Raw genomic sequence first — 57671 nt, 5'->3', positions numbered from 1 at the left:
GCCCAGGCCCACACCACGCTGATGGCAGCCACGTCCACCACCGCCACCACGTACGCGTCGTTTGCACAATCGGGCACGCTGAGCACCGACCGCTTTGCCGACTACGCGACCAACAAGGCCAACTACATCCGCCGCAGCACCTACGGCTTCCCGCAAATCGCCAGCACCACGGCAGCGGCAGTGGTGCCGAAGGGCGCCGAAGTGCTGATCGAAACCCGCTTGCCGTATTTGAGCGCGGAGCAGCGCCGCGTGGTACTCAAAACCACCGCGCTCGCTTCCGGCTACCCGGTGATGGACGATGCTGAAGGCTGGGGCCGTTTGAACCTGTTCGCGGCAGCCGACGGCTATGCCGCTTTCAAGGGCAATGTCGTGGTCAACATGGATGCATCGAAGGGCGGCTTCAACGCGGCCGACCGCTGGCGCAACGACATCAGCGGCACCGGCAAGCTGGTCAAGCAAGGCACGGGCGCGCTGAAACTGGGCGGCAACAACACCTGGACCGGCGGCACCGAGCTGACCGCCGGCATCCTGGAAGCGATCTCGAGCACCGCGTTCGGCGCCGGTGACGTGTACGTGAGTGGCGGCACCCTGGTCGCCAATGCGGCGACCCCGGTCAAGGCGGCCAAGTACACCCAGCTGGCCGGCGCCACTGTGCTGGAAATCAATGCCCTGTCCGCTACCCAGGCCGGCCTGACCGTGACTGGCGACGCCACCATCGGCGGCGGCGCGCTGAGCATCAAGTTCCCGGGCAGCTACAAGCCAAAAGCAGGTGACACCATCACCGTGCTTGGCGCGGGCCGCCTGCAAGGCACGTTCACCACCATCACGGTGGCGGGCTTTGCCAAAGTGACGCCAACCTACAGCGGTACGACCCTGACTTTGACGGTCACCAACTAAGCGGCGCCAAAACGGTATGATAGGGGCGTGTTGCACGGTGTGCAGCACGCCCTTTTCTATCGGAAGCCCTGATGAACAAAGACGACCTGACCGCGCATCCGCAAGGCGAGTTCTTCAACACCCAGGCCGAACGCTTGCAGGCGGACCTGCAAAATTTTACGCGCCAGGTGGCCAGCTGCGACAAGCTGATCCGCATGGCGAATATCAGCCTCAACCAGATTGACGACCGCATCGCCGCAGCCGTCCAGGTGGAGGCGCGCGCCGCCGCCATCGTGGAAGCGAGCGCCAGCGAAGCCGCGCGCGCGGCGACCGAAGCGGCCACCAAGGCCGTGGCGGCGTCGGTCGCGCAACTGACCGCCGTCACCAGGCAGGCCGAGCACGTCTGCAGCGACCTCGAGCGCGCCCACGGCCGCGCCGCGCTGTGGAACGCCGGCTATATCGCCTGTGCGCTGGCGGCCTGCCTGCTGACCGGGTATGTGACGTACCGCATTGGCAAGTCGGCCGCGATCACGCCCGACATCGAGCACGCGGTGGAGGTGGCCGAACAGCACGAAACGCTGCTGCGCAAAGCCACCGACAAGGAAAAGAAGCAGATCGCCGACATCATCGCGCGCAAGCCAAAATCGAAGTAACCGGCCTTTGAGATGGGAGATGGCTCACCCAGGATGTGTTGCACCTCTCCCAAAGTGATGACTATTTTCCCTCCACGGTGTCCTTTCTCACGCTCGCGTTTCAAGTTCGCTTGACCGGCCTCAACGCGATCTTCAGACTCGATTGTATGGCCCCGGCATTCCGCCGACCATCCCTTCCTCTATCGATCATGACACCGACACCACTTGCCGCGCGCTGTTCTATTGCCTTGCTCACCCTGGGCGCCCTCTCGATTGCGGGCACGGCCGGCGCCGAGGAGCGGCACCTGGCGGCGATGCTGCAAAACGATGTATTTGCCGGCACCGACGGCGGCGGTTACACCAACGGCCTGGCCATCGCCTACTTGCGCAGCACGGCACCGGGCGAAACGGAATTGGCGCCGCACTGGCTGCTGGCGCCGGTCGCGCCGTTCCTGGCGGTGGGACCGGCGGCGATGACGTCGGTCTCGCTCAACCAGGTCATGATCACGCCGCGCGACATCACCACCAGGGAGCCGAACCCGATGGACGCGCCATACCTGGGTGCGCTGTGGGTACGCGCGGCGCAGGTGTCGGTGCAAGGCGACGTGGCCGACATGTTCAGCCTCAACCTCGGCATGATCGGACCGGCCTCGGGCGCGCGCCAGGCGCAGACCTTCATCCACCGCATCACGGGATCGACCCGGCCCGAGGGCTGGGACAGCCAGGTCTCGAACCGGCTGCTGTACGGCATCGAGCGCTACCGCGCGGTGCGCTTTGCCAGCGGCGACGGCGACAGCGCGGCGCCTTCGCTGGACGCGATCGTGCTTGGCGGCGCCGAGGCCGGCAATATGTTGTCGTCGGTGGGTGGCAGCGTGATGCTGCGGTATGGCACGTCGCTCAAGCGCAGCTATGCATCATCAGTGCGGCAACTGGCGCGCAGCGGCGATCCCCTGATTTTCGGCCGTGGCTGGATGGCATACCTGGCCGTGCACGGCGACCACTTCTTCTCGCACGCCGGCATCAGCAACGACCTGCCGCCCGGCGGCACCCGCGCCGAACTGCGCGAATCGCAGGTGATCGGCCAGGCCGGCATCGCCTATGGCTGGGGCGAATCGTCGCTGTCGTTCTCGCTGCAAAACACCAGCGCGCTGACCACGGGCAGCGGGCGGCGCAAGGCGTATGGTTCACTGACCTATACCACGGCGTTGCGGTGAGCTTCTGACTTGCCACGCAAAAAGGGCCCGATCTTCGCGTAGATCGGGCCCTTTTTTGCTTGAGGCGTAGCACCCGGCATGCCGGGCAACCGCATGGCTGCTTACTCGCCCTGCACTTTTTCATCCTCGTTCTTGGCATCCTGCATCGCATCGGGTTCCAGTTCCTCGGCCGAGCGGTTCAGGTGCACGAATACGCCCCATGCCGCCAGCAGGATACCGACGCTGCCGATCAGGGCTGCCGCATAAACCAGTTCGCTCAAATCATCGTGCACGGCGTGGAACGTCGCCACCAAACCCTCGATACCGAGCGCCACGACCACCACCACGAAAAAGCGCGACAGGAAACGGCGCACGCGCGTCGGTGCGCTGATGTCGGCATCGCGCACGACTTCTTCCTCGACGATGGTCTCGGCAATCTGCAAGGCCACCACGGCGGCGGCCAGGATGCCGATCGCCTCGATCACGTCCTGGGCAGCGGTCAGGCCGGGTTCACCGGCCGACATTGCTTCCCAGCCGATCTGGGCGCCGATCACGATCAGGCATATGCCGCCGGCGGCAAACAATAGTGCGGTGATGGCGTGTACCACGCCAAAGGCAAGCATCAGTTTTTTCATGGGGTGTCCTGGAAATGAAGAAAATACGGGAATCGTCCTCATTGATTCTAGGGGCATCCCTGCCCACACTATGTTCGCTGCAGAACACAACTGGTTTCTTGCTGGCTATTGTCTTGGTTATTGTTGCAGCAAGGGGCTGCTGGCGGCAAATTCGGCCAGGTGTTCGAGCAGCACCCGTACCCGCGCCGGCAGGTAGCGGCGCTGGGTCCAGACTGCGTACACGTGGCGCGGCTCGGGCATCCATGCGGGCAACACCTGCACCAGGCTGCCATCGGCCACTTCGAGCCGGCTTTGCAGCAAGGGACACAGCAAAATGCCCAGTCCCGCATGCGCCATCTCGACGGCCAGCCGCATTTCGTTGACGCGCAGCCGCGCCTGGGCCTGCGGCGAAATCACGACTTCGGCGCCGTCACCGGGCCGGCGCAGGCGCCAGGTACGCAGCGGCTCGGCCACGATCAGATCGTGCTGCGCCAGTTGCGACGGGTCTTGCGGCACGCCGGCACGCGCAAGGTACGACGGCGCCGCCACCATCACCAGGCCGGCGCTGCCCAGGCGCCGCTGCATCAGCGACGAGTCGTCGAGCGCACCGACGCGTATCGCCAGGTCGGCGCCGCTGGCGACCAGGTCTTGCAGGCGGTTCGACAGTTCCAGTTCGAGCTTGATATGCGGGTACCGGTGCATGAAGCTGGCCCATGCCGGTGTGAGCAAGCCGCTGGCAAAGTTGACCGGCGCCAGCACCCGGATCGTGCCAGAGATATCGGACAGGCTGGCGTCGAGCTGCTGCGTGGCCTGGCGCAGCGCCTGCACCAGCGGCCGGCACCGCTCGTAGTACTGCCAGCCCTCGGCCGTGGGCTGCAAGCGGCGCGCGCTGCGGTTGAGCAGGCGGTAGCCGAGTTCACTTTCCAGTTTTTGCAGGCGCCGCGTGACGGTGGCCGGCGGCAGGTTTTCGCGGACGGCGGCAGCGTTCAAACTGCCCTCCTCCACGATGGTCACGAACAGGGCCAGGTCATCGAGCATGATTGCATTTCCGGAATTTGAAATTGAATTTATCGGTCTAGTATAGATAGTTGCAAGCGACTACGCTGTGTTTTTCAATTCAAGAAGGAGATGCAATGTCCGATATGTTCCGCCTGCGCCTGGTGTTTGCGCTGTTGATGTCCCTGCTGATGTCGTCGATGATGAGCGGCTGGGTCACCTGGCTCAACATCGGGCTGCATCCCGACTTTTTATCGCGCTGGCGATATGCCTTCATGGCCGCGTGGCCAGCGGCATTTACGGTAGTGATGGTATGCGGACCGCTGGTGCATGGGGCGAGCCAGCGGTTGGCCGTGCGGTTGCGGCGGGGGTAAGTGCGCAGTTGTTACCACCCGAACTTCAGCTCCATCCCCAGGTAATCCACATCGCGCCCGCCAGCGCGACGCAAGCTGTCGCCCACCTGGAAATGCACCGCCTCCAGCGCCGCCGTCACATTCGGCGTGACCGCCCAGTCGGTGCGCAGCTGGGCGTAGGCGCCGGTCCAGCGCGAACCCTGGCCCGCCGTGCGCGGCACGCCGGCCATGCTTTGTACGTACACCGCGTCGCCCGTGGTCTGGCGCCATTGCAGGCCCAGCGCCGTCGTCACGCTCAAGGTCCTGGTCGGCTTGATCTTGATCGAGGGTTTTACGTGTATCAGGTTGCTGTAGCCGGTCAGGCCCGCCAGCGAAAAATAGTAACCGTTGGCGAACAGCGGGTTGAAGGTACCGAGCTTGTCGTCGCCCGCGTGCTTGTCGCCCGAGGCCATGTCGAATTGCAGACCGACGCGCGGCGTCCAGGTCGCGTTGGCGAAGGTGTAGCCGGCGATCGAACCGAGCGCCCACGCTGAGGCACGCTTGGCGCCGACCTGGCCGTGTTGCAGCATGCCCTCCACGTCCCAGTCCACCTTGCCGGTGACGCCGCTGTAGCGTAAATCATAGACGTCGCGGCGTTCGTTGCCGGTGGCGTCGAGGAAGCGCGCATCGTCACGCCGGTAGCGCGAGTAGTAGCCGGAGATGTCGCCCGGTCCGAATCCCTGCCGTTCCAGGCGCAGGCCATTCAGGGTCAGGTGGCCGTTGGAATAATCGTCGAACGATTTTGCGCTGCGGTTTTGCACCAGCTGCGTGACGTAGCCGATCACGCGCCACGGTCCGTGTTCCCAGTCGGCCCACACGCCGTCGAACGACTGGCGCACATTGGGGCCGTCGCGCGCGGCGATAAAGCGCTGCAAGTCAAATGCCATTTCCTGCCGGCCCACGCGCATCTTGATCGCGCCGTCCGCCGTGGGCACGGCCACCGTCACGAACAGCTGCTCGACATCGAGCTTGTCGCGATCCGGCGGGGCAATCGTCTTCTTCTCAAACGTGCGCGCATCGACCAGCTGGCCGAACACTTGCACGTAGGAGCCCAGGCGCAGGTCCGCATGGACGTTGGCGCGCTGGATCACGTAGCCGTCGGCCGGTGCCGTGCCAGCGCCGTACGACGGCGCATCGATATGCTCGTAACGCTCGCGCAAGCCGGCGCCCAGCGACAGGTAAGAACTGCCGTCGCCGAGCGGAATATATTTGAGGCCGTCGAGCGCCTGGCGCGGCAGGCAGGAGCTGGCCAGCACGTCCCAGTTCTCGGCCCAGCGATTGAAGTTGATCGCCGGGCGCTTGGCGTTGCATGCTGTTGGCGTTGGTGCTGCCATGGTGGCTGCCGTCGCTGCTGCCGTTGGCGGTGCCATTGGCGCCGCTGCGGTTTCCGCAGCAAGCGCCTGTGCGCCGGCTACGCCGGGCAGCGCGCTCACACCGCCCACCACGCCGACCATCAGCGCCAATATGCGCCTCGCGCGCACCGCTTTGGTGTCGACTTTAACGCTTGGCTGCATCGTGTATCTCGCTAATGTAACCGCCCGGGAATTGCAGCATTGCCGTCATGTTGCCGTTACTGGTCTGGCGCGGCGCGGCCAGCACGGTGGCGCCGTTGGCGGCAGCCTTGTTCAGCGTGTCCGCCATGTCGTCCACCTGGTAGCCGGTGGACTCGCGGCCGTACGGGAAGGTCAGCTTGCCGTCGGTGACGAACACCGTCATCTTGCCGAATTTCGATTCGAGCTGCACGCGGCGGATAGTGTCGCCGGCGCGGCCGATTTCGCCGCCGTCGATCTGGCTGTCGGCCACGATCTTCGCATGGGCAAAGGTTTTGAACTGATTGAGGAATTTATCGGCCGAGACTTTTGATATGTACACGCGGTTGTCCGGCACCGAGTGCAGCGGCGCGTACGACGGCGCCCTGGTATGCCAGTAAAGCTGCATGTTGACGCCACCGGCCCACTGGATCAGCAGATCCTTGCCGATCGGGTCATCGAACGGCTCCACCACCACGTCGGCCCCCGCCTCCACGGCCGCAGCGCGCGCCGCATGGATATCGGTGACCAGGTAGCCGGTGCGTTCTTCGCCAAAGCCGTACGGGATCGGCGTCTGGAACGCGAACACCGACAGCATGCCCACCGGCGTCTGCACGTATTGCGACGCGGTCTTGCTTGGCGTTGGCGTGACCGTAAACACCGCGCGCGGCGAGGCCTTGCCACCGAAGGTGCCGACAAAGCTGGCGACGAACGCATCGAGATCGGCGTTGGCCACATACACGTGCGTGGTGTCGTACTGCGGCGCGACCGCGACATCGGGCGCGGCCAGCGCCAGCGCCGGAGCAACCAGGGCAAAGGACAGCACGGCGGATGCGATGCGGGTGCGGAAGGTATGGATGGTCATGGATGACTCCTGGAGAAGGGGGGACAAAACCGTGACTTCACTATACGCAGCGCAACGATGGGCTCCACCTGCCATCGGACCAGGGCATGCCTCCGCTTTAGGCGCCCCTGCGCGCCCCCACCTGGCGCATGCAATAAAAGCAAAACCCCGGCTGGCACGAGGTCAACCGGGGTTTTGCGATGATCGCCAGTGCGGTACTACGGCAACTACTTGGCCCAGTGAATCACGCCCCGCTGCGCAGCAACAGCGCCTTCGCAATGCTGCTCGAAACGCAAATCAATTGCGGTCAGCTGCCCCAGCGAATAGCTGACACTGTCCACCACGACCCAGCCGGTGAGCATATTGCAGCCGCGGCTATTGCCGGACCAGTTGAAGCCACCCCTGGCAGTATTATGGAACGGGTAGCGCTGCAAATCGCCGTAGTAGCCAGGCTGCAGCTGCCCCAGGCCCAGCATGCCGACAAAGTCGCCGCTCCAGCCGCCCACGCTGATGCGCAGCGCTGCGGTCAGGTTGGTGGTCATGTTCAGCGTGCTGTTAGCCGGCGTGAGCAGCTCGGTTCGGCCGGCGCCGATGTAGTCGCCAGCGTCGCTAACCAGGTACACATAATTCCCGCTTGGGGGCACAAAACTGGTGGACGGTTTCCACAGGCCCGCCGGTGGCGGGTTGACCGGTCCCGGCGGCGCAGTGGCATCGGTTGCAGTCCAGTGCAGCTGTCCGCGCAGCGCACTGCTTCCGCTGTCACAGCGCTGCTCGAAACGCATATCCAGCTCGGTCAGCGTGGTGCCATTGTAGGTGGCCTTGTCGATGACAAACCAGCCGCTGAGCGTGTTGCAGCCGCGCCCTTCGCCCGACCAGCTCAGCCCGCCAAGCACAGGATTATTGAATGGATAACGACCCAGTCCGCCATAGTAGCCGACGCCCAGCTTCGACATGCCGCTCATGGCCTTGAAGTCGCCGCGCCAATCCTGGTCGCCCGCGACGGTTACGCCGAGATAGCCGTCCGAAGGGCTGAGCTTGATCGTCGCGTTTGCCTGGTTGTAGCTGTAGGTACGGCCCGCGCCAATATAATCGCCTGAAGCGCTTTCCAGGTACACGTAGTTGCCGGTCGCCTGTACGGCGCCCGCAGCAGCACGCCACAGGTTGGCGGGAATCGGTGCCGGACCGGTCGGCTGGCCCGCCGTCACATCGGCCTTGTTCCAGTGGATCTGGCCGTGCAGCGCAGTGGAACCGCCTTCGCAATGCTGCTCGAAACGCAGATCGATCGATTCCAGGACGCCGCTCACCAGCACGATCTTGTCGATAACAACCCAGCCCTTGATTGCATTGCAGCCACGGCCTTCGCCACCCCAATCGATGCCGCCCACGGCCGCATCCGAAAATGCGGCGCGCGTCAGATCCTTGAAGTAACCGGCCTGCAAGGTTCCGGCTGCGCTTGGCAGCTTGAAGTCACCGCGCCAGTTCTGGTTGCCGCTCAGCGTAGCGCTGATCGCCAGGCCCTCGGACGCTATGGCAATTTGCGTGTCGGCGTTGGTGTAGACATAGGTGCGGCCACCGCCGACATAGTCGCCACTGTCACTCTGCAGGTAGACATAGTTGCCGCTAACGGGCACAGCACCTGCTGGGGGCGACCACAAATTCGTTGGAATCGGATAGGCAAGCGGCGGTACGACGACCGGTGGCGCCACCACCACCGGCGGCGTGACAGGGTTCTGAGATGGCGTATCGGTTCCAGTGCCACTGCCGCATGCTGCCAGTATCGCGCACATCAGCAGGGTCGCCAGATGGCGTACCGCTAGAAAATTTTTCATGAGTTAAAAATAATTTTTTAAAGGCAATATATTAATTATCTTTTGTTTAATTGTCCATGTGAAATAAAAAAGTTCCGTAACCTCGCAGTTACGGCGAAGTTGTAGAATCGCAGCGAACCCACAGCCGAAAGGCCACCATGAACGATTACGCCGCCCCCAAAACGCTGCACATCGCCCGCAAGCTGCTGTCCCTGCTGGGAAAAATCCAGGTCACCGATGACGACGACAATGTCGTGTACGAAGCCGCCGCCCAGTGGCGCTGGTTCATCCGTCCATGGCGCATCACACAAAACGACCGCGAAGTGGCCGTGGTCAGGCGCAAATTCCTGTCGTTCGCCCCCACCTGGTACGTGCATACCAACGACGAAAATTTCGAGCTGCGCGGCAAGCTGTGGAGCTGGCGGCGGCAGGTGGCCGTCGTGGGTGGACGCTTTGACGGCGCTATCTTGCGCGGCGGCTTGTGGGATATGGGGTTCGAGCTGTCACGCCACGGTCAGGTCATGGCCAGGGCGCAGGCCAGGATCATGACCTTGCGAACGCGGCACAGCATCGAGTTGCTCGATGCCTCGCCACAGGCGGAGTTGTTGACGGTGATATTGATGACGACGCTGGTGGAGCAGAAGAGCGAGGAGAGCAAGCTCGGGACGGCGGCCGATCCGTCGCCGCATGGGTAAAGCAGCCACGTTAAAAGCCATGTACGCCGGTCTGACACTGACGCCGTTTGCCAGGCGCAAGGCCCTCGCCCTGGCGGCACCGTTGTCGTGGGTTTGCCAGCTTCCGGACTAAACGGCCAGCACACGATCGCGCAGGCTACTCAACGTATCGGTGAAGATTTCCGTCTGGTCCAAAGCCCTGGCCAACACCAGGGCTCCCTGGATACCGCCCACCACCTCTCTGGACAGCGCACTGGCTTCCTGTGGCTTGCGCCCCGCCCGCTCCAGCGCAGCGGCTAGCGCATCAATCCAGGCTGCAAAGTAACTACGGACACGGTCTGAAAAGCGATCACGCTCGCTGCCGAGCGCGAAGACTCCTACCAGACAGATACGGCGACCAGAAAGAAAGTAGCGGCCCACGTCGTCGAACATTGCCTTGATGCCTTCCACAGCATCGGCGCGCTCGCGCAGCGGTTGGAAAACATGGTGTTGGAACCACTCATCGACCTGTGCCAGCACGGCTTCAGCCATTTCCTCTTTGCCTCCCGGGAAAAAGTGATAGATGCTGCCCTTGCCCAGTTTGGTGCCTTCGCTGATCCGGGCCAAGCTCGCCCCCTCGAAGCCATAGGTTCGGAATACCTCCCCCAGCAGCGGGATCACGTCTTCCCGTTCCGCAATTACTCTAGCCATTCATTTTCCTTAAAAACCGAAACTGCTCAGCCCAGGATAATCGGCTGGGCGTGGGCCGCTATTGTCCCACAGGAATTTGCGATCTTCAGCCTTGATCGGATGCTCGTTGATGCAGGCGTGACGATGGTGCATCAGGCCGTTTTCGTCGAATTCCCAGTTTTCATTGCCGTAGGCACGATACCACTGGCCGGAATCGTCATGGTATTCGTAAGCGAAGCGCACGGCGATACGCGCACCGTCAAAGGCCCACAGCTCTTTAATCAGACGGTAATCCAGCTCGCGGGTCCACTTACGCTTCAGCAGTGCGGTGATGGCTTCCCGGCCTTCAACGAATTCAGCGCGATTGCGCCACCAGCTGGCTTCGGTGTAAGCAAGGGCGACTTTCTCCGGGTCGCGGGTGTTCCAGCCGTTTTCGGCCAGACGGACTTTTTCGATCGCGGTTTCACGAGTGAAGGGCGGCAGGGGTGGACGGATAGCCATGTGATTTCTCCTAAATTGTACCTATCGGAACACTATGTACCGATCAGTACAGAGAATATATGCCGGCAAATTCCGCTTTGCAAGCTTTTTTCACAGTGAGCAGTTAAAAAAAAGAGCCCGCAATGCGGGCTCCTGACTACTTGTTAGATTTGCTGCAAGAAGAAACGTTAGAACGGAATATCGTCATCCATATCCGAGAAATTCGGCGCCGGCTTTGGTGCCGGACGTGGTGCCGGTGGCGCCATGGCTGGGCGTTGTTGCTGAGGTGCGGCCTGGCGCTGTGGTGGCGCGTCGTAACCGCCGCCGCCCCCATTGCCACCGCCGTAACCACCGCCGCCGCCACCACCGTAGCTGCCGCCGTCATCCATGCCGCCGGCGCCTTGACGGCCGCCCAGCATTTGCATGTTTTCAGCGACGATGTCGGTTGCGTACTTTTCGACGCCGTCTTTATCGGTGTACTTGCGGGTTTGCAGCCGGCCTTCGACGTAGATGGACGAGCCTTTTTTCAGGTACTGGCCCACGATTTCGGCCAGCTTGCCGAAGAACGAGATGCGGTGCCACTCGGTGGTCTCTTTTTGCTCACCGGTGTTGCGGTCTTTCGACTTGTATGAGGTCGCCACGGCAATGTTGGCGATTGCATCACCGCTAGGCATGTAGCGGATCTCCGGATCGCGACCCAGATTGCCGACGATGATGACTTTGTTGACTGATGCCATGAATAAAACTCCTGAGTAACGACGGCCGCGTGGGCAGGCTGTGTATGAAATCTAAACAGAGATTATAGACGAACGCGATGCCGGGCTACCACTTGCACTACCAATTTCAGCTCTCGTCCCCATGTAGCCTGTTCTGCGCCGAAGCCTGTTGAATCGACGCAAGCAAATACTGGTATTATATACAGTGTCAAGCCTCCCGCGCGTGATCCAGCGCAAGGACGGCGCATCTTTTCAAAGCCCGCTATGATGACGGGTTGATATCTAAGGGCTTACTCCATGGAACAGATCCGCATTCGCGGCGCACGTACGCACAACCTCAAAAACATCAGTCTCGACCTGCCGCGCAACCAGCTGGTCGTGATCACCGGGCTGTCCGGTTCCGGCAAATCGTCGCTGGCGTTCGACACCCTGTATGCCGAGGGCCAGCGCCGCTACGTGGAGTCGCTGTCGGCATACGCACGCCAGTTCCTGCAACTGATGGAAAAGCCCGATGTCGATCTGATCGAAGGCCTGTCGCCGGCGATTTCGATCGAACAAAAGGCCACGTCGCACAACCCGCGCTCCACCGTCGGCACGGTCACCGAGATTCACGATTACCTGCGCCTGCTGTATGCGCGGGTGGGCACGCCTTACTGCATCAACCACCCGGACCACGCGCTGGCTGCGCAGACCGTGTCGCAGATGGTCGATGCAGTGCTGGCCATGCCCGAAGGGACGAAATTGATGGTGCTGGCGCCCGTGGTGGCCAACCGCAAGGGCGAGCATTCGGACCTGTTCGAGCAGATGCAGGCGCAGGGCTTCGTGCGCTTCCGCGTGCAGAGCGGCACCCATGAAGCCAAGATCTACGAAGTGGACGAGCTGCCCAAACTGAAGAAAACCGAGAAGCACACGATCGACGTGGTGATCGACCGCGTGAAGGTCAACGCCGACATCAAGCAGCGCCTGGCCGAGAGCTTCGAGACCGCGCTGCGTCTGGCCGATGGCCGCGCCGTGGCGCTGGAAATGGACACCGCCGTCGAACACGTGTACTCGAACAAGTTCGCCTGCAACCAGTGCGGCTACTCGCTGCAAGAGCTGGAACCGCGCCTGTTCTCGTTCAATAACCCGATGGGCGCCTGCCCCGAGTGCGATGGTCTCGGCCACATCGAATTCTTCGACCCGAAACGCATCGTCGCCTTCCCCAACCTGTCGCTCGCGTCCGGCGCCGTCAAGGGGTGGGACCGCCGCAACCAGTTCTATTACCAGATGCTGTCCAACCTGGCCGCGTACTACGAGTTCGATCTCGACGTGCCGTTCGAGCAGTTGCCCAAGTCCGCGCAGGACGCGGTCCTCAACGGCTCCGGCAAAACCGCGATTCCGTTTACGTACGTGAATGAGCGCGGCCGCACCGTGGTCAAGGAGCATACCTTCGAGGGTGTGGTCAACAACCTGGCGCGCCGCTACCGCGAAACCGATTCGATGGCGGTCAAGGAAGAACTGGCCAAGTTCATCAACGAGAAAAAATGCCCGTCGTGCGAAGGCGCGCGCCTGCGCATCGAGGCGCGCTTCGTCAAGGTCGGCACCGGCAAGCAGGAAAAGGCGATCTACGAGATCGCCGAGAAGCCGCTGCGCGAATCGCTGTCGTTCTTCGAGCAGTTGAAGCTCAAGGGCGCCAAGAAGGAAATCGCCGACCGCGTGGTGAAAGAGATCATCTCGCGCCTGCAGTTCCTTAACAACGTCGGTCTCGATTATTTATCGCTGGACCGCAGCGCCGATACGCTGTCCGGCGGCGAAGCGCAGCGCATCCGCCTGGCCTCGCAGATCGGCTCGGGCCTGACCGGCGTGATGTACGTGCTCGATGAGCCGTCGATCGGCCTGCACCAGCGCGATAACGACCGCCTGATCGACACCCTGCGCCACCTGCGCGATATCGGTAACAGCGTGCTGGTGGTGGAGCACGACGAAGACGCGATTCGCACCGCCGACTACATCGTCGACATGGGTCCGGGCGCCGGCGTGCATGGCGGCGAAGTGATTGCGGCCGGTTCACTCAAGGACATCCTCAAGAATAAAAAATCGCTGACGGCGCAGTACCTGAACGGCACCCGCAAGATCGAGGTGCCGGCCAAGCGTCACCAGGCCGATCCCGATCGCCAGCTGGTGATCGCTGGCGCCACCGGCAACAACCTGAAAAAGGTCAGCCTCAAGCTGCCGGTGGGCCTGATGACGTGCGTGACCGGCGTTTCCGGCTCCGGCAAATCGACACTGATCAACGACACGCTGTTCCCGGCCCTGTCGCGCCACCTGTACGGTTCGCAGACCGAGCCGGCGCCGCACGACTCGATCGCGGGCCTCGAGCACTTCGACAAGGTGATCTCGGTGGACCAGGCGCCGATCGGCCGCACGCCGCGTTCCAACCCGGCCACCTATACCGGCCTGTTTACGCCAATCCGCGATTTGTTCGCGACGGTGCCGACCGCGAAGGAGCGTGGCTACAGCGCCGGGCGCTTCTCGTTCAACGTCAAGGGCGGCCGCTGCGAAGCGTGCCAGGGCGATGGCGTCATCAAAGTGGAGATGCACTTCCTGCCGGACGTGTATGTACCGTGCGACGTCTGCCACGGCAAGCGCTATAACCGCGAAACGCTCGAAGTCCAGTACAAGGGCAAGAACATCACCGAAATTCTCGACATGACGGTGGAAGACGCGCACGAGTTCTTCAAGCCGGTGCCGGTCATTGCCCGCAAGCTGCATACGCTGCTCGACGTGGGCCTCGGCTACATCAAGCTGGGACAAAGTGCGACCACGCTGTCCGGTGGCGAGGCGCAGCGCGTCAAACTGTCGCTGGAGCTGTCCAAGCGCGATACGGGCCGCACGCTGTACATCCTGGACGAGCCGACCACCGGCCTGCACTTCCACGATATCGACCTGCTGCTCAAGGTGATCCACCGCCTGCGCGACCAGGGCAATACGCTGGTCATCATCGAGCACAATCTCGATGTGATCAAGACGGCGGACTGGGTGGTGGACTTGGGGCCGGAGGGCGGTGCGGGTGGCGGCAAGATCATTGCCACCGGCACGCCGGAGGATGTGGCCGCGAATGCGAACAGCGTGACCGGAAAATATCTGGGACCGTTGTTGAAATAAGGTAGTAAACCAAGACCCGCGCCTGCGGGTCTTTTAGTTTCACGGTCAGCGAACCAGGTCTTCCACCTGGTGGAACACGCGCTTTGGCCCCTGCGCCACCAGCGCATCGACGTGGTTGAAGCCCCAAGCCACCGCGCCGAAGTCGAGGCCCGCCTCCGCCGCCACCCGCGCATCGCGGATCTCGTCGCCGATCAACAAGGTATCGGCTGCCGCGATGCCGGTGGCAGCGAGTACCTTGCGCACCTTGGGCAGCTTGCCGAACAGGCCCGCGCCGCACTCCACCTGGTCGAACAGCGCCAGCAACTCGGGCCCGAGGATGCGCTGCACGTTGGCGCGCGCATTCGAGGTGACGATAGTGAGCACCACGCCGCGCTCCCTCAACGTGCGCAGCGCCGCCTCCACGCCAGCGAACAGCGTGATCGAATGCGCCTCGTCGCCGATGCGGGTGCGCATGAAGCGGGCGATGGCCGGAGTTTTCCAGAGCGGGATGTCGTGCAGCGCCATGATCTGGCGCGCGTCGAGGCCGCGCAAAGCCTGGGCGTTGGCGCGGTCGAGCGGTTTGAACTTGTATTTGGCCGCCGCTTCGTCGAACACGCGTACGAAGCAGGGAAACGTATCGGCCAGGGTACCGTCGAAGTCGAAAATGATGAGCTTGCGGTTCACGTGGTCCTCGATGGCGTAGGAGTGGTCGGTTGAGCCGGTCAGCCGGGCCAGCATACACGAAAAAAAAGCGGCGCATGTTTCCATGCGTCGCTTCCGTCTCCACCTCAGGCCGGCTTATTTTGCCAGGCGCTTCTCCAGCTCGGCTTTCACCGCCGTCAATTCTTGCGGCAGGTGGTAGGCCAGCTTGGTGAACAGTTCTTCGTGCAGTTTCAGTTCTTCGCGCCAGGCATCCTTGTCGATCGAGGTGATGGTCTCGAATTCTTCAGGCGTGAACGGCAGGCCGTCCCAGTGGATGTCGCCGTAGCGCGGGGTGGTGCCGAAGATGTTTTCGACGCCGCCGGCTTTGCCTTCGATACGCTCGAGCATCCATTTCAGCACGCGCATATTGTCGCCAAAGCCAGGCCAGACGAAATGACCCTGGTCGTCGGTGCGGAACCAGTTGACGCAGTAGATTTTCGGCAGGGTGGCGCCGTCGATCTTGCCCAGCTTTTCGCCCAGGTTGAGCCAGTGCTGGAAGTAGTCGCTCATGTTGTAGCCCATGAACGGCAGCATCGCGAACGGATCGCGGCGCACGATGCCCATCTGGCCGGCAGCGGCAGCGGTGGTTTCCGAACCCATGGTGGCGGCCATGTACACGCCTTCCACCCAGTTACGCGCTTCGGTGACCAGCGGCACGGTGGTCGAACGGCGACCGCCGAAGATGAAGGCCGAGATCGGCACACCGGCAGGATCGTCCCAGGCCGCGTCGATGACGGGGTTCTGGGTAGCGCCCACGGTAAAGCGTGCGTTAGGGTGGGCAGCCTTGGTGCCGGACGCCGGGGTCCAGTCCTTGCCTTGCCAGTCCACCAGGTGATCGGGCGCCTGCTTGGTCAGGCCTTCCCACCATACATCGCCGTCGTCGGTCAGCGCGACGTTGGTGAAGATGGTGTTTTCACGCATGGAAGCCATGCAGTTGAAGTTGGTTTTTTCGTTGGTGCCAGGGGCCACGCCGAAGTAACCGGCCTCCGGGTTGATCGCGTACAGGCGGCCATCGGCGCCCGGCTTGATCCAGGCGATGTCGTCGCCGATGGTGGTGACTTTCCAGCCGTCGAAGGTGCCTGGCGGGATCAGCATGGCGAAGTTGGTCTTGCCGCAAGCCGAAGGGAAAGCGGCAGCCACGTAGTGCTTTTTGCCTTCCGGCGATTCCACGCCCAGGATCAGCATGTGTTCGGCCAGCCAGCCCATGCCATCCTTGGCCTGGTCCTGGTAACCCATGGTGGAAGCGATACGCAGCGCGAAGCATTTTTTACCCAGCAGCGCATTGCCGCCGTAGCCCGAACCGTACGACCAGATTTCGCGGGTTTCCGGGTAGTGGACGATGTACTTGGTAGCGTTGCATGGCCAGGCCACGTCGGCCTGACCGGCCGTCAGCGGTGCGCCCACGGTGTGCACGCATGGCACGAACTCGCCATCGGTGCCCAGCACGTCGTACACGGCCTTGCCCATGCGGGTCATGACGCGCATGTTGACGGCCACGTATGGCGAGTCGGACAGTTCCACGCCGATGTGCGCAATCGGCGAACCCAGCGGGCCCATCGAGAATGGCACAACGTACATGGTGCGGCCGATCATGGCGCCGTCGAACAGCGGGTTCAGGGTGGCGCGCATTTCGTCGGGCGCCATCCAGTTGTTGGTCGGGCCGGCTTCTTCCCTGGTGGCCGAGCAGATGTAGGTGCGGTCTTCAACACGCGCCACGTCGGTCGGATCGGACAGGGCCAGGTACGAGTTCGGACGCTTGGCTTCGTTGAGTTTTTTCATGGTGCCGGCAGCAACCATTTCCGCGCACAGGCGGTCGTACTCTTCTTGCGAGCCATCGCACCAGTAGATGCGGTCCGGCTTGGTCAGCGCGGCGATTTCCGTGACCCAATTGATCAGTTTTTGATGCTTGATGTAAGCTGGGACGTTCAGCGTTGCAACGCCACCCATGATGGGCTGATTCATACTACCTCCAATGCCAATTAAAATTCTTTCGGCAGGATCGTCGTCAATATCAGCTTGAATAAAGCTTGAATAGCCTGGCGCGCGGAAAGCCCATCCGGGATGGGTCGGCGCCTCGGCGTATTCTACGGCGGTCTTGTCGTGGGACCAGGTTCCGTGAACCCGGCAGTGACAGCAAAATCGATGTTCGGCTGTTCATTTTTTGAGCGATTGTACACCGCTGGTCCCACGATTCAACAGAAATGTAGGAGAAATTGTTGACTAAAGTAGTAAGCTATTCAGCTTTTTGCAGCGCCCGTTATTCCGCTACGAATTTCAACCTAAGATCGGTTAACTGACATGAAAATCGCCATACTTGATGATTACCAGAACGCCAGCTCCGGAATAAAAAGTTATCAGATATTGAACGGACACGAGGTAAAAGTGTTCAACAATACAACACGTGGCCTCGGCCAGCTGGCAATCCGCCTGGCGCCGTTCGATGCCCTGGTACTGATCCGCGAACGCACCGCACTCAACCGTGCGCTGCTGGCCAAGCTGCCCAATCTGAAGCTGATTTCGCAGACCGGCAAGCTGGCCGGCCACGTCGATGTGGCGGCCGCAACCGAGCTGGGCATCGCGATTGCCGAAGGTGTCGGCTCCCCCACTGCACCGGCCGAGCTGACCTGGGCCCTGATCATGGCGGCAGCGCGCAAGATCGTGCCGTACGCGAACAACCTGCGCGACGGACTGTGGCAAACCGCTTCCGTCAATCCGCAATTGAACGGCCTGGGCTTCGTGCTCAAGGGGCGCAAGCTCGGGATCTGGGGCTATGGCAAGATCGGCCAGCTGGTGGCCGGATACGGCCGCGCGTTCGGCATGCAGGTGGTGGTGTGGGGCAGCGAGGCGAGCCGCAACAAGGCCGTTGCCGATGGCTACGCGGCCGCCGCATCACGCGAAGCGTTTTTTGCCGAGGCCGATGTGCTCAGCGTGCACCTGCGGCTGAACGACGCCACCCGTGGCATCGTCACCGTCGCCGACCTGGCGCGCATGCAGCCCACGGCCCTGTTCGTTAACACCAGCCGCGCCGAGCTGGTGGCAACCGGCGCGCTGGAGCAAGCACTCACACAGGGCCGCCCCGGCTATGCGGCGCTCGACGTGTTCGAATCGGAACCGCTGGCGCCAACCAGCGAACTGCTGCGCATTCCGACCGTGCTGGCCACGCCGCACCTCGGCTACGTGGAGCAGGACAGCTACGAGCTGTACTTCCGCCATGCATTCCAGAACATCGTCGATTTCGAGGCTGGAAAGTTCGATGCGATTCATAATCCGGACTTCCAGCACAACGCGCGCAGCCAGAGTTAATCAGTCTTCTCAGGGAGGCCGGTGAGGTTGATGCGCGGGGTGGGCATCACATGCACCTTGCTCCACAAGCCGGCCCAGCCGGGCGGCCAGGTGATGTCCGGGCCGCTGTACGGCGGCAAGGTGGCGCGCACCGGGACCACCGGCACCGGCGGCATGTCGATCAGCGGTGCGCCTGCGGGACGCTGCATGTCCAGGCTGTACATATAACCGGGCAGCAGCGCGTCGCACACGCTGGCGAACCAGGCGGTGTGGTCGTCGTCGCGGCCCAGTGCCTGCGCCAGTCCCTGCGGGTCGAATTTGGCCAGCGCGTGGATCAGCTCCTCGGTGGTGGCGCCCGGATTGTCCCCCCAGCCCATCACGGGGTTGCTGTTGTAGTCAGCGCCGGAGCCGTACCAGCCTTCGCGCCACGAGCGCTGCATCCAGTCGCGCTTGCCGGTGAACAGGTGCCAGCGCCAGTGCAGGCCGGACGGCTTGGGCCACGCATACAGATACAGTTTCTGATAGCCGGCCTGGTGCAGCGCGCGTACCACGGCCATCAGCCGCGCGTGGGGCATGCGGTCGGGCGGCGCGCGGCGGAACAGGATCGCTTCGCCATCGGCGTACTGCACGGCGTCGGTCGATAAATTGAGGTCGAGCGTGCGCGCTTCGCTGCCGAAACGCGCGGAAATCCAGCCGGTCAGCAAGTTGACGGCCGTGATCACGCCATAGCCGCGATGACGGTGAAAAATGACAGTTCCGGGTGCAAGAGCTTTCATAGACGATCCACGAACAGGGGCCTCAGGAGGGGCCCGCAAACAGACAATATAGGCATAGTACGCCGATATTTCCAGTGCGAAGACGACGGTTTCCGGATTCTTTTTGCGCAGCGGTTTGGGTTATGATGCAGATCATTTTTACTGAACCGAGCTTTCACCATGACCCTGCGCATCCTCGCCACCGGCGGCACTTTCGACAAACACTACAACGAACTGAACGGTACTTTGGGCTTCGCGGACAGCCATGTGCCCGCCCTGCTCGAACGTTGCCGCCTGACGGTGGACGTGGCGCTGGAACAGTTGCCGCTGATGGATTCGCTCGACATGGTCGATGCCGATCGCGAACGCATCCTGGCCTCGTGCCGCGCCGCCACCGAAAAGGCGATCGTCATCATCCACGGCACCGACACCATGCCGCAGACGGCCGCCGTGCTGGGACCAGCCGAGCTGGGCCAGACCATCGTGCTGACCGGTGCGATGATTCCGTATTCGATTGCAAACTCGGATGCGATGTTCAACCTGGGTTTTGCCTGCGCCGTGGCGCAGACCCAGCCGCCAGGCGTGTACGTGGCAATGAACGGCAAGATTTTTGCCTGGGATAATGTGCAGAAAAACAAGGCGGCTGGAGTGTTCCAGCCGCTGTAAATGGATTGGATCCCCGCCTGCGCGGGGATGACGGGTCGTCAGCCGGCGGCCGTCAATCCGTCATTGCACATCGGCGGACCGCCGCGCAGGCAGGATCCAGTTCATCAGGCCTTGGCTTCGCCGCCCAACGCTTCGACCACGTCGGCCATCATCTTGGCCAGCTCGCCCGTCATCAGCATGAAGTCGCCGTCAAAACGCTCTTCGTCGTTGCGGGTGCTCGATTCCTTCTCCGCCAGCACGTCGAGCGCCTTGACGCTCTTGATTGCCAGCGATTCGGTCAGCACGAACGATATCTTGCTGTCCCACGTCAGCGCCAGGCGGGTGCACTGCTTGCCCGCTTCGATGTGGCGGCGCACTTCGGCCGGTTCCAGCGTGTGGCGCACGTAGCGCACGGCAGCCTTGCTCTCGCCGGTGGCGCGCAGCTCGGTGTCCATATCGACCGTGAAGCCGGCCGGTGCTTCGTCGGTTTGCAGCCATTCGGTCATCACGCCCACCGGCGAGCGCTGCACGCGCAGGCTTTCCAGCGGCAGTTTATCGACCGCCTTCAGCAGCAGCTTGATCACTTCGTCGGCCTTGGCCGGACTGGCCGCATCGACCACCAGCCAGCCGTTGACCGGGTCGATCCAGGTCCAGACATTGCCACGGATCGAGAAGGCGCGCGGCAACAGCTCGTCGGCCACGCGTTCTTTCAGTTCCTTCATGGCTTTTTTGCCCGGGGCGAAGCCTTGCGCTTCTTCCATCTCGGCGGCGCGGGCCTTGGCAACCTGGTTGATCACGCTCGACGGCAGCAGTTTTTTCTCGGTGCCCAGCACGATCAGCATTTGCTTGTTGACCACGTGGACCAGGCCGCCGTTAGGACGTGGCTTGTCCCAGCCCTGGCGCAGCAGTTCGTTGCTGCTGGCGGGAACAAACGCGTGCGGTTCGAGCGCTGCTTCCAGTTGTTCGGGGGTGTAGGCCCACGGGGCCGGCAGACGATAAATCTGAAGATTCTTGAACCACATGAGTGTTGCCTTGTCCTGAATTGAATGTACCAAAAGAGCGCCATTTTACACGGTGATGGCGGCGCGGAACCGTTTATGAACTGAACAGGTCGCCCTGCACGGGCAGCGGCTTGTGCGTGGCTGCGCCCGGTACTTCGAGGGTGCTGGCGCGCACCCCGAGCAGGCGCAGCTTGCGTTGCAGCGGCACGCGTTTCAGGCATTCGCGCGCAGCCTGCAGGATGGCGGTCGCATCGGCCACCGGCTCGGGCACGGTGACGTTGCGGCTGACGATCTGGAAATCGTCGTAGCGCAGCTTGATGCTGATGGTGCGGCTTACGTAACCCTTGCGTTTCAGGTCTTCCGCCAGGCGGTCGCACAAGGTGACCAGGATGGCCGACAGTGTTTCGCGGTCCTGGCGCGCGTGCAAATCGCGCTCGAACGTGGTTTCGCGGCTCATCGATTTACTCATGGTGCGGTTGGCCACCACGCGCTGGTCGATGCCGTGGGCCGCTTGCGACAGCCAGGATGCGTAATGCGCACCGAAGTAATCCTGTAGCATCCCTTGATCGGCCCGCGCCAGCTGGCCGATGGTCTCGATGCCGAGCGACGCCAGCTTGGCGGTGGCCTTGGGGCCGATACCGTTCACCTTGCGCACATTGAGCGGCCAGATCCGCTCCGGGATGTCATCGAAGCCCAGGATGGTGATGCCGTTGGGCTTGTTCAGGTCCGAGCAGATTTTCGACAGCAGTTTATTGGGCGTGATGCCGATCGAGCAGGTCAACCCGGTGGCGTCGAACACGGCCTGCTTGATGCGCGCAGCCAGTGCATCGGTTTCGCCTTCCACATCGGTAAGGTCGATGAAAATCTCGTCGATGCCGCGATCCTCGATCTGCGGCGCAATCGCCGCCACCGCCTGCTTGAACAGCCGCGAATAGTGGCGATAGTCCTCGAAATTGGCGGGCAATAAAATCGCATCGGGCGCCAGCTTGGCCGCCTTCATCATGCCCATGGCGGAACCGACGCCAAACGCCCGCGCTTCATACGTGGCGGTGGTGATCACGCCGCGTCCCACGTAGGTGCGCAGGCGGGCGAACTGGTGACTGCCATCGGCCAGCAACACCGGCGTGGCGTGGCGCCCGCCGATCACCACCGGCTGGCCGCGCAGTTCCGGGTAGCGCAACAACTCCACGGACGCGAAAAACGCATCCATGTCGAGGTGGGCAATTCGTCGTTGGGGCTCTACCATACCGCTGCAAAGATTACTGTGAATACATACAGTATCTACGGAAACAGGTACGGCTGCAACTTTAACGTGGCGGACGCACGGCCACGACCACGAGTACCGCCCCCGCCACCAGGCTGGCCGCCAGCAGGTAGATGCCGCTGGCCGTGCTGCTGGTCGCATCCTTGATCGCCCCGACCAGGTACGGGCTGACAAAACCGGCCAGGTTGCCCAGCGAATTGATCATGGCGATACCGGCCGCCGCTGCCGCGCCGCCGAGCATGGCCGTGGGCAGGCTCCAGAAGATCGGGAACGTGGACAGGATGCCGGCTGTGGCTACGCTCAGGGCGGCCAGCGCGATCACCGTGTTGTCGCTGTAGGCGGTGGCGACGATCAGCCCCAGCGCACCAACCACGCCGGCGCAGGCCGCGTGCCAGCGGCGCTCGCCGGTGCGGTCCGAGTGGCGGGCGGCGGCCACCATCACCACCGCCGCAACGAAGTATGGAATCGCAGTGAGCAGGCCGATGTGGAACACGTCCGCCACGCCGCTGTTCTTGATCAGCTGCGGCAGCCAGAAGCTCACGCCATACAAGCCCATCACGAACAGGAAGTACACCAGCGCCAGCAGCCATACCTTGCCGCTCCTGAACACCTGCGCCAGCGGCAGGTGTTGCTGGCCCACGCGGTCCTCGGCGATGGCCGCTTCCAGCACGCGCTTGTCGTCATCACTCAACCATTTGGCGTCGCGGATGCCGTCGTCGAGGTAGAACAGCGTCCAGATGCCGAGCAGCACCGACGGGATGCCTTCGAGCAGGAACAGCCACTGCCAGCCGGACATGCCGTGGGTGCCATCGAACGCCTTCATGATCCAGCCCGACAGCGGGCCGCCCACCACGCCGGCAATCGCCACGCCGCTCATGAACAGCGCCACCATGCGCGCGCGGCGGTGCGCCGGGTACCAGTAGGTCAGGTACAGGATGATGCCGGGGAAGAAGCCTGCCTCGGCCGCGCCCAGCAGAAAGCGCAGCACATAGAAGGTGGTCACGCTGTTGGTGAACATCATCGCCGACGAGATCAGTCCCCAGCTGATCATGATGCGCGCGATCCATAGGCGGGCGCCGGCGCGCGTCATCAGCAAATTCGACGGCACCTCGAAAATGAAGTAGCCGATGAAGAACATGCCGGCGCCGACGCCATAGACGGTATCGGAAAAGCGCAGGTCGGCCAGCATCTGCAACTTGGCGAAGCCCACGTTGACGCGGTCGAGATAGGCCGCCACGAAGCACAGGAACAGGAACGGCATCAGGCGCCAGCTTACGCGGCGGTACAGCGCGTCGAGATTGTCATGCATGGTGGGCTTCCCGGTAGTGAATGCGGCGGCGCCCATGATAGGGCCTTCCCCGGCAATTTTCTAAATAATTTATAAAACCCCTTGCGGACATGCGAAACGCCCCTGTAGAATACGGCCTCGTTCAGCAGTTGTGACAAACGCTGATAAGTTTTCTGGGTGCTTAGCTCAGTTGGTAGAGCGGCGCCCTTACAAGGCGTAGGTCGGGAGTTCGAGCCTCTCAGCACCCACCAGGAAAACTGAAAAACGAGTTAGGAGTGGTAGTTCAGTTGGTTAGAATACCGGCCTGTCACGCCGGGGGTCGCGGGTTCGAGTCCCGTCCACTCCGCCAACATTCCTTAAGGGCCCGAAGCGTTATGCGCTTCGGGCCCTTATTCATTTCCGCATCAGTTTCAGGCAATATGCTGGAACCCGATGAAGACGCTCCCCTATTCCTATCTTTCTTTCCGCCGCCGCGTGGCGCGCGCGTCGCTGGTGCAGTTTATTGCCAGCGTGGTCAACTCGCTTGAAATGGTGCTGCTCGCATTCGCGCCCGTCATGCTGGGCCTGTTCGCGTGCATCGCCCTGCCCGGCCTGCTGGCGCCCACGCTGCCGTGGTTCGAGGCCCTCGGCCTGCTGCTCGCGCAAATACTGCTGGTGGCCGCGCCCGTGTGGCTGCTGCGCCAGCGCCTGCATCCGTTGGACGTGGCGCGCTGGAGCCGGGCGCTGCCCATCTCGTCGCGTCAGCAGTGGCAGGCGGAAGCGTCGGTTGCCGGCCTGATCGTCGGACCGGTCGCGCTCGCGCACGCGGTGTCGTGCGCGGTGTGGTGGTACCAGTGGCCCGATTGGTTGCGGCCCGTGGCGCCGTTATCCTTGGCGTGCGCGGTGCTGTCGTTGTTGCTGGGGTGGGCGTTGGCGACGGTGCTGTTGATGCGGCGGGCCCGCCCCGCTGCGCCGCGTACTGGTGCCGTGGTCGTGGCCAGGGCGCCGGCGCATTACGCCGCGCCACCGCGTGCGCGCGTGCCTGCACTGGCGTACTGGCGCCAGTTGTTCTGGCTGCCATGCTGGCGCGGCGAGGGCGTGGTCGGCATCCAGCAGACCTGCCTCTTTCTCGGCGCCTTGCTCAGCATGGCACTCTGGCTGTGGCGTCCGCCGTTGATGGCCTGGATGCCGCCAGCCGCGTGGGGCGTCGGCACCGCCATGCTGTTGATACTGCTGACCGACCGGGGCGACAAGGCCGTGGCGGAACAAATTGCGCGCCTGCGCCCGGTAGTGGCCCAATGGCCGCTGTCGATGGAGCGCTTATTTACCAGCGCAATCGTGGCGACCTTGTTACCGGGCGCGGTAGTGATGGCGTGCTTTGCGGCGCTGGTGCTCGCTGCTGGTGCTGACGTTCCTGCCGCCGCTGCTGGTACTGGCGCTGTCAATCTTGCTTCTGCTGGTGCTGCTGGTGCTGCCGGTGTTGCAGGCCATGCGGTGGGCGCGGACATAGGCACGGGCATGAGCGCGGGTGCAGCTGGCGCCATTAGCCATGGCGTGAGCCACACCGTAGCGCTGGTCTGGCTGACCTGCGCCGGTGTGGCGCAACTGGCCATCGTCGGGCTGCGCACGCTCACTGCGCGCGGCCGGGTGGCGCTGGTGATGGGCGCCATTCTCATCCTCACCGCCATCGGAAGCGAATTATGGAACTGACTGCCGTACTGACCATCGACCAACTGAATTTCAACCATCCGGACCGCGCGCTGTTTCGCAACTTCGATCTGCAACTGGGCACCGGCGTAACCTGGCTGCGCGGCGAAAACGGCGCCGGCAAGACCACCTTGTTAAAACTGGCCGGCGGCGCGCTCGATGCGCACGGCGGCAGCATCCGCCTCGACGGCATAGACATCGCGCAGCAACCGCTGGCCTATCGCCTGCAGGCGTTTTACTGCGGCGGCGACCTGCCGCAACTGCCGTGGCTGACCGTGCGCGAACTGCTGGACCTGCACCTGTCACTGTACCCGGCCACCGACGCCACGCTGCTCGATGCGCAGGTGCAGGCACTGCACCTGGGCGGCGCGCTCGAGCAGCCACTGACCACGCTGTCGCTGGGCCAGCACAAGAAGGTGCAACTGGCGCTGGCCCTGGCGCTGCCGGTGCGCCTGTTGCTGATCGACGAACCGTTCAACGGTCTCGATGCCGATGCGATGGCACACCTGCGCCGGCAACTGGCCGATCCCGCACGGCTGGCGCGCCAGTGCATCGTACTCACCAGCCACCTGGAACCGGAACTGCCGCTGGCGCGCACGGTGCAGTTGTAACACCTGTGGCGCGGTGTACTACATCGCTAAAATATTTCACTCTGGACACTGCCACGATGACAAACAATGCGGCAAACCAGCGACAATAGTGGCTTGCCTTCAGTTCGCTAGCGGAGTTCGTCCCGATGTTCGGTTTCCTCAAGTCCCCCACCCTGTCGCCGCGGCTGTTGCAGCTCAAGGCCTCGCCGCTGTTCAACACGCTCACACCGCTCGAACTGCAATCGATCGATGGCCTGATCCACGAGCGCCGCTACCTGGCCGATGAAATCATTTTCGACGAGGGCGAGGAAGGCCAGGCGCTGTACCTGGTCATTTCGGGGCGGGTACTGATCAGCCGCCTGCACCACGGCGGCCGCGAACTGGTGGCCGAGCTGGAACCGGGCGACTTCTTCGGCGACATGGCGCTGCTCGACAACGCCCCGCGCAACGCCCAAACGCGCGCCATCGACAACTGCGAGCTGGCCGTGTTCTTCCGTGGCGACTTCATGGGCCTGATGGAAACCGATGCCGTCATCGGCTACAAGATCGCGCTGGCCCTGGCGCGCCACCTGGGCGGCCGCCTGCGCGAATGGATGGTGGGCGCCTCGCGCACCGAAGTGTTATGAGCGTGCTGGCCACCCATCAGCGCGCCGGTCCGGTCGTCTGGATCGGCATCGTCGTCACCACCTGCACGCTGCTGTTCCTGCTGCAGCAGATGCTGTTCCTGGCGATCCCGTTCCTGCTCGGCATCGTGCTGTACTACATCCTGCTGCCACCCATGCGCAAGCTGCTGCGCATGGGCTTTAGCCACAGCGTGGCCGCGCTGCTGGTGGGGCTGCTGTTCGTGCTTGCCGTGGGGTTGGTCGTGTTCCTGATCATGCTGTGGCGCTCGGCACCGTCGGAATCGTGGCAGCATACCTTGTCCGTGTACCTGGCCGGCGGGCTCGATTTCGTGCGCCACACTACGCAGGCACTGGAGCAGCAGTTCCCGTTTCTCAAGCAGGTCAAGTTCGCGCGCAACATCAACAACCGCCTGACATCGTTTACCGGCGGCTTCGTGCAGAAGCACCTGACCGACATCCTGGTCTCGGTGGCGGCGTGGCTGCCGTCGCTGCTGCTGGCGCCGTTCCTGACGTTCTTTTTCCTGCGCGATGGCACGCGTTTCAAGAAGTTTTTGGCGCGCGCGGTGCCGAACGCATTTTTCGAGCGCACCCTGTTCCTGCTGCACGAGGTGCACCAGACCGCGTACCGCTACTTCCAGGGCCTGCTCAAGCTCACCATTCTCGACACGGCCGTGCTGGCGCTGGGCCTGTGGGCGATCGGGGTCTCGTCGCCGCTGCTGCTGGGCTTTATGGCGGCGGTGCTGGCATGGGTGCCGTACGTGGGTTCCATCGTCGGCTGCATGCTGGTGGTGATGGTCGCGTCCACCGACGCGCCCAATAACCCGATGGTGGCTTACCTGGCGATCGGCGTGTTCATCTTCGTGCGCCTGCTCGACGACTTCGTGTTCATGCCGCTCACGCTGGGCCGCAGCCTGCACATGCATCCGCTGATCACGGTCCTGATGATCTTCATCGGCGGTTCGGTGGCCGGCATTGCCGGCCTGATGCTGGTGCTGCCGCTGCTGGGCGTTGTCATGGTCATCGGCGAAACCCTGGGCCGCCTGATCACCGACCCGCGCCTGCGCGCCCGCCACAGCAACGCCATCCACCTGCGCACGCGGCAGGCCAGCGTGGACCTGGTCAAATAGCGGTCATACCCACAGCCGATACATCCAGAACGATTCGTCCTCGATAAAGCGCTGGGCGAATTCGGCGGGGGCGAAGCCGGTGATGCGCTTGACGGTGCGGTTCATATGGGCCTGGTCGGCAAAACCTTCTTCCAACGCCAGGCCGGCCCAGTCGAACGGCTGGCCCGCTTCGTGGCGGTCGCGCGCGGCAAAGAACAATCCTTCGGTGCGCGTGAGCGCTTGCCACTCGCGCAAAGAGCGACCGCTAAACGACTTGATGCGGCGCTCCACGTGGCGCGGGCTGTGCTGGTTGCGCCAGCCATGCGCGTGCCAGGCCAGGCGTTCCACCCAGTGGCGGCCCACCTGCCGCAGCGACGGCGCGGCCGATGCGCGCCCCTGCAACACTTGCCAGCGCGGCGCCAGGTGCCGCTCCAGCACCGCCAGCACGTCCTGGTCGCGACTGGCCAGCAAGGCGTCCAACAACGGCGCGAACCGTGCGTCCAGCGCCTGCGCTGCCGGCACGAAGCGGTTCTGGATCGCCGCCATGTCCACATCGAACAGGGCTTGCGCAGCATCGGCCGTAAAGCACGCCATGTAGCCGCGCCCCGGCGTCGGGGTCCAGCTCACCATCGGTGCCGACTGCGTGCCGGATAGTACGACCGGCGCGCCAAACGACTGCCAGCCCTGCGGCGTCACCAGGCCCGCGTCCATGTCGGGAAACCACGAAATCGTCACCAGCGGCGAGGCCGGAAAATGCGTGAGACACTGCGCGCTTTCCAGGCACTGGCTGGCGTGCTGCTGGTCATGCTGATCGCTGCGCAGGTGGCCACCTGGCTGGGTGCTTATTGGCGTCAAGTCGCGGCCGATCAGTGCCACCAGCGCACCGTTCAGCGATGGCGGGGCCAGTCGCAACGATTGCGTCGTCGCCGTACCTGCCACGCGCGGGGCACGCGCCAGGGGATCGGGACACGCTGCCCACATCGGTATGTGATGGTTTTCCATGGCTTGCAAGTATAGCCATCCCGGCCAGGCTGCGGCATGTCGTTTCGGTTCAAGACGCGGCGTCCCGTGCGGCACACAATCGGCACCATGACGACGCCAACCTCCAGCGCCTGCCCCTTCCACGCCGACCGCGCCGGCGTCCCACCAGCATCGAACCAGCAGCCGGCCTTGCAGCCGCCGGACACATGGCCGCCAGGACCGCCGTCGGGCCTCACCGGCTGGGGCCTGTTGCGGCGCATGGCAAAAGACCTGCCCGGGGCACTGACCGGGTGGCGCGCCACCTACGGCAACCTGGTGCACCTGCGCATCTGGCCCGAGCACCAGGTCGTGGTGACCGATCCGCACCTGGTGCGCGAACTGCTGGTCACCCATCACGATAAACTGGTGCGCTGGGAGCGCGGCATCGCGGTCATGTCGCAATTGCACGGTACCAGCGTGCTGACGGCGGAAGGTCCGGCATGGCAAGCCAAGCGGCGCGCCTTGCAGCCGAGCTTTTCCCCCAAGGGCGTACGAGCCTATGTGCCGCTGATTGCCGGCGCCACCCGCACGGCCCTGGCCCAATGGCCGTCCGACGATGCCAACTGGCCGATCGAACACGCCATCACCTCGCTGGCGATGGATGTCATCATGGGCTTCCTGTTTTCCAGCCCGGCCGATGTCGATGCGCGCCGCACGGAGCAGGCCGTGCATTGCATCAGCGTGGCCGGCAACGCCGAATTCTATTGGCCCGCAAGCTGGCCCGACTGGGTGCCATGGAAACGCGCCAAGCGTGAAGCCAAGCAGGTGCTGAACCAGCTGATCAACCGCCAGATCGATAGCCGCCTGGCACTGGACCCCGCAGCCTGGCCCGACGATGTGCTGAGCAAACTGCTGGCCTTGCACGCGGACGATCCCGCCACCTGGCCGCGCCAGGCCGTGCGCGACGAATGCATGACCGCCTTCCTGGCTGGCCACGAAACCACGGCCGCCACGCTGACCTGGTGGGCCTGGTGCATGGCCTCGCACCCCGCCGCGCAGGAGGCGGCCCGGCGCGAAGTGGACACGGTGCTGCAAGGCCGCACACCCGCTGCCGCCGACTTGCCAGCGCTGGCAGGCGTGGCACGAACGCTGCAGGAGACCCTGCGCTTGTACCCGGCCGCCCCGGTGTTGCTGAGCCGGCGTGCAATCGCACCGATTACGCTCGGCGGCTGGCAACTGCCGGCCGGCACCATGTTCATGGTACCGGTGCAGCTGATGCAGCACGATCCCGCCTGGTTTGCGGATCCGCCCGCCTTCCAACCCGAGCGCTTCGCCGCTGCAACCGATAACGCACCACGCGGCGCCTGGATGCCACTGGGCACCGGCCCACGCGTGTGCCTGGGCCAGCATTTGGCGATGACCGAGATGACGGTGATTGCCGCGATGCTGCTGCAACGCTTCCAGCTGGCCGTCCCCGCCAACATGCCCCTGCCCACGCCCAAGCTCCATATCACCCTGCGTCCCGCCAACGCGCTCCACCTCAGCCTGCATCGCCGTGATGACTCCGGACCATAAAAAAAGCCCGGTCAGTGAACTGAACCGGGCTTTCTGTAATGCGCGGGAAGCTTACGCGGTCATCGCGTGCTTTTCAGCAGATTCTTCCACCACCTCGATATCCGAACGAATCAGGTGATCGAAGGCCGACAGCGCGGCTTTGGCGCCTTCGCCGGTGGCGATGATGATCTGCTTGTATGGCACCGTGGTGACGTCGCCGGCAGCGAATACGCCGGGGATCGAGGTCTGGCCGCGAGCGTCCACTTCGATCTCGCCGTGGCGCGACAATGCCACCGTGCCTTTGAGCCACTCGGTGTTCGGCACCAGGCCGATCTGCACGAATACGCCTTCCAGCTCGACCTTCTTCGCTTCGCCCGACACGCGGTCGTTGTAGCTCAGGCCGTTGACGATCTTGCCGTCACCGTGCACTTCGGTCGTTTGCGCCGAGACGATTACCGTCACGTTCGGCAGGCTGCGCAGCTTGCGTTGCAGGACCGCGTCGGCGCGCAGTTCTGCGCCGTATTCGATCAGGGTGACGTGCTTGACCAGGCCGGCCAGGTCGATCGCTGCTTCCACGCCCGAGTTGCCGCCGCCGATCACCGCCACGCGCTTGCCCTTGAACAAAGGACCATCGCAGTGCGGGCAGTAGGCAACACCCTTGTTGCGGTATTCCTTCTCCCCCGGCACGTTGATCTCCCTCCAGCGGGCGCCGGTTGCCAGGATCACGGTTTTGGCTTTCAGTACCGCGCCGCTGGCGGTTTGTACTTCCACCAGCTTGGCGCCCGGCACCAGTTTGGCGGCGCGCTGGGTGTTCATGATATCGACGTCATACGACTTGACGTGCTGTTCCAGCGCCACGGCAAATTTCGGGCCGTCGGTTTCCTTGATCGAAATGAAGTTTTCAATCGCCATGGTGTCAAGCACCTGGCCGCCGAAACGCTCGGCCAATACGCCGGTGTTGATGCCTTTGCGGGCGGCGTAAATCGCTGCTGCCGCGCCGGCAGGACCGCCGCCGACGATCAGCACGTCAAACACGTCTTTCTTGCTCAGCTCGGCCGCCTGGCGCACGCCGGCATTGGTATCGAGCTTGGCGAGGATTTCCTCGACGTTGGTGCGGCCCTGGCCGAACAGCTGGCCGTTCAGGAACATCATTGGCACGGCCATGATCTGGCGCTCTTCGACTTCTTTCGGGAACACGCCGCCGTCGATGGTGGTGACCTTGATGCGCGGGTTGATCACCGCCATGGCGTTGAGTGCCTGCACCACGTCCGGGCAGTTATGGCAGGTCAGCGACATGAAGGTTTCAAATTCGTAATCGCCATCGAGATTGCGAATCTGCTCGATCGTGGCTGCGTCGAACTTGATGGTGTGGCCGCCCACTTGCAGCAGCGCCAGCACCAGCGAGGTGAATTCGTGGCCCATCGGGATGGCGGCAAAGCTCACGCCGATCTCGGTGCCGGTACGGTTGATACGGAAGGACGGCTTGCGTACACCTGCATCGGTGCCTTCGACCAGCGTGATCTTGTCGCTCAACTCGGCAATTTCGAGGAGCAGTTCCTTCATCTCGCGGGCCTTGGCGCTGTCATCGAGAGAGGCGACCAGCTCAAGCGGATACACCACTTTTTCCAGGTAGGATTTCAGTTGGGTTTTGAGGGTTGCGTCTAACATGATTATTTTTCCTTTTACAAATATTTAGGCGTATGCCGGGCCGGACGCCCGGTCCGGCATCGCGGTAACTACTTGTTTGCTGCGGTGTCGCTCAAGGGTTCAGCCTTGATTTAGATCTTGCCGACCAGGTCCAGCGATGGGGTCAGCGTGGCGGCGCCTTCGGTCCACTTGGCTGGGCATACCTGGCCTGGGTGCTCGGCAACGTATTTGGCTGCTTTGACTTTGCGCAGCAGTTCCGATGCGTCGCGGCCGATGCCGTTGTCGTGTACTTCCATGACTTTGATCTGGCCTTCCGGATTGATCACGAAGGTGCCGCGCAGTGCCAGGCCTTCTTCTTCGATCATCACTTCGAAGTTACGCGACAGTTTGCCGGTTGGGTCGCCGATCAGCGGGTAATTCACTTTCTTGATGGCGTCCGAGGTGTCGTGCCATGCCTTGTGAGCGAAGTGGGTGTCGGTCGATACGCCGTACACGTCCACGCCCAGCTTGGCGAATTCAGGTTGTTGTTCGGCCAGATCTTCCAGTTCGGTTGGGCACACGAAGGTGAAGTCGGCTGGGTAGAACATCAGGACGGCCCACTTGCCTTTCAGGGATTCGTCGCTGACTTCGATGAATTTACCGTCAACATAAGCGGTGGCATTGAATGGCTTGATTTGGGTATTGATCAGGGACATAGTCGTTTCCTCGTTGGGTTGTGAATCATTGAGACGCCAGTGTATCGCCTTTTCGGCGATTTGCAAAATTGATTGTTGCAATAGAATCGATTTGTTTTGACTATGACTGGCTGGCTTGGAAGCGCAGCAGGGCGTCGAATTCCGTCGCCGGCATCGGCCTGGCGAACAGGTAGCCCTGGCCATAGTCGCAGCCGGCGTGCGCCAGCAGGTCGCGCTGCTCGGGCGTTTCCACGCCTTCGGCAATGACTTTCAGGCCCAGCTTGTGGGCCATGACGATAATGGCCTCGGACAGCGCCATGTCGCTCGACTCCGGCGCCAGGTTGCGCGTGAACGACCGGTCGATCTTCAAATAATCGATATCGAACTTTTTCAAATACGACAGCGACGAATAGCCGGTGCCGAAGTCATCGAGCGCTACCTGGATGCCGGCGTCGCGCAATTGCAGCAGTTTGTCGCTGACGGTCGTGTTGGCATCGAGCAGCAAGCCTTCGGTGATTTCCACCACCAGCGCCTGCCCGGGCAGGCCCAGCATGCGCAGGTGGCGCAGCCAGTCGTCATACCCGACGTCCTCGCGCTGGAACTCCAGCGGCGACTGGTTGATGCTGATCTGGAATGCCTGATCGACCTCGGCGCGCCAGCGCTGCGCCCAGTTAGCCGCCTCGTGGAATACCCACTGACCGATTTCGAGGATCAGCCCGCTAGCCTCGGCCAGCGGGATGAATTCGCACGGACTGACCATGCCGCGCAGCGGGTGCTGCCAGCGTACCAGTGCCTCGGCCTTGTGGATGCGCCCGGTCGCCAGGTGGACGATGGGCTGGAAGTACAGCGCCAGCTGCTGGCCCTTGACCGCACCGCGCAGGTCGTTGGTCAGGCGCATGCGGTTGAGCGCGGCCACCTGCAATGCCTGGGTAAAGTAGGCGTAGCGGTTGCGGCCGGCGTTCTTGGCCGCGTACATGGCCTGGTCGGCGTGCTTGAGCAGGTCGTCGATGTCGAGCGCGTCATCCGGGTACAGGGTGATGCCGATGCTGGCCGACACGAATGCCTGCTCCTGCCCCAGCGCGAACGGCGCGCGCAGGCTGTCGATGATTTGCTGGGCGATGTGCGCTACCCGGTCGGTGCTGTCGAGCTCGGAGAGCACGACCGTGAATTCGTCGCCGCCCAGGCGCGCCACCGTGTCCGACTTGCGCACGCAGGCGCCGATGCGGCGCGCAGCGTCCACCAGCAGGATGTCGCCGTGCTGGTGGCCCAGCGTGTCGTTCACTTCCTTAAAATGGTCGAGGTCGATGAACAGGATGGCCAGCCGCGTGCGGTCGCGCTGGGCGCGGATGACGTCGGTCTTCAGGCGGTCGAGCAGCATGCGGCGGTTGGGCAGTTGCGTGAGCGGGTCGAAGTTGGCCTGCTGCCAGATCAGCGCCTCGCGCTGCTTGTCGGCCGTGACATCCTCGATCATGCACAGGTGGTGTGGGTGGCCGCCGGCCTCGGCCACGGTATCGATGGCGGTGACCGACATGTCGATCCAGGCCAGCACACCGTCGGGCCGGAACACCCGGATGGTCGATTTGAATGCGCCGATGCGCCCGGCCGTGAGCTGGCCCATCTGCGCCTTGCACTGGGCAATGTCGTCGGGGTGGGCCAGGTCGAGCCACTTCTGGCTGTGCAGTTCGGCCAGCGGCCGGCCCAGGATCTCGAGGTAACGGGCATTGACGTCGCGGTAAGCATAGGTGTTTGAGTCGACCAGCGCCATGCCCAGCGGCGAAGCTTCGAACATGGTGCGGAAGCGCTGCTCGCCCTGGCGGATTGCAGCCCTCGAACGGCGCCGCTCGCGCGCCAGCAAACTGAAATGCACCGCGCCCGCGACCACCACCAGCACCAGCACCGCACCGAGCACGCGGTACAGCCACAGTGCCGTCTTGCGGTTGTCCGGATCGTACAGGAAGCCGTCGAACCGGACCCCGGGCGGCAGCATGCCCAGGCTGGCGTAAACGTCGGCGATATGGCGCCAGCGTTCGGGATTCATGTAGCCGATCTCGACCAGCACCGGCTGCACCAGCGCCACCATCTGGCGCGCCTCGTACAGCAGGTGTTCGCGGTCGTTGCGGCGCGAGTACTTGTCGAGGATCAGGTCCACCGTTTCCTCGTGGTGGCTCATCGCCCATTGCCAGCCGCGCAGGCTGGCCGCGCGGAACGCCCGCACCCGGGCCGGATTGGCGGCCAGTTCGCGCTCGCTGGTAAACAGGTTGTCGCCGTAGAAATCGATGCCTACCGAGCGCGGCGTGTGCAGGTCGTAGGCAAAGCCCGCGCGGTCGAAGACGTCGGGCTCGTTGGTGGTGTACACGCCCATGGCGGCGATCTTGCCGTCGATCAGGTCGCGCGGATCGTAGCTGGGTTCGAGCCGCTCGTAGCTGTCGGCCGGCACACCCTGCTTGACCAGGTAGGCCAGCAGTTCGTCGGCATTGCCCATGCCGCTGGCCTGGGTGCCGAGCATCACGCGCTGGCCGCGCAGCCGTTGCAGGTCGGGCGGCTGGCCCGGCACTTGCGGCGTGGCCAGCGCAAACGCGGAATGCTGCAAGATCACGCCCAGCACCACCACCGGCCGCCCCGACAAGCGCGCCAGCAGCAGGCTGCTGCTGCCCACACCATATTCGGCCTTGCCGGACACCACGTCGCGCTCGGCCTGGCTGCTGTCGGCGGCATCGAGGATGCGCACGTCGAGCCCGGCTTCGCGGTAAAAGCCCTGCTCGAGCGCGGCGTAATAGCCGGCAAACTGGAATTGATGGGTGTGCTTGAGCTGGAGCGTGACGCGCTCCAGCGCCGTTGCCGGCGTGCAGGCCAGCGCCAGCAGTAACAGCGCGGCCAGCCGGTAATGAAGGTAGCTCAACAAGCGCAGCCCGGCCGGCGGTCCCTAGTAGGCAATCTGCACCGGCGCCGTCGCGGTGGCATTGGTGCCATTACCGAGTTGACCGTCGGTGTTCAGGCCCCAGGTCCACAGGCTCAGGTTGTTGCCGTCGGTTTGCAAGGCAACGCTGTGGTTGGCGCCGGCGGCGACGGCCTTCCACGTTCTCAGGTTACCAACCTGCAATGGCATCAGGCTGCTGGCCACGGTCTGGCCCAGTTGTCCCTCGACACCACGGCCCCAGGTCCACAGCGTGCCATCGTTGCGCACGCCGATCGAATGGCTGACGCCGCCTGCTACCTGGGTCCAGCGCGCGCTGGCGTCGCTGACCTGGGTGGGTGACGATTGCAGGCTGGTGCTGTTGTTACCCACCTGGCCGCTCTCGCCGGCGCCCCAGGCGAACAGCACGCCGTCGTCGTTACGTATCGCCAGCGAGTGCCGGCTGCCGGCCGCCACCGCCGACCAGTTGGCAGTGCCGACCTGGGTGGGCACGCCCACCTTGGCGCCGGTCGTGCCGTTGCCCAGCTGGCCGTAGGTGTTGTCGCCCCAGGTCCACAAGCTCTGGTCGCTGCGCTTGATGGCAATGGTGTGGGCGTCGCCCGCCGCCACCGCCAGCCAGCTGTCGGTGCCGAGACGCGTGGGCACCAGCAGATCGACAGTCTTGCCATCACCGAGCTGGCTGGCATAGTTGTTACCCCACACCCACAGCGATACGACTGGCGTGCCGGTGGTGGCGGTCGCCGTGCTCAGCGCCACCACGTGCGACTTGCCCACTGCCACGTAAGTCCAGTTCTTGGCAGTGCCGACCTGGGTAGGAACGGTGCGCGGCACCTGGTCGCCCTGGCCCAGCTGGCCGAACAGGTTGTTACCCCATGCCCACAAGGTACCGTCGGTGCGGATGGCCACCGCAAAACTGTCGCCCACGGCTACCTGTTTCCAGATGGTGCTGTTGCCGGCCACGGTAACCGGGGTGTTGCGCAGCGTGTTGGTGCCGTCGCCAAGCTGGCCCTGGATGTTCAGGCCCCAGCTATAGAGTCTGCCGTCGGTCTTGAGGGCGATGGTCTGGTTGCCGCCAGCCGCTACCTGGGTCCACGGTGCGATCGAGGTCACATCGACGGAACCGGACACGGCTGCCACGGTACCGGTCGCCGGCTGGGTGGCGATCACGCTGTCGGTACCGATCGACCGGCCGCTGACGATGCCGGCGCTGGTCACCTGCACCACGGTGGAGCCGCCGGACTTGGTGGACCAGGTCAGGCCCGTGAGCGCCTTGGTGGTGCCGTCGGTATAGGTGCCGGTGGCGGTGTAGGTTTGGGTGGCGCCGCCCACGATCAGCGTGGTCGAGGGCGCGGTGATGGCGATGCTGCGCAAGGTGACCACGGCTGGCGTGGTGGTGCCGCCGCTGTCACCGCCGCCCCCGCCGCCACCGCAGGCGGACAGCAGCACGGCGAACAAGGCAAACAGCGGCGCCAGCCACAGGGAGGGGGAAGTGAAGTTTTTCATGTTAGTCCTGGGAAAGGTTTGCACCAGTGTAGCCTCAAGCAGGGGGGGCACATCAACCGAGCAGGATGCTTTTCACTACGTAATTAGGCGATTGGCGCAATTACGCAACACATAAAAAAGCAGGCACCGGTGAGGGTGCCTGCTTTCAATTTACTTCGGTTTGGCTAGTTACTTGCGGCCACGTGGCGGCGGTGCGGCGCCACGGGCCGGCTTGCCGCCCTTGGCTGGCGGCGGCGCCGCCTTCTTGACCTTGATGGTGTCGAGGATCGACGCGCGCGCCTTGGTTTCCACGGTCTGGCGCGCCGTCAGCGAACCGGTCAGCGCATTGGCGCGCTGGCCCGGCTGTTGCGGAGCATTGCCCGCCACGATGCCGGACTTGGCACCACGCGGGCCCTTGGCGGTGCCGGGAATCGGCAGCGCCGATGCCGGGCCACGGCGGCCATCGGTATTCGGTTTGCTGTTGGCTTCGCCTGCCGACCAGGCCGGAATCAAATGCTTCTCGCCATTGCCGATCAGGTCGGCGCGGCCGAGCGCCACCAGCGCTTCGCGCAGGATCGGCCAGTTTTCCGGATCCTGGTAGCGCAGGAAGGCCTTGTGGGTGCGGCGGATCTTGCCGCTGCGGGCCGTTTCCACCACTTCCGAGTCTGCCGTCACCTTGCGCAGCGGATTCTTGCGCGAGTGGTACATGGTGGTGGCCATCGCCATCGGCGTGGGCATGAAGGTCTGCACCTGGTCGAGCTTGAAGTTGTTTTTCTTCAGCCACAGCGCCAGGTTCAGCATGTCGAGGTCGGTCGTGCCCGGGTGGGCGGCAATGAAGTACGGGATCAGGTACTGCTTCTTGCCGGCTTCCAGCGAGAAGCGCTCGAACATTTCCTTGAACTCGTCGTAGGCGCCGATGCCCGGCTTCATCATCTTCGACAGCGTGTTTTCTTCCGTGTGCTCGGGCGCGATCTTGAGCAGGCCGCCGACGTGGTGCGTGACCAGTTCTTTCACGTATTCCGGCGAACGCACGGCGATGTCGTAGCGCAGGCCCGAGCTGATCAGGATTTTTTTGACGCCCGGAATGGCGCGCGCCTTGCGGTACAGCGAGATCAGCTTGCTGTGGTCGGTGCCGAGGTTGACGCAGATCGACGGATATACGCACGACAGGCGGCGGCAGGTTTCCTCGATCTTCGGATCCTTGCAGGCCAGCCGGTACATATTGGCGGTAGGACCGCCGAGGTCGGAAATGGTGCCGGTAAAACCCTTGGTCTTGTCGCGGATGTGCTCGATCTCGCGCAGGATCGATGGTTCCGAGCGGCTCTGGATAATGCGGCCCTCGTGCTCGGTAATCGAGCAGAAGGTGCAGCCGCCGAAGCAGCCGCGCATGATGTTGACCGAAAAACGGATCATTTCCCAGGCCGGGATGCGGGCCTTGCCGTAGAACGGGTGCGGCGCGCGCGCGTAGTTCATGTCATAGACGCCATCCATCTCGTCCATGCGCAACGGCAGCGGCGGTGGATTGATCCACACGTCGCGCTCGCCGTGGGCCTGCACCATGGCGCGGGCGTTGCCGGGGTTCGATTCCAGGTGGAACACGCGCGACGCGTGCGCGTACATCACCGGGTCTTCGCTGACGGTCTCGAACGACGGCAGCCGCACCACGGTCTTGGTGTGCTTTTCCTTTTCCATGGCCAGGCGGTCTTCGCGGCTCATGAAGCGGATGGTCTTGACCACGCCGCCGGCGGGCGCTGCGGCGGCAGCCGGGGCCGGCGCGGCTTCCGCCACCGGCTTCGGCTCGACCATCGCTTCGTTCACCTCGGCACCATCGGCAGCCTTGGGCGCGTTGTCGGTCGCGCATGACGAGGTGTTTTGCTGCACCATCATGTACGGGTCGATCGGCGGATCGATCTTGCCTGGCGTATCCATGCGGGTGCTGTTGTGCACGCCCCATTCGTCGGTCGGCAGCCAGCCGCCCGGTACCAGGAAGGCGGTGCCGCGCAGGTCGCGGATGCCCTTGATGTCTTCGCCGGCGGCCATGCGGTGGGTGAGGTCCACCAGCGCGCGCTCGGCGTTGCCGAAGATGAGCAGGTCGGCCTTGGAGTCGAGCAGTACCGAGCGGCGCACCTTGTCCGACCAGTAATCGTAGTGGGCGATGCGGCGCAGCGATGCCTCGATCGAGCCGATCACGACCGGGATGCCCGGATACGCTTCGCGCGAACGCTGGGCGTACACGGTGACCGCGCGGTCCGGGCGTTTGTTCGGTTCGCCGTTGGCGGTGTAGGCATCGTCGGAGCGGATCTTGCGGTCGGCCGTGTAGCGGTTGACCATCGAGTCCATATTGCCGGCGGTAACGCCAAAGTACAGGCGCGGCTTGCCGAGCGCGCGGAAGGCGTCGGCCGAATGCCAGTCCGGCTGCGAAATAATGCCGACGCGGAAGCCTTGCGCTTCGAGCAGGCGGCCAACCAGGGCCATGCCAAAACTTGGATGGTCGATGTAGGCGTCGCCGGTGATCAGGATGACGTCGCACTCGTCCCAGCCGAGCGCGTCCATCTCCGCGCGGGACATCGGCAGGAAAGGCGCAACGGCAGCGCGGGCAGACCGCTTGGGAACGGTCGCAAATAAATTGGTAGGGGAGATCATATCGGACGGCATTGTACCGGAAATGCCTCTCCCCCGCTCACCGTGCGTGAGAAAAAATCTTTTACTATTCAATCACTTGTAGAGAAACATGCAGCGTTATCTCTACGCAAACAGTGTCAAATACCCATGTTGGACAGGATCCGTCCCAGCTCGCGCAGGGCCGGCTCCAGGGTCGGATGCTGGGCGGCGAACTTCGCCGAGATTTCCTGGGTACGCTCGGCCAGGCCATACGTGGTGCTTTCTTCGACTTGCGGCACAGCGTTGATGGCGGCCGGCACGGTGGCCACACCGGCGACGGCAGGCGCGGCAGCGGCCATGCCCAGGCCCTGGCGGCGCGCCAGCAGCGACTGGATGTCGCCGTCGAGGCGCAGCAGCAGGCTTTTCAGTTCTTCGTCCACGGGGCCGGCCACGGCCAGCTTGCCTTGCAGGTCTTGCAGCGATGCTTTGAGATGACTGTCCATGTCTTGATCCTTGTTATTCAATCGGCAAACCTGGTGGCTTGATACAGCTCTTCCACCTGGGTTCTTGCCCACGGCGTGCGGCGCAGGAACTTCAGGCTGGACTTGATGCTGGGATCGCTGATAAAGCAGTTGATGTCGATCTTGCGACCCAGTTGGTCCCAACCATAATGTTCCTGCAAGCGCGTGACCATCGCTTCGAGCGTGACACCGTGTAAATCGTTACTCATAATTATTCCAAAAAAGCTTGGGGCTGGGGACGATTCTGACATAAATCGCGCCCAGCCCCGGTACGTTCGATAACGTTGATTACTTCTCGGTCAGACCACGGCGTTCCAGCAGCGGCTCCACCTTCGGATCATGGCCACGGAATTCGCGGAACATCTGCATCGCATCCATGGTGCCGCCCTTGGACAACAGCATCTTGCGGAAGTAGTCGCCATTCTTGCGCAGCATGCCGCCGTTTTCGTTGAACCACAAGACTGTTTCGGCATCGAGGCGCTCGGCCCACAGGTAGCCATAGTAGCCGGCCGAGTAGCCGCCCGAGAACACGTGCGAGAAGTACGTGGTGCGGTAGCGCGGCGGCACCGGCGCGTAATCGACGCCGGCGGCTTTCAGCGCGGCGGCCTCGAAGCCCAGCACGTCGGTCGGGATTTGCGCTACGCCCAGCTGGTGCCATTTCTGGTCCAGCATGGCGGCGCCCAGGTACTCGGTGGTGCGGAAGCCTTCGTTGAATTTCTTCGAGGCGATCACTTTATCGAGCAATTCCTGCGGCATCGCCGCGCCGGTCTGGTAGTGCCTGGCGTAGTTGGCCAGCACCTTCGGCTCGGTCGCCCACATCTCGTTGACCTGCGACGGGAATTCGACGAAGTCGCGCGGCACGCTGGTGCCCGAGAAGCGCGGGTACTTGACGTTCGAGAACATGCCGTGCAGCGCGTGGCCGAACTCGTGGAACAGCGTGCGCAGTTCGTCGTAGGTCAGCAGGGTCGGTTCGCCGTCGGCCGGTTTCGGCACGTTCAGGTGATTGGCCACCACCGGATGGGTGCCCATCAGCGACGATTGCGAGACGTACGCATTCATCCAGGCGCCACCGCGCTTGTTGCCGCGCGCATAAAAGTCGGCGATGAAGATGGCCAGCTGCTTGCCGTCGGCATCGAACACGTCGAAGGTGCGCACGTCCGGGTTGTACACCGGCAGGTCCTTGCGTTCCTTGAAGGTCAGACCATAGACCTGGTTGGCGGCAAAGAACACGCCGTTGACCAGCACGCTGTTGAGTTCAAAATAGGGTTTCAGCTGGTTCTGGTCGAAATTGAAGCGCTCGGCGCGGACCTTGTCGCTGTAGAACGACCAGTCGTGGGCGGCCAGCTGGAAGCCGCCGTTTTCCTTGTCAATCACTTGCTGGATTTCGGCGCCTTCTTTTTTCGCATTGGCGACGGCCGGGCGGGCAAACGCGGACAGCAGTTCGTTGACGGCTTCCGGCGTGCGCGCGGTCTGGTCTTCCAGCGAGTACGCGGCAAAGCTGGCGTAGCCGAGCAATGCCGCTTTTTCGGCGCGCAGCTTGGCCAGTTCCAGCACCACGGCGGTGTTGTCGAACTTGCCGCCATGGCTGCCGCGTGCCAGCGATGCGGCCATCAGGCGCTCGCGCACGCTGCGGTTGGTCAGCACGGCCAGGTTGGCCTGGCCGGTGGTGTTGACGACCGGAATGGCGAACTTGCCTTCCAGGCCGCGCGCGGCAGCAACCTTGGCGGCGGCGTCGATGGCCTTGTCGGTCATGCCGGCCAGCTCTTCACGGGTGTCGACGATCAGGGCCGAGGCGTTGGCTTCTTCCAGCACGTTTTGCGCGAACGTGGTTTGCAGCTTGGCCAGTTGCGAGTTCATGGCCTTGAGTTTGTCCTTGTCGGTAGCGGACAGCTTGGCGCCGGCGCGCACGAAGTCGGTGTGGTAGCGCTCGAGCAGATATTTCGACTCGGCGTCCAGTTTCAGGGTGTCGCGCTTGTCGTACAGCGACTTGATGCGGGCGTACAGTTTGGGATTGAGGCGGATGGCGTCGCCGTGCGCGGAGCGCTTGGGCGAGAGGTCGCGCTCCAGGGCCTTGAAGGTATCGTTGGTGTTGGCGCCGGACAGGTTGCCGAACACGCTGGACACGCGGGCCAGCAGGCGGCCCGATTTTTCCATCGCCACGATGGTGTTGTCGAACGTGGCCGGCGCCTTGTTGTTGGCGATTTTCTCGATCTCGGCCGCTTGCTGGCGCATGCCTTCGGCAAACGCCGGCGCGTAGTCCTCGTCCTTGATCTTGTCGAATTGCGGATAGCCGTATTGCAACGGGCTGACCTTGGCGAACGGGTTGCTCGCCGCAAGCATAGCCGCTGGTTCCGCGGTAGCGGCATTGGCAACACTGCAGATGGCAGCGATGCTGGCGGCGATGATCAGGTTGGTACGAATCATGGTTTCCCTTCGATAAAGTTGAATACCGCCCCCGTTTTCCGGGGACGGGCTACAGCTGATGAATTATTTGCCGGTCAAACCACGGCGCTCGAGCAACGGCTCGATGACCGGATCGCGGCCACGGAAGTTGCGGAACAAATTCATGGCATCGTCGGTACCGCCGCGCGAGAGCAGCTTGCTGCGGAACCAGTCGCCGTTTTCGCGCTTCAGGCCGCCCTTCTCCTTGAACCATTCGACGGTGTCGGCGTCCAGCTTTTCCGACCACAGGTAGGCGTAGTAGCCGGCCGAATAGCCGCCCGAGAAGCTGTGCGAGAAGTACGTGGTGCGGTAGCGCGGCGGCACCGGCGCAAAATCGACCCCCATGTCTTTCAGCGACTTCGCTTCAAAGGCCAGCACGTCGGTCGGGATTTGCGCCGGCGTCAGCTGGTGCCAGCGCTGGTCCAGCAGCGAGGCCGACAGGTACTCGGTGGTCTTGAAGCCCTGGTTGAATTTCTTCGAGGCGATAACCTTGTCCAGCAGCTCTTTCGGCATCGGCGCGCCGGTCTTGTAATGCTTGGCGTAGTTGGCCAGCACTTCGGGCCAGATCGCCCACATCTCGTTGACCTGCGACGGATACTCGACGAAGTCGCGCGGCACGCTGGTGCCCGAGAAGCGCGGGTATTTCACGTTCGAGAACATGCCGTGCAGGGCGTGGCCGAATTCGTGGAAGGCGGTCGTCACTTCGTCGTAGGTCAGCAGCGTGGGTTCGCCCGCTGGCGGCTTCGGAATATTGAGGTGATTGGCTACCACCGATTTCGTGCCCAGCAGCGACGACTGCGAAATGTATTCGTTCATCCAGGCGCCGCCCTGCTTGTTGCCGCGCGCGTACATGTCGGCCAGGAAGATTGCCAGCTGCTTGCCATCGGCATCGAACACGTCGAACACGCGCACGTCCGGGTTGTACACCGGCAGGTCCTTGCGTTCCTTGAAGGTGATGCCGTAGAGCTTGGTCGCGGCAAAGAACACGCCGTTGATCAGCACGTTGTCGAGTTCGAAGTATGGCTTGAGCTGGTTCTCGTCGAAGGCGAAGCGCTGGGCGCGCACCTTGTCGGTGTAATAGGCCCAGTCGGCGGCGCCCACGGTGAAGTTCTGCTTGTCGGCATCGACCACCGCTTGCAGGTCGGCCGCTTCTTTTTTGGCGTTGTTGACGGCTGGCGTGGCCAGTTCGGTCAGCAACTTGTTGACGGCGGCGGTGTCATGCGCGGTCTGGTCTTCCAGCGAGTAGGCGGCGTAGTTTTCGTAGCCGAGCAAGGTGGCTTTCTCGGCGCGGGCCTTGGCGATTTGCAGCACCAGCTGGCGGTTGTCGAACTGGCTACCATGGCTGCCGCGTTCGAGCGAAACGGCCATCAGCTTCTCGCGCACCTTGCGCTTGGTGAGCACGGACAGCGGCGGCTGGCCAGTAGTGTTGACCAGGGCGACGACGAACTTGCCATCCTTGCCCTGGGCCTTGGCGGCCGCAGCAGCGGCATCGATCTCGGCGGCGCTCATGCCATCGAGTTCTTCGCGGGTATCGACCACCAGCGCCGAGGCGTTGATTTCCTTGAGCACATTCTGGGTGAAATTGGTTTGCAGCGTGGCCAGCTTGCCGTTGAGCTCCTTGAGCTTTTCCTTGTCGGCGGCGGACAGCTTGGCGCCGGCGCGCACGAAGTCGGTGTGGTAGCGCTCGAGCAGGTGCTTCGATTCGGCATCGAGTTTCAACGCGTCGCGCTTGTCGTACAGCGCTTTGACGCGCGCATACAGTTTTGGATTGAGGTAGATGGCGTCGCTGTGGGCGGCCAGCTTGGGCGACATTTCGCTATCGATCGCGTCGAGCTTGTCGTTGGTATTGGCGCCTTGCAGATTGCCGAACGTGGTTTGCACGCGGGTGAGCAGCGCGCCCGATTTTTCCATCGCCACGATGGTGTTCTCAAAACTGGGTGCCGCCTTGTTGTTGGCGATCGCGGTGATTTCCTTCAGGTGGATCTTCATGCCCTCGGCGTACGCAGGCAGGAAATGCTCATCCTTGATCTTGTCGAAGGCCGGGTACTGGAACGGCAAGGTGCTGGCGGTAGCCAGCGGATTGCCTGCCAGCGGCGCGGCAGCAGCTGCCAGGACGGGTTGCGCAAAAGCGATGCCAAGCGCGGCGGCAACAAGCAACAGGTGGGGACGGGCCATGTCGATCTCTTTCATTAAACGCCAAGGGAATGCTGCAGCAGCGGGAGAGACCTCCCGATGCGCAGCGCACAAGCGTTCGATCATAGCAGGGCGGCAAGGTGAACGTCACGGGCAAAAATTGCTGCAGTGCAGTTGATCGGAACGCGAACCTGATTCCCGAATAAAGATTCGTGCATGAAAAGTTTTTACGAACAAAGCTGACGCAGGAACGCAACACGGACGTGAAAAAGTCGGCCCGGGTAGCGCTCCCATGCAGTGCGTCTACTGTCGCTGCGGCAACTTGCCGGCCGGCTCCAGAAATGAATTTAGTTTTGCTGGTTTCCCGTGCGGTTTTATGTGCGCCACGGCGCGCGATGGCGGTGCGGAAATAGCACTAAATAATATTCGATTCGATTCAAATAATTAATTAATTGCGGCAATCCGCTCATATCACAAAAGGGCGTGAATACGCGCCGCGCCACGGTTGAGCCACCTCATTCGCCTGATATTGACTGCCCCGGCTTTAAAAATCACCATGAATCGGCATTTCGCTCATTTTGATTTAGGGAGTCATTATCATGAACAATTTATTTTCACAGCACCAACGCGGCCAGGGCATGATGGAATACGTGATCATCGTCGCCATGATTGCCGTGGCCGCCATCGGCGTGTACTCGGTCTTCGGCCAGACCATCCGCAACCAGACATCCGGCCTGGCCAACGAGGTGGCAGGCAAACCGGCCCAAGCCCAGATCCAGGCTGCCGGCACCACGGCGCAGACCGCCGCCACCCGCGCCAATACCAAAAAAGGCATGTCCGAATATAACAAGGATAACGATGCCGGAAATTAATCAAGAACATACCGACATTAAATATTTACGTATAAATACGAGCCCATCATGCGCGGCCAGCGGCCCAAAGCGTATTCATCATGGCGCCAGCGCGGCCAGGCCATGGTATTTACCTTGTTATTCGGCATCGCCACCGCGCTGATTACCCTGGTTTTATTTAATAGCGGCATATTGGCCAATACCAAGACCCGTTTGCAAAACGCCGCCGACGCCGGCGCCTACAGCGCCGGCGTCCTGCAGGCACGCGATCACAATTTTTCCGCCTATCTGAACCGCGCCATGGTCGCCAACCAGGTGGCCGTGGTGCAAATTGCCAGCCTTAAATCGTACCTGGAAGATGCGGCGGCCACGCGCAAGCGGATGGATGGGGCGGTGTTAAGTCTCGAGGCCCTGCTTCCGGATAACAAGCCTGAATGGGAGTTTGCCGAGAGCCTGCCGGTCGCCACGACCCATTCCGCCTTTTCTGCCTTTGCGGGACCGGCAGTCACCGGCCTCGACGCGCTGATCAAGGCGTTCGAGGTGGCGCAGCAAGCGCACCACGTGGCCACGGCAATCAACATGGCGCAGGTGGCGGACGAGGCCATCAAGCGCAACGACCCGCAAGCGCAGTTGACCTCCGGGGCATTCCTGGTCGGCCGCACCGCCTTGCAAGTGCATGCCTGGGGTAACGCCACCCGCCAGCATCGCGCCAACGATCCCTCGGCGGTTGCCGACCGCTTTGCCGACGTTACGGTCAGCAGCAATTCGACCGATGGTTTTACCCGCAACCGACCATCCACGCCAACAGCGCGCTGGCGCTTCACGGAAGTCAAACCATGCAAGCTGCTGCCCAACCACGCCTACTCGAGTACTTTGTTTGCGTTTGCCCACGCGGGCGGCAGCTTCCTCGGCAGCGACAAAAAACGCTGGCTGTCGCTGGACGCCACGCTGGGCGGTGGCTTTGCCACATGCACATTCTGGTATCCGTGCTGGACCGGCATCTGCTACACCACCACGTCCTGGCCCCTGATCGACGACAACATCGTCGGCGGCTCCGGCGGTGCATTGGCCGGCAGGAGCGGCAACTACAGCGATGACACGGGTTACCGCAACAACCCTGCTGCCAGCGACCATTACGGTGCCGCACTGGTCTCGCCGCTCACATTTGTGCCGGCAAGAATGCGCTATGAACAAGGGCCGGGCACATCGCTCGACACCGCAGGCGGCCTGCAAAATTACTACCGCGACGCCCGCGATCCCACCATCACGCCCGCCGACCAGACACCGGAGCGCAACGGCGGCGCCTATGCCGTCACCATCGAAGCCGAGCGCACGGGCAACACCATCCGCACCAGCGGCAAACTGCTGCCCGGCAGCGACGCGCTGCGGCTGCAAGACGGCATGCGCGGCGACACGCTGCGCGCGCTGGCGGCGGCGCAATCGTATTTTTATCGCAGCAAAGCCGATGGCGCCGGTTTTACGCGCGCCGGCTGGGCGCGCAGCGACGGCAAGACCGAAGTCGCCAACCTGTTCAGCCCGTACTGGCAGGCGCGCCTGAGTGATCGCAGTGTGGCAGACCGGAGCGCATCATGGGCTGCCCAGTGACCGGCCCGGCCCGACGCAGGTTTGTACGCCAGCATGGCCAGGCCATGGTGGAATTCCTGGTGGCGGCCATGTTCGTGCTGGTACCGCTGTTCATCGGGGTGACCGCGCTGGCCAAGCTGGCCGATGTGCAGCACACCACCACCATGGCAGCGCGCTACGCCGCCTGGGAGCGCACGGTCTGGTATGAACCATCGGCCACCGGTTTCAATACCCTGCACGACCCTAACCAGAAATCAAGCGAGGAAATCAACAACGAAATCGCGCTGCGACTGATCCATGACCGTCAGGCCGGCGCCGTGATTCGCGCCACCGATCGCAGCGCCACCGCGTTCGGTAACGGCAGCGACCCGCTGTGGCAAGACCATGCGGGCACGCGCTACCTCGACAACCGCTCGCAGGTAAAAGGCGACATTGCTGCCGTCAAGCCGGACACCGATATCGCCAGCGCCGTCATCGACACCCTGCACAAAGTCAGCGTCAGGGGACTGGTCAATTTCGTGCCGCCGTTGCCGGTCGAGTCGTTGGCGGTGGCCGACGTGTCGATCGACCGGGTAGCCAAGAACAGCGCAGCGTACCAGCGCCTGTGGTCCGACACACCGTGGCAAGGCATCGCCTTCACCGCCAGCGGCGCCATCCTGTCCAACACCTGGGCCGCCAACGCCCGCAACGGCACGCGCGCCATGGTGGAAAAGATGGTGCCCACCGCCCAGGGGCTGGGCGCGCCGATCACGGCTGCCAGGCTGGCAATGCTGCCCTGGGACGGCGCCACCGCAACCATCGAAGTCGGCAAGGTCAGTGCCGACCAGGTGCCGGACGACCGGCTCAAGTAACTGTCACCAGAGAGGCTCATCGTGTCCACTATCGTTCCCTTGTTCGCGGCCGCAGCTGTGCTGACCGGCAGCGCTGCCGGCGCTGCGCCGCCGGCCTTCACGCCCGAGATGCTGAACATGCTGCCACCGCCAGGACTCTACCGCCTCGAAGTCGGCCAGGGCATCACCCGGCACCTGGATACACCCGTGACGGTCACCGATCACAAGAATGGTGTCACCGGCACGGTCACGACGACCACCGACACCGGCGAGAACCGCACGGTCACCACCACCACTGGCGGGCGCAGCACGACCTGCCGACGGATGGGCCAGCAGGTCGTGCCCGAAGCTGCGCCATTTGCCGCGCCACACGCCTGTAAAAACCTGTCCTTGACGCTCGACGGCAACACTCTGACCATGGTGGACCAGTGTTCCATTGGCCGCATGACCAGCATCGTGCGCAAGCTCAGCGACACGACCTGGGAAAACGCCTTTGACGTCGCCCAGCCGGTGTCCCTGCCGGGCGACGCATGGGGCGTGCCGGAATTGCTGGAAGCTACCGGTACGCCCGAGCAGCGTGAACAGGCCAGGCAAGTGCGCCGCATCAAAACCGAACGCGATGCGCAGGCGGCAGCGGACATTGCGCGGGTACGCGCCGCATTGAACCGCGACTTGCAAACTGCCCGTACCGCCAAGGAGCGCGCCAGCGCGCGCAAGGCGATCGAGGTGATGGCGGGCATCGACGCCCGCCAGCCAGCCATTCGTCATACCCACACCGAACGCTGGACCCTCATCAGCCGCACATGCGGCGCGGTCAAACCCGGCCCCGCCGCGCCGGCCTTGCAACGGTGACCGGGAGAGTGCCATGCCATCTCCTTCCTCATTACTTCTTCTCGCCCTCGGATGCTGCGTGGCTGCACCAGGCAGCGCGCAACCGTGCCCGGCCGCCATCCCGCCCGGCCTCAGCGCGATGCCGGTTGCCAGCAACGTCGCCAGCGCCGGCCTGGGACTCGACATCCGCCAGGTGCAAGGCAAGGAAGACCTCGCCACCATCCTGGACCGCACCGAACAGCAATGGCGCAAGGCCGGCCACGCGGTACGGCGTGATACCACCGCCGGCTGGCAAGTGCTCTCCGCCCTGGGCGGCGACTGCCTGGTGACCTTGCAACTGGTGCCGCAAGGTAGCAAGGGGAGCTTTGGCTACCTGTCGCGCGGCCGCAAGGCAACGGCCTCCTTGCGCGCGGTGACCCCGGCCGCGCTGGGCGTGCCGCTGCCGCCGGGGGCGACGCTGGCGTCATCGGTGGCCAGCAACGACGATGGCCGGCGCGGCGTGACGATGGCGCTGCATTCGCGCATGCCGGTGCCGCAGCTGCGCCAGTTTTACATGCAGCAGCTGGCCGCCAGCGGCTGGCGCGCCACGCGCGCGCACGACATCGACGACCGGCAGCGCGGTGCCGGCATGACCTTCATCACCGCCCAGCGCGACCGGCGCCAGATCAGCATCGTCATCTGGCCCGACGTTCCCAGCCAGATCATCCTTACCGCCGTGGAGGCGCTATGAAATCGCATGTTCGTCTCGATCCTCATTGCGGTCAAGCGATGACCGAATACGTGGTGGTGCTGCTGTTCGTGGTGGTGGCGCTGGTGGCGGCCACACACCCGTCGTCGCCGGTGCATGCGCTGGTGGCGGCGTTGAAGGACGCGTACGCGGCCTATTCCTATACGATTTCGCTGAGCGTATGAGCCATGGCCTCCTCCACCAAGATCATCGCGCGCCTGACGCATCCGGCGCTGCTGCTGGGCCTGGCGGTAGCGCTGGCCGCCGGCGTGGCGCTGCTGGCCTATCTGTACTTGCAGCAGCGTGAAACCGCCATCAAGAACGAGCTGGCCGAGCGCTCGCAGCAAAAGGCGCCGGTGACGGTGCGCGTAGTGGTGCCCAAGCAGGATGCCAAGGCCGGCACGCTGTTGAGCGGCAACCACTTCGTGGCGCGTCCGGTCGAGGACGACCTGGTCTATCCCGACACCGTGCTGGCCGATGATTTTCCGTCGATGGAAGGGTTGCGCCTGGCGCGCCCGGTCCTGCGCGGCCGGCCGGTGCAACTGAGCGACCTGCAACAGCCGGAAGTCAATGACGTGGCAGCCGTGGTGCCTGCGGGCCAGCGCGCGATGACCATCGATATCGACAACCTCAATTCGATCGCCCACACGTTGCGGCCGCAACACCGGGTCGATATCTTCCTGATCTCGAAGGCGGCCAGGCCGCGTCACGAACGCGCGACGGTCGACGAAAAATCGCTGGAACAGGCCACGCTGTTCATGCAGGACATGGTGGTGCTGGCCACCGGCCGCGAGTTCCAGGAGCTCGACAACTCATCCGGCCAGCAGGCCAGCAAGATGGCGCGCCCCGGCGAGGTGGAAGGCGCGCCGCCCGAGGAGCGCCAGTTCGATTCCATCACCCTGCTGGTATCGCCGCGCCAGGCGGCCAGGCTGATGGTGGGTCAGCGCCTGGGCAGCTTCCGCGTGGTCCTGCGCGGCAAGCTCGACCGGGAAGCACTGACGCTGGCGCCGCTGCGGGGCGCCCACCTGATGCCTGCGGAACGCAGCCGCGACAGCGGCATCGAGTTCATTGTCGGCGGCGCCAGAGCCAGCAGCGGCATGCTGGCGCCGGTTGCCATGCTGCCAACGCTCGCCAACCCCACGTCGCAGGCCGCGCCGCAGCAATCTGCGCCGGCTTCTCCGCCGCAGGCAATTCCCGCGCTGCGCGATACTCAACCAGGCAGGCTATGACATGAAACTCCACCGCATCCTGACCCTGGTCGCCAGCGCCTTGCTGCTGGCCCCCGCGCTGACGCCGGCCCTGGCGGCAAAGGCCGTCAAACCGCAGCTGCCAGCGCTCGACTACCGTGCCACCGAACCACTGACGCTGGCCGCCGGCGACATCCGCCTGCTGCCCGTCGCCGGCAAGGTTGTGCGCGTGGCGCTGGGCAGCGGCAACCTGCTCAGCACCACCACCGTGGACGGCAAGCTGCTGCTGATCGCCGAACAGGTCGGCACGACCACATTGCTGGTCTGGACCGACACCACCGTCCACGCGTGGCGGGTGCAAGTGGTGCCGCGCGACCTGCTTGAGGTGCGCGCCAAGGTCGATGCCCTCACGCGCGGCGTGGCCGGCGTCCAGGTAGAACAGGTGGGCGCGGAACTGTTGCTCGGCGGCGTGGCCCACAAGGACGTGCTGCAACGCCTGACCACCAGCCTGGCCGGCACGCCCAACATCGTGTTCAACGTGCGCGAAGACCAGGGCACGTCGCACACGCGCTCGGTGCTGTTCCGCCTGCATTTCGTGGAAGTGAAGCGTTCGCTGCTGGAGCAGATCGGCATTAACTGGGCCAAGAGCGCCAACGGCCCGGTGCTGGGCCTGACCGGCGTGGCGCGCGCCACCGGCGTGTACCGGGATGGCCGCCAGCGCGAGGCCGGCGACGATCTGCTCGCTGCCGTGCCGCCGTTTCGTCAATATGGCAGCGCGCGCGACGGCGCCTTTCTCGGGCTGGCCACCACCATTACCTCGCGCCTGAACCTGGGCATCTCGAACGGCGACGTGCGGCTGCTGGCATCGCCCGAGCTCACCGCCAAGAGCGGTGGCAAGGCGCGCCTGCAAGTGGGTGGTGAAGTGCCGATCCCGCTGGCCGGCGCCTTCGGCGCCACCACGGTCGAGTTCAAGCCGTACGGCATCATCCTGGCCATCGAACCGCAGATCGACGCGGCCGACGTCATCACCGCCAAGATTTCCACCGAGCTGTCGCAGATCGACCCGGCAGTGTCGGTGGTCGGCATTCCCGGCTTCATCACGCGCAGCACCGCCACCGAGGTGAGCCTGAAAGCCGGCGAGATGATTGCCCTCTCGGGCCTGGTCAACAGCGAAATGTCCACCGCCATCGACCGCGTGCCGGCGCTCAGCCGCATTCCGATCCTGGGCCGCCTGTTCCGCTCGGACGACTTCCGCACCAACCGCACCGAGCTGGTGGTACTGCTGGAGCCGGAAATCATCGCGCCCGGCGACGGCCTGGCGCAGCAATTACGCCAGCGCGGCGAGGCCCATATCGGCACGTTCGGCGACAAGCTCGAGCAATTGCGGCAAAGCCATCCGCCATTTCCGGCGCCCGAACTATCCGGTGAGCCAGTGCCGCCGGCTTCTGCACAGCAGCCGGGACCGTCGATTCCTTCGACGCAGTCGCTGCAGGCGGCGCCGTCATTACCGTCGATTCCTCCAGCGCAGTCGCTGCAGGCGGTGCCGTCACCACCGTCGGTGCCTTCGAAGCCGCCGGCATCGGCCGCGCCACCAGTGCCGCAACCACCGCTGCCACCGCAGCCGTGAAGGAGCCGCCATGCCCCCGATCATTTGCATTGAAGTCGCCCGGCGCGGCGAGCCTGTCGGCCAGGGCAGCAGTCCCGGTCCGCACTGCTTTGTCGGCAAGGACGAGGGTAGCGTGGTGCCGCTCACCGGCTGGCGCATCGGCCGCCGTCAACTGGCATTTACGCTCCGCGACGATGGCCTGCACCTGGCGGATGCCGGTGGCATGGCGCCGGTGCGCGTCAATGGCAATGACGTGCGCCAGTACGGCCCGCTCGCGGCCAACGACGAGATCGCACTGGGCGACTACACGGTGCGGGCGCGGCTGCGCTCCACGCCGGATCCGGTCACCGTCATCGACGGCGTGCCAGCGCCAGCAAGCGATCCGGCGCCGATACTGGGCGCGCTGGAAAATCCCGACGGCATGCTGCTGCGCGCCGCCCTGCACCGCAAGCTGATTGCCGCCATGGACCTGCGCCGCGTCAACGTGGCGCGCATGGCCGATGCCGAATTGCGGGCGGCCGTGCAAAAACTGATCGAGGAACTGATCGACACCGACGACACCTTCAGCCCGCTGCGCGCGCTGCGCGACGAATTGCGCGACGTGGTGCTCAACGAGATCGTCGGCCTGGGTCCGCTGGAGGCGCTGCTGGCCGACGAGCAGGTCAGCGAAATCATGGTCAACCGCCACAACGATATTTTTATCGAACGCGACGGTGTGCTGACCCGCTCGCATATTTCGTTTTCCAACGACGCGGCGGTGCTGGCCGCCATCGAGCGCATCGTCTCGCCGCTTGGCCGGCGCATCGACGAAAGCTCGCCGATGGTCGATGCGCGCCTGAAAGACGGCTCGCGCGTCAACGCGGTGATTGCGCCGCTGGCCATCAAGGGGCCGAGCCTGACGATCCGCAAATTTTCGCGCCGCAAGCTCGGAACCGACGACCTGCTGCGCTTTGGCGCCCTCAACGAAACGATGGTCGGCTTTTTGCGGGTGGCGGTGCGGCTGCGCGCCAATATCGTGGTGTCGGGCGGCACCGGGTCCGGCAAGACCACGCTGCTCAACGTGCTGTCCAATTTCATTCCCGACAACGAGCGCATCGTCACCGTCGAGGATGCGGCCGAATTGCAGCTGAGCCAGCCCAACCTGGTGTCGCTCGAAGCACGGCCACCGAATATCGAGGGACGCGGCGCCGTCACCATCCGCGACCTGGTGCGCAACTGCCTGCGCATGCGGCCCGACCGCATTATCGTCGGCGAGTGCCGCGGTGGCGAAGCGCTCGACATGCTGCAGGCGATGAACACGGGCCACGATGGCTCGCTGACTACCGCCCACGCCAACAGCCCGCGCGACTGCCTGTCGCGGCTGGAAGTGATGACCCTGATGAGCGGACTGGACATTCCGATGCAGGCGATCCGCGAGCAGATCGCCTCGGCCGTCAACCTGATCGTGCAACAGACGCGGTTTTCCTGCGGCACGCGCAAGGTCACCCACATCAGCGAAATCAGCGGCATGGAAGGCAGCCTGATCCAGCTGCAAGACATCTTCCGCTTCGAGCAGGACGGCTTTGGCGCCGACGGCAAGGTGCGCGGCGGCTTCGCGCCCACCGGCCACATTCCCGACTTTTACCAGGACCTGGTCAAGCGCGGCCTGCCGGTCGATACCACGATCTTCAGCGCGGGGAGCTTGCCATGAGCCATGCGATTTCCCCCCTGCTGCTGGTCGGCGCGATTTTTATCGTCGTGCTCTTGCTGCTGTGGCTGTTCCTGTACTTCGGCAGCCGCTGGCTGTCGCGCCGCCAGCAACGGCTGGCCAGCGCCGCCCAGAGCGACCTGGCCGGCATGTTCATCTTCACCGACGCCGAGCGCATTTTCGTGCTCAACCTGGTGATCGCGGCGGTGGCGCCGATCGTGGTGTGGCTGCTCACTGGCAACCTGCTGCTGGCCGGCCTGGCCGCCGCGCTGGCGCTGGCCGCACCGCAACTGCTGCTGCGCATTATCGGCCGGCGCCGCCTGCGCCGCTTCGAGCAGCAATTGCCGGACGCGCTCCTGATGATGGCCGGCTCGCTGCGCGCCGGCGCCAGTCTGGGCATGGCGCTCGACGCGGTGGCCGCCGAAGCGCCGCCACCCGTATCGCAGGAATTCGAACTGCTGCAGCGCGAACTGCGCCTGGGCGCCGATTTCGCCGTGGCCCTGGGCGCGCTCGAGCGCCGCGTGCCGCTGCCCGACCTGACGCTGGTCACTGCCGCCATGGCGCTGTCGCGCGAAGTGGGCGCCAACCTGGCAGAGACGCTGGAGTCGCTGGCCAAAACCCTGCGCGCGCGGCTGCAAATGGAAGGCAAGATCCGCAGCCTGACGGCGCAGGGCAAGATGCAGGGCCTGGTCATGAGCGCATTGCCGCTGCTGCTGATCGCGGTCCTAAACGTGATGGAACCGGAGGCGATGGCGCCGCTGTTCCACGCGTGGTACGGCTGGGTCACCATGGCCGTGATCGTCTGCACGGTGGGCGTGGGCTACCACTTCATCCGCAAAATCACCGCGATCGATGTGTGATCATGGCCCTCATCCTTCTTTCAATGCTGATCGGCCTGGCCTGCGCCCTGTGCGTGGCGGCGCTGGCTCATGGCGCCGTGCGCCTCAAGCGCCAGGTGCCCGCTGAGGACCGCGCCTGGCTCGATCCGCTGCCACACCCGCTACGCCTGCTGTGGCCGCTCATCCGCCTGCTCGACTACCACCTGGGCCACTGCTTCCCGCGCGCGCTGCTGGCCGGCCCCGGCGAGCAGTTGCGCCTGTCCGGCCTGCTGTACCTGATGAGCGCAGCGCAGTTCATCGCGCTGTGCCTGGTCAGCCTGCTGGGCTTTGGCGTGCTGGCAGCCAGCGTGCTCGCTGCCGCCGGCCTGTTCAACTGGACCACCGTGCTGCTGGTGGCCATGGTGGGCTTCGTGTATCCGCGCATGTGGCTCAAGGACGCACTCAAGACCCGCCGCAAACTGATCATCAAGGCGCTGCCGACCTACCTCGATTTCCTGGTGATGTCGGTGGAGGCGGGCCTGAACATGGCCGGGGCGATTACCCAGGCGGTGGCCAAGGGGCCGGCTGGTCCGCTCAAGAGCGAGTTTGCCTTTGTGCTGCGCGACCTGCGCGCCGGCCTTACGCGCGCCGAAGCGCTGCGGCGCATGGAAGAGCGGCTGCGGCTGCCGCAAATCTCGAGCTTTGTCAGCGCCGTGATCCAGGCCGAACGCATGGGTGCGAGCCTGGGCGCCACCTTCCGCGCGCAGGCCGAGCAGCGCCGCGCCGAACGCTTCCAGCGCGCCGAGCAACTGGCGATGGAAGCGCCGGTCAAGCTGATCTTTCCGCTGGTGGCCTTTATTTTTCCGGTCACCTTCCTGGTGCTGATTTTCCCGATTGCGATGAAGTTCCTGCAATCGGGCGTGGATTTCTAGGTGCGGCAATGGCTACCCTGCGCTTTCACTCCGCTACCGGCGAACAGCTGCTTGACGTCGAAGTGGCCGCCAGCATGGCCACGCGGCTGCGCGGGATGCTGGGACGTGCGCCGCTCGGTTCGCATCAGGGGCTGCTGCTGTCTCCATGCAATATGGTGCACACGGCAGGCATGCGCTATCCGCTCGACCTGGTATTCCTGCGCCACGACGGCCGCGTACTGCGGGTGGTGTCCGGCGTACGGCCCAACCGCCTGCGGCTGTGCTGGCGCGCGTGGTACACGCTCGAACTGGCAAGCGGCACGGCCGCGCGTTGCGGCATCGCGGCGGGCATGGACATGCCGGTAGGGAGGCGGCGATGAGCATCGTTCACCAGTCCGCACCTGGTCATGTCGCCCGGGCCTGCCGGCGCCATCGGTACCACCAGCGCGGCCAGTCCGCCACCGAGTTCATCGTCATTTTCCCGGCGCTGGTGATGCTGGTGTTCGGCATCCTGCAAACGGCGCTGCTGTACCAGGGCCGCGCCACGCTCAACTACGCCACCATGCTGGCTGCCCGTGCCGGCGCCATGCACAACGGCGACGTGGGCGCCATGCGCAACGCGCTCGCGCGGGGCCTGGCGCCACTGTTCGCCAGCCGGCCGGGCGCCACCGGCTACGCCAGGGCGCTGGAAAAAGCGGCGGCCGAAACCGCCGGCCCGGCCGCCCTGGCCAGCATCGAGATCCTCAACCCGAGCAGCGCGGCATTTGCCGACTTCGGCCGCGCGCGCCTGGACGGCGGCAGCGGCAAGGAACTGCCCAACGACACCCTGGCCTACCGCAGCAGCACCCCCGGCGCCAACGCAAAAATATCGGTCCAAGACGCCAACCTGCTGCACGTGCGCGTGACCTACTGCTTCCGCCTGCTCGTGCCGGTGATCGACCGCATCCTGCACGTCGCCTTCAACGCCAACGATCCCACAACCGAGGGCGCCGGCCTGCGCAACCCCTTCGGCATCGGCGCCGAGCCCACCGCGCCTCACTGCAACAACGCCGCGTTCCCGGGCCGGCGCATCCACATCCAGAGCGAAGCGCTGCTGCGCATGCAGTCGCCATTTTTCGAAACCAACCTGGCCGGCTCGACCAAACCCGGCCAACCGGGACCGGCCACACCGAACGACCCGGCCACGCCCCACGACCCCGACGATCCGGAAGCGCCGGTCGATCCGGGTGGGCCGATCGACCCGTCACCAGGGGAGCCGCCGCCATGTTTCTGACCCAACCACTGCGTCATGTACTGGCGCGCCTGCTGATCGTCTGGCTGATGTTGTGCGTACTGGCCGGCGCCACGCTGTCGGCGTGGGCGCAATCGTCGGGCGGTGGCGTGGTGTGGAAAATCTGCGACCCGCCACCGATCTGCTTCGAGAGCAAGCAGGCCAAGGAAGCCTGGGCCAAGGAAGAGAAATGCCGCTTTATCGAGGAGGTCTGCGAGAAGACCACGCCGGAGCAGGACAAGAAAGGCGCCAGCGAAGCGGACAAGAGTCTCTGGGGACAATTGTGGGACAGCGTCAAGGGCGCCCTCACCTACGGCTATGAATTCGTCAAGGGCCTGTACGCCGGCCTGAAGGACCAGATTGCCGACCTGACATACCTGTTCACCAACACGGGCGATGTCATCCAGGGCCTGATCCAACTGGGCAAGGCATTTTTTGAAGACCCGAAAGGAACGCTGCTCTCGCTGGGCGAACTGCTCGGCCAGGAAGCCGTCGACGCCATCACCAAGGCCACCCAGTGCGGCGCCTACGATCTTGGCAAGGTCGTCGCAACCTATGTGAACCCGTACTTCGCGGTCAAGCTGGCGCAGCGCCTGACCAAGTATGGCGGCAAGCTGGCTGACGCCAGCAAGGCCGTCAAACGCGATTATGGCTGCGTCAGTTTTGCGGCCGGCACGCTGGTCTTCACTGCCAACGGACTGATACCTATCGAACAGGTCACCGTAGGCCAGCAGGTCCTGTCGCGCAACGAGCGCAACTACGCCGACAGGTCGCAGGCAGTTACCCACACCATGAACCGCCAGGCCAGCGCTTACCAGCTGCTGACCACCGAAGGCGGCAGCTACCGCGTAACGCCTGAGCATCCGATGTGGTTGCAGGGCAAGGGATGGACGCCAGCCGAGCAGATACAGCCCGGCGACGTGCTGGCCGGCGAACGACTGGACAGCATGGTC

Annotated in this window: 51 protein-coding genes and 2 tRNA genes (2 of these 53 cut by a window edge); 29 read left to right on the top strand and 24 right to left on the bottom strand. The window is 63.8% G+C overall.

All coding sequences use genetic code 11. From position 1 onward, the window contains the following. From F8197_RS21650 to F8197_RS21640, 3 genes are all read left to right on the top strand, one after another. Positions 1-897: the 3' portion of a phosphatase PAP2 family protein gene (locus tag F8197_RS21650; RefSeq protein WP_152883531.1), read on the top strand. The gene continues 1041 nt to the left of window position 1, outside the view; 897 of the gene's 1938 nt are visible here — the last part of the coding sequence; its start codon lies off the left edge, out of view; its stop codon occupies positions 895-897. 71 nt (positions 898-968) lie between these two features. Next, complete coding sequence (locus F8197_RS21645; RefSeq protein WP_152883530.1) at positions 969-1529, top strand: hypothetical protein; 561 nt, start codon at positions 969-971, stop codon at positions 1527-1529. Between the two features lie 188 nt (positions 1530-1717). Continuing rightward, the gene (locus F8197_RS21640) at positions 1718-2722 is read left to right on the top strand and encodes a lipid A deacylase LpxR family protein (RefSeq protein WP_193333509.1); all 1005 of its coding nucleotides are present in this window, start codon (positions 1718-1720) and stop codon (positions 2720-2722) included. Between the two features lie 101 nt (positions 2723-2823). Here the strand turns inward: F8197_RS21640 and F8197_RS21635 are convergent, their stop codons facing one another. Further along, entirely contained in the window at positions 2824-3336 is a 513-nt protein-coding gene (locus F8197_RS21635) for a hypothetical protein (protein WP_152883528.1), read from the bottom strand. 117 nt (positions 3337-3453) lie between these two features. After that, the gene (locus F8197_RS21630; protein WP_152883527.1) at positions 3454-4353 is read right to left on the bottom strand and encodes a LysR family transcriptional regulator; all 900 of its coding nucleotides are present in this window, start codon (positions 4351-4353) and stop codon (positions 3454-3456) included. Between the two features lie 95 nt (positions 4354-4448). Between F8197_RS21630 and F8197_RS21625 the strand changes: the two genes are divergently transcribed. After that, positions 4449-4685 (top strand): DUF2798 domain-containing protein, encoded by a 237-nt coding sequence (locus F8197_RS21625; RefSeq protein ID WP_019924540.1) that lies wholly within the window; start codon positions 4449-4451, stop codon positions 4683-4685. Positions 4686-4696: 11 nt separating this feature from the next. Here F8197_RS21625 and F8197_RS21620 read toward each other — a convergent pair whose 3' ends face one another. The 3 genes from F8197_RS21620 to F8197_RS21610 form a co-directional block, all read right to left on the bottom strand. Then, a complete protein-coding gene (locus tag F8197_RS21620) occupies positions 4697-6217 on the bottom strand; it encodes an alginate export family protein (RefSeq protein ID WP_373996933.1) in 1521 nt (506 codons plus the stop codon). Next, the gene (locus F8197_RS21615) at positions 6201-7097 is read right to left on the bottom strand and encodes a glyoxalase (protein WP_152883526.1); all 897 of its coding nucleotides are present in this window, start codon (positions 7095-7097) and stop codon (positions 6201-6203) included. The genes F8197_RS21620 and F8197_RS21615 overlap by 17 nt, the downstream gene beginning before the upstream one ends. 206 nt (positions 7098-7303) lie before the next feature. Beyond that, positions 7304-8905 carry a hypothetical protein gene (locus F8197_RS21610; RefSeq protein WP_152883525.1) on the bottom strand — a complete coding sequence of 534 codons (1602 nt, stop codon included), beginning with the start codon at positions 8903-8905 and terminating at the stop codon, positions 7304-7306. Between the two features lie 137 nt (positions 8906-9042). Here F8197_RS21610 and F8197_RS21605 point away from each other — a divergent pair, with 137 nt between their 5' ends. Then, a complete protein-coding gene (locus F8197_RS21605; protein WP_152883524.1) occupies positions 9043-9579 on the top strand; it encodes a hypothetical protein in 537 nt (178 codons plus the stop codon). Between the two features lie 108 nt (positions 9580-9687). Here the strand turns inward: F8197_RS21605 and F8197_RS21600 are convergent, their stop codons facing one another. The 3 genes from F8197_RS21600 to ssb form a co-directional block, all read right to left on the bottom strand. Further along, positions 9688-10248: a TetR/AcrR family transcriptional regulator gene (locus tag F8197_RS21600; protein WP_056143115.1), complete on the bottom strand. Its 561-nt coding sequence runs from the start codon at positions 10246-10248 to the stop codon at positions 9688-9690. Between the two features lie 9 nt (positions 10249-10257). Further along, positions 10258-10728 (bottom strand): nuclear transport factor 2 family protein, encoded by a 471-nt coding sequence (locus F8197_RS21595; RefSeq protein ID WP_056143112.1) that lies wholly within the window; start codon positions 10726-10728, stop codon positions 10258-10260. A 167-nt stretch (positions 10729-10895) separates the two neighbouring features. Continuing rightward, positions 10896-11444 (bottom strand): single-stranded DNA-binding protein, encoded by a 549-nt coding sequence (gene ssb / locus F8197_RS21590; protein ID WP_152883523.1) that lies wholly within the window; start codon positions 11442-11444, stop codon positions 10896-10898. 276 nt (positions 11445-11720) lie between these two features. On the opposite strand from ssb, the gene uvrA reads away from it, so the two are divergent. Further along, the gene (gene uvrA, locus F8197_RS21585) at positions 11721-14567 is read left to right on the top strand and encodes an excinuclease ABC subunit UvrA (RefSeq protein ID WP_056143107.1); all 2847 of its coding nucleotides are present in this window, start codon (positions 11721-11723) and stop codon (positions 14565-14567) included. A gap of 45 nt (positions 14568-14612) precedes the next feature. On the opposite strand, the gene F8197_RS21580 is transcribed toward uvrA, so the two are convergent. Together F8197_RS21580 and F8197_RS21575 are read right to left on the bottom strand one after the other, a co-directional pair. Next, positions 14613-15230 (bottom strand): HAD hydrolase-like protein, encoded by a 618-nt coding sequence (locus F8197_RS21580; RefSeq protein WP_373996932.1) that lies wholly within the window; start codon positions 15228-15230, stop codon positions 14613-14615. Positions 15231-15344: 114 nt separating this feature from the next. After that, the gene (locus tag F8197_RS21575) at positions 15345-17210 is read right to left on the bottom strand and encodes a phosphoenolpyruvate carboxykinase (GTP) (RefSeq protein WP_056143101.1); all 1866 of its coding nucleotides are present in this window, start codon (positions 17208-17210) and stop codon (positions 15345-15347) included. Positions 17211-17546: 336 nt separating this feature from the next. Here F8197_RS21575 and F8197_RS21570 point away from each other — a divergent pair, with 336 nt between their 5' ends. After that, a complete protein-coding gene (locus F8197_RS21570; RefSeq protein WP_152883522.1) occupies positions 17547-18551 on the top strand; it encodes a D-2-hydroxyacid dehydrogenase family protein in 1005 nt (334 codons plus the stop codon). On the opposite strand, the gene F8197_RS21565 is transcribed toward F8197_RS21570, so the two are convergent. Beyond that, positions 18548-19306 carry an L-asparaginase gene (locus F8197_RS21565; protein ID WP_152883521.1) on the bottom strand — a complete coding sequence of 253 codons (759 nt, stop codon included), beginning with the start codon at positions 19304-19306 and terminating at the stop codon, positions 18548-18550. The two genes, F8197_RS21570 and F8197_RS21565, sit on opposite strands and share 4 nt — an antisense overlap. A gap of 159 nt (positions 19307-19465) precedes the next feature. Here F8197_RS21565 and F8197_RS21560 point away from each other — a divergent pair, with 159 nt between their 5' ends. Next, entirely contained in the window at positions 19466-19951 is a 486-nt protein-coding gene (locus F8197_RS21560; RefSeq protein WP_056143092.1) for an asparaginase domain-containing protein, read from the top strand. A gap of 104 nt (positions 19952-20055) precedes the next feature. On the opposite strand, the gene F8197_RS21555 is transcribed toward F8197_RS21560, so the two are convergent. The 3 genes from F8197_RS21555 to F8197_RS21545 all read right to left on the bottom strand — a co-directional run bounded on the left by F8197_RS21555 (position 20056) and on the right by F8197_RS21545 (position 23504). Then, entirely contained in the window at positions 20056-20952 is an 897-nt protein-coding gene (locus F8197_RS21555; RefSeq protein ID WP_019924555.1) for a recombination-associated protein RdgC, read from the bottom strand. Positions 20953-21025: 73 nt separating this feature from the next. Then, positions 21026-22177, bottom strand: coding sequence for a DNA polymerase IV (gene dinB / locus F8197_RS21550; RefSeq protein WP_152883520.1), 1152 nt, complete (start codon positions 22175-22177; stop codon positions 21026-21028). A 61-nt stretch (positions 22178-22238) separates the two neighbouring features. Then, positions 22239-23504: an MFS transporter gene (locus tag F8197_RS21545; RefSeq protein WP_227012340.1), complete on the bottom strand. Its 1266-nt coding sequence runs from the start codon at positions 23502-23504 to the stop codon at positions 22239-22241. Between the two features lie 154 nt (positions 23505-23658). Here F8197_RS21545 and F8197_RS21540 point away from each other — a divergent pair. The 6 genes from F8197_RS21540 (at position 23659) to F8197_RS21515 (ending at position 27509) form a co-directional block, all read left to right on the top strand. Further along, positions 23659-23734 (top strand) — tRNA-Val (locus F8197_RS21540). 21 nt (positions 23735-23755) lie between these two features. After that, positions 23756-23832, top strand: a tRNA-Asp gene (locus F8197_RS21535). A gap of 83 nt (positions 23833-23915) precedes the next feature. Next, a complete protein-coding gene (locus F8197_RS21530) occupies positions 23916-25172 on the top strand; it encodes a hypothetical protein (protein ID WP_152883518.1) in 1257 nt (418 codons plus the stop codon). After that, positions 25163-25780, top strand: a complete 618-nt coding sequence (locus tag F8197_RS21525; protein WP_152883517.1) for an ATP-binding cassette domain-containing protein — start codon at positions 25163-25165, stop codon at positions 25778-25780. The genes F8197_RS21530 and F8197_RS21525 overlap by 10 nt, the downstream gene beginning before the upstream one ends. Positions 25781-25905: 125 nt before the next feature. Further along, positions 25906-26385 (top strand): cyclic nucleotide-binding domain-containing protein, encoded by a 480-nt coding sequence (locus F8197_RS21520; RefSeq protein ID WP_019924560.1) that lies wholly within the window; start codon positions 25906-25908, stop codon positions 26383-26385. Beyond that, positions 26382-27509, top strand: a complete 1128-nt coding sequence (locus tag F8197_RS21515) for an AI-2E family transporter (RefSeq protein ID WP_152883516.1) — start codon at positions 26382-26384, stop codon at positions 27507-27509. The genes F8197_RS21520 and F8197_RS21515 overlap by 4 nt, the downstream gene beginning before the upstream one ends. A 3-nt stretch (positions 27510-27512) precedes the next feature. Here the strand turns inward: F8197_RS21515 and F8197_RS21510 are convergent, their stop codons facing one another. Beyond that, positions 27513-28490 (bottom strand): AraC family transcriptional regulator, encoded by a 978-nt coding sequence (locus tag F8197_RS21510; protein ID WP_152883515.1) that lies wholly within the window; start codon positions 28488-28490, stop codon positions 27513-27515. Positions 28491-28577: 87 nt separating this feature from the next. Between F8197_RS21510 and F8197_RS21505 the strand changes: the two genes are divergently transcribed. Next, positions 28578-30023, top strand: coding sequence for a cytochrome P450 (locus F8197_RS21505; protein ID WP_152883514.1), 1446 nt, complete (start codon positions 28578-28580; stop codon positions 30021-30023). 51 nt (positions 30024-30074) lie between these two features. Here the strand turns inward: F8197_RS21505 and ahpF are convergent, their stop codons facing one another. The 9 genes from ahpF to F8197_RS21460 form a co-directional block, all read right to left on the bottom strand. Then, positions 30075-31670 (bottom strand): alkyl hydroperoxide reductase subunit F, encoded by a 1596-nt coding sequence (gene ahpF, locus F8197_RS21500; RefSeq protein ID WP_152883513.1) that lies wholly within the window; start codon positions 31668-31670, stop codon positions 30075-30077. 110 nt (positions 31671-31780) lie between these two features. Continuing rightward, complete coding sequence (ahpC, locus tag F8197_RS21495; RefSeq protein WP_019924563.1) at positions 31781-32344, bottom strand: alkyl hydroperoxide reductase subunit C; 564 nt, start codon at positions 32342-32344, stop codon at positions 31781-31783. A 100-nt stretch (positions 32345-32444) separates the two neighbouring features. After that, positions 32445-35222: an EAL domain-containing protein gene (locus F8197_RS21490; RefSeq protein ID WP_227012339.1), complete on the bottom strand. Its 2778-nt coding sequence runs from the start codon at positions 35220-35222 to the stop codon at positions 32445-32447. Positions 35223-35246: 24 nt separating this feature from the next. Beyond that, positions 35247-36740 carry a hypothetical protein gene (locus F8197_RS21485; protein WP_152883511.1) on the bottom strand — a complete coding sequence of 498 codons (1494 nt, stop codon included), beginning with the start codon at positions 36738-36740 and terminating at the stop codon, positions 35247-35249. 168 nt (positions 36741-36908) lie between these two features. Then, the gene (locus tag F8197_RS21480) at positions 36909-39287 is read right to left on the bottom strand and encodes a YgiQ family radical SAM protein (protein WP_227012366.1); all 2379 of its coding nucleotides are present in this window, start codon (positions 39285-39287) and stop codon (positions 36909-36911) included. A 191-nt stretch (positions 39288-39478) separates the two neighbouring features. Beyond that, a complete protein-coding gene (locus F8197_RS21475) occupies positions 39479-39823 on the bottom strand; it encodes a DUF4404 family protein (protein ID WP_056143055.1) in 345 nt (114 codons plus the stop codon). Positions 39824-39840: 17 nt separating this feature from the next. Next, complete coding sequence (locus F8197_RS21470) at positions 39841-40050, bottom strand: VF530 family DNA-binding protein (protein WP_056143052.1); 210 nt, start codon at positions 40048-40050, stop codon at positions 39841-39843. Between the two features lie 79 nt (positions 40051-40129). Next, positions 40130-42265, bottom strand: coding sequence for a M3 family metallopeptidase (locus F8197_RS21465; RefSeq protein WP_152883509.1), 2136 nt, complete (start codon positions 42263-42265; stop codon positions 40130-40132). A gap of 63 nt (positions 42266-42328) precedes the next feature. Next, entirely contained in the window at positions 42329-44458 is a 2130-nt protein-coding gene (locus tag F8197_RS21460) for a M3 family metallopeptidase (RefSeq protein ID WP_193333507.1), read from the bottom strand. Between the two features lie 557 nt (positions 44459-45015). Between F8197_RS21460 and F8197_RS21455 the strand changes: the two genes are divergently transcribed. The 14 genes in view from F8197_RS21455 to F8197_RS21390 are tightly spaced (at most 58 nt apart) and all read left to right on the top strand, a layout consistent with a single transcriptional unit that may run on beyond the window. Then, positions 45016-45288 carry a Flp family type IVb pilin gene (locus F8197_RS21455; RefSeq protein WP_019924079.1) on the top strand — a complete coding sequence of 91 codons (273 nt, stop codon included), beginning with the start codon at positions 45016-45018 and terminating at the stop codon, positions 45286-45288. A gap of 48 nt (positions 45289-45336) precedes the next feature. Next, positions 45337-46872 carry a pilus assembly protein TadG-related protein gene (locus F8197_RS21450; protein WP_152883507.1) on the top strand — a complete coding sequence of 512 codons (1536 nt, stop codon included), beginning with the start codon at positions 45337-45339 and terminating at the stop codon, positions 46870-46872. Continuing rightward, a complete protein-coding gene (locus tag F8197_RS21445; protein WP_152883506.1) occupies positions 46857-47702 on the top strand; it encodes a hypothetical protein in 846 nt (281 codons plus the stop codon). Before F8197_RS21450 ends, F8197_RS21445 begins: the two co-directional genes overlap by 16 nt. A 21-nt stretch (positions 47703-47723) precedes the next feature. Continuing rightward, on the top strand, positions 47724-48533 hold the full coding sequence (locus tag F8197_RS21440; protein ID WP_152883505.1) for a hypothetical protein: 810 nt from the start codon (positions 47724-47726) through the stop codon (positions 48531-48533). 58 nt (positions 48534-48591) lie between these two features. Then, entirely contained in the window at positions 48592-49242 is a 651-nt protein-coding gene (locus tag F8197_RS21435) for a hypothetical protein (protein ID WP_152883504.1), read from the top strand. After that, positions 49239-49424, top strand: coding sequence for a hypothetical protein (locus F8197_RS21430; protein WP_152883503.1), 186 nt, complete (start codon positions 49239-49241; stop codon positions 49422-49424). The genes F8197_RS21435 and F8197_RS21430 overlap by 4 nt, the downstream gene beginning before the upstream one ends. Positions 49425-49427: 3 nt before the next feature. Beyond that, positions 49428-50468 (top strand): Flp pilus assembly protein CpaB, encoded by a 1041-nt coding sequence (cpaB, locus tag F8197_RS21425; RefSeq protein ID WP_152883502.1) that lies wholly within the window; start codon positions 49428-49430, stop codon positions 50466-50468. A gap of 1 nt (position 50469) precedes the next feature. Then, a complete protein-coding gene (locus tag F8197_RS21420; RefSeq protein WP_152883501.1) occupies positions 50470-52053 on the top strand; it encodes a type II and III secretion system protein family protein in 1584 nt (527 codons plus the stop codon). Between the two features lie 10 nt (positions 52054-52063). Further along, complete coding sequence (locus F8197_RS21415; RefSeq protein ID WP_152883500.1) at positions 52064-53722, top strand: ATPase, T2SS/T4P/T4SS family; 1659 nt, start codon at positions 52064-52066, stop codon at positions 53720-53722. After that, a complete protein-coding gene (locus tag F8197_RS21410) occupies positions 53719-54579 on the top strand; it encodes a type II secretion system F family protein (protein WP_152883499.1) in 861 nt (286 codons plus the stop codon). The genes F8197_RS21415 and F8197_RS21410 overlap by 4 nt, the downstream gene beginning before the upstream one ends. A 2-nt stretch (positions 54580-54581) precedes the next feature. Next, positions 54582-55469, top strand: coding sequence for a type II secretion system F family protein (locus tag F8197_RS21405; protein WP_227012338.1), 888 nt, complete (start codon positions 54582-54584; stop codon positions 55467-55469). 8 nt (positions 55470-55477) lie between these two features. Then, complete coding sequence (locus F8197_RS21400; protein WP_152883498.1) at positions 55478-55828, top strand: DUF192 domain-containing protein; 351 nt, start codon at positions 55478-55480, stop codon at positions 55826-55828. Continuing rightward, on the top strand, positions 55825-56721 hold the full coding sequence (locus F8197_RS21395) for a TadE/TadG family type IV pilus assembly protein (RefSeq protein WP_152883497.1): 897 nt from the start codon (positions 55825-55827) through the stop codon (positions 56719-56721). The genes F8197_RS21400 and F8197_RS21395 overlap by 4 nt, the downstream gene beginning before the upstream one ends. Continuing rightward, on the top strand, positions 56712-57671 hold the 5' portion of the coding sequence (locus tag F8197_RS21390) for a polymorphic toxin-type HINT domain-containing protein (RefSeq protein WP_152883496.1). It continues 621 nt past the right edge of the window; only the first 960 of its 1581 coding nucleotides appear in the window; its start codon is at positions 56712-56714; its stop codon lies off the right edge, out of view. The genes F8197_RS21395 and F8197_RS21390 overlap by 10 nt, the downstream gene beginning before the upstream one ends.

The sequence above is a fragment of the Duganella sp. FT27W genome, assembly GCF_009295655.1.
GTDB lineage: Bacteria > Pseudomonadota > Gammaproteobacteria > Burkholderiales > Burkholderiaceae_D > Rugamonas > Rugamonas zoogloeoides.
This window is presented reverse-complemented; position numbering and strand designations above follow the sequence as displayed.

Bases quoted from the DNA above. Each gene is read 5' to 3' on its own strand.
- F8197_RS21545 (WP_227012340.1), bottom strand. From the start codon at position 23,504: ATGCATGACAATCTCGACGCGCTGTACCGCCGCGTAAGCTGGCGCCTG.
- F8197_RS21555 (WP_019924555.1), bottom strand. From the start codon at position 20,952: ATGTGGTTCAAGAATCTTCAGATTTATCGTCTGCCGGCCCCGTGGGCC.
- F8197_RS21505 (WP_152883514.1), top strand. From the start codon at position 28,578: ATGACGACGCCAACCTCCAGCGCCTGCCCCTTCCACGCCGACCGCGCC.
- F8197_RS21420 (WP_152883501.1), top strand. From the start codon at position 50,470: ATGAAACTCCACCGCATCCTGACCCTGGTCGCCAGCGCCTTGCTGCTG.
- F8197_RS21610 (WP_152883525.1), bottom strand. From the start codon at position 8,905: ATGAAAAATTTTCTAGCGGTACGCCATCTGGCGACCCTGCTGATGTGC.
- ssb (WP_152883523.1), bottom strand. From the start codon at position 11,444: ATGGCATCAGTCAACAAAGTCATCATCGTCGGCAATCTGGGTCGCGAT.
- F8197_RS21605 (WP_152883524.1), top strand. From the start codon at position 9,043: ATGAACGATTACGCCGCCCCCAAAACGCTGCACATCGCCCGCAAGCTG.
- F8197_RS21460 (WP_193333507.1), bottom strand. From the start codon at position 44,458: ATGGCCCGTCCCCACCTGTTGCTTGTTGCCGCCGCGCTTGGCATCGCT.
- F8197_RS21480 (WP_227012366.1), bottom strand. From the start codon at position 39,287: ATGTCCCGCGCGGAGATGGACGCGCTCGGCTGGGACGAGTGCGACGTC.
- F8197_RS21560 (WP_056143092.1), top strand. From the start codon at position 19,466: ATGACCCTGCGCATCCTCGCCACCGGCGGCACTTTCGACAAACACTAC.
- F8197_RS21450 (WP_152883507.1), top strand. From the start codon at position 45,337: ATGCGCGGCCAGCGGCCCAAAGCGTATTCATCATGGCGCCAGCGCGGC.
- cpaB (WP_152883502.1), top strand. From the start codon at position 49,428: ATGGCCTCCTCCACCAAGATCATCGCGCGCCTGACGCATCCGGCGCTG.
- F8197_RS21410 (WP_152883499.1), top strand. From the start codon at position 53,719: ATGAGCCATGCGATTTCCCCCCTGCTGCTGGTCGGCGCGATTTTTATC.
- F8197_RS21395 (WP_152883497.1), top strand. From the start codon at position 55,825: ATGAGCATCGTTCACCAGTCCGCACCTGGTCATGTCGCCCGGGCCTGC.
- F8197_RS21400 (WP_152883498.1), top strand. From the start codon at position 55,478: ATGGCTACCCTGCGCTTTCACTCCGCTACCGGCGAACAGCTGCTTGAC.
- F8197_RS21565 (WP_152883521.1), bottom strand. From the start codon at position 19,306: ATGAAAGCTCTTGCACCCGGAACTGTCATTTTTCACCGTCATCGCGGC.
- F8197_RS21635 (WP_152883528.1), bottom strand. From the start codon at position 3,336: ATGAAAAAACTGATGCTTGCCTTTGGCGTGGTACACGCCATCACCGCA.
- ahpF (WP_152883513.1), bottom strand. From the start codon at position 31,670: ATGTTAGACGCAACCCTCAAAACCCAACTGAAATCCTACCTGGAAAAA.
- F8197_RS21515 (WP_152883516.1), top strand. From the start codon at position 26,382: ATGAGCGTGCTGGCCACCCATCAGCGCGCCGGTCCGGTCGTCTGGATC.
- F8197_RS21470 (WP_056143052.1), bottom strand. From the start codon at position 40,050: ATGAGTAACGATTTACACGGTGTCACGCTCGAAGCGATGGTCACGCGC.
- F8197_RS21620 (WP_373996933.1), bottom strand. From the start codon at position 6,217: ATGCAGCCAAGCGTTAAAGTCGACACCAAAGCGGTGCGCGCGAGGCGC.
- F8197_RS21510 (WP_152883515.1), bottom strand. From the start codon at position 28,490: ATGGAAAACCATCACATACCGATGTGGGCAGCGTGTCCCGATCCCCTG.
- F8197_RS21575 (WP_056143101.1), bottom strand. From the start codon at position 17,210: ATGAATCAGCCCATCATGGGTGGCGTTGCAACGCTGAACGTCCCAGCT.
- F8197_RS21430 (WP_152883503.1), top strand. From the start codon at position 49,239: ATGAAATCGCATGTTCGTCTCGATCCTCATTGCGGTCAAGCGATGACC.
- F8197_RS21595 (WP_056143112.1), bottom strand. From the start codon at position 10,728: ATGGCTATCCGTCCACCCCTGCCGCCCTTCACTCGTGAAACCGCGATC.
- F8197_RS21405 (WP_227012338.1), top strand. From the start codon at position 54,582: ATGGCCCTCATCCTTCTTTCAATGCTGATCGGCCTGGCCTGCGCCCTG.
- F8197_RS21570 (WP_152883522.1), top strand. From the start codon at position 17,547: ATGAAAATCGCCATACTTGATGATTACCAGAACGCCAGCTCCGGAATA.
- F8197_RS21475 (WP_056143055.1), bottom strand. From the start codon at position 39,823: ATGGACAGTCATCTCAAAGCATCGCTGCAAGACCTGCAAGGCAAGCTG.
- F8197_RS21615 (WP_152883526.1), bottom strand. From the start codon at position 7,097: ATGACCATCCATACCTTCCGCACCCGCATCGCATCCGCCGTGCTGTCC.
- F8197_RS21485 (WP_152883511.1), bottom strand. From the start codon at position 36,740: ATGAAAAACTTCACTTCCCCCTCCCTGTGGCTGGCGCCGCTGTTTGCC.
- F8197_RS21640 (WP_193333509.1), top strand. From the start codon at position 1,718: ATGACACCGACACCACTTGCCGCGCGCTGTTCTATTGCCTTGCTCACC.
- F8197_RS21525 (WP_152883517.1), top strand. From the start codon at position 25,163: ATGGAACTGACTGCCGTACTGACCATCGACCAACTGAATTTCAACCAT.
- F8197_RS21520 (WP_019924560.1), top strand. From the start codon at position 25,906: ATGTTCGGTTTCCTCAAGTCCCCCACCCTGTCGCCGCGGCTGTTGCAG.
- F8197_RS21600 (WP_056143115.1), bottom strand. From the start codon at position 10,248: ATGGCTAGAGTAATTGCGGAACGGGAAGACGTGATCCCGCTGCTGGGG.
- dinB (WP_152883520.1), bottom strand. From the start codon at position 22,177: ATGGTAGAGCCCCAACGACGAATTGCCCACCTCGACATGGATGCGTTT.
- F8197_RS21455 (WP_019924079.1), top strand. From the start codon at position 45,016: ATGAACAATTTATTTTCACAGCACCAACGCGGCCAGGGCATGATGGAA.
- F8197_RS21625 (WP_019924540.1), top strand. From the start codon at position 4,449: ATGTCCGATATGTTCCGCCTGCGCCTGGTGTTTGCGCTGTTGATGTCC.
- F8197_RS21465 (WP_152883509.1), bottom strand. From the start codon at position 42,265: ATGATTCGTACCAACCTGATCATCGCCGCCAGCATCGCTGCCATCTGC.
- ahpC (WP_019924563.1), bottom strand. From the start codon at position 32,344: ATGTCCCTGATCAATACCCAAATCAAGCCATTCAATGCCACCGCTTAT.
- F8197_RS21445 (WP_152883506.1), top strand. From the start codon at position 46,857: ATGGGCTGCCCAGTGACCGGCCCGGCCCGACGCAGGTTTGTACGCCAG.
- F8197_RS21630 (WP_152883527.1), bottom strand. From the start codon at position 4,353: ATGCTCGATGACCTGGCCCTGTTCGTGACCATCGTGGAGGAGGGCAGT.
- uvrA (WP_056143107.1), top strand. From the start codon at position 11,721: ATGGAACAGATCCGCATTCGCGGCGCACGTACGCACAACCTCAAAAAC.
- F8197_RS21415 (WP_152883500.1), top strand. From the start codon at position 52,064: ATGCCCCCGATCATTTGCATTGAAGTCGCCCGGCGCGGCGAGCCTGTC.
- F8197_RS21530 (WP_152883518.1), top strand. From the start codon at position 23,916: ATGAAGACGCTCCCCTATTCCTATCTTTCTTTCCGCCGCCGCGTGGCG.
- F8197_RS21645 (WP_152883530.1), top strand. From the start codon at position 969: ATGAACAAAGACGACCTGACCGCGCATCCGCAAGGCGAGTTCTTCAAC.